This is a genomic window from Mesorhizobium sp. M7A.F.Ca.MR.176.00.0.0, assembly GCF_004023165.1.
In the GTDB taxonomy this organism is placed as follows: Bacteria; Pseudomonadota; Alphaproteobacteria; order Rhizobiales; family Rhizobiaceae; genus Mesorhizobium.
This window is the reverse complement of sequence record NZ_RZTC01000019.1, coordinates 1-54,847: the sequence shown is the minus strand read 5'-3', so window position 1 is coordinate 54,847 and position 54,847 is coordinate 1. Positions and strand designations below refer to the sequence as shown.

Genomic DNA, 54,847 nt, shown 5'->3' with positions numbered 1-54,847 from the left:
CCGATGTGCCGATCCCGAGCTGGCGGCCCGACAGGCCGGCACCGGCCGGCGCAGGCCCGAAGATTGCCGGCTCCGCCGCGCAGGGCGACCAGCCGGCCAAGGTTGCGAACTAGCCAATGGGCAGCGGCTTCCCGATCCCCGTCTCGGTGCTGACCGGCTTCCTCGGCGCCGGCAAGACGACGCTGCTCAACCGGCTGCTCAAGGATCCGGCGCTGGCCGACACGGCGGTGATCATCAACGAGTTCGGCGAGGTGGCGATCGACCATTTGCTGGTCGAGCAGTCTTCCGACGGCATCATCCAGCTTTCGGACGGCTGCCTGTGCTGCACGGTGCGCGGCGAACTGGTCGATACGCTGGCCGACCTGGTCGACCGGCTGCAGACCGGCCGCATCGCCCGTCTGGCCCGCGTCATCGTCGAGACCACCGGCCTTGCCGACCCGGCGCCGGTGCTGCAGTCGATCATGGCCCATCCGGCGCTGATCCAGGCCTTCCGGCTCGACGGCGTCATCACGCTGGTCGATGCCGTCAACGGCAACGCCACGCTCGACGCCCATGTCGAGGCGGTCAAGCAGGCTGCCGTCGCCGATCGCATCGTGCTCAGCAAAGCCGATCTGGTCGTCGATCCCAATGAGTTGGAAATGCTTCGGGCGCGCCTGCGGCAGATCAATCCGGGCGCCGAACTGCTCGATGCCGGCGACACGGGGACAGGCGTGGCGGCGCTGTTTGATTGCGGCCTCTACAACCCGGCAACCAAATCCGCCGATGTGCGGCGCTGGCTGGGCGAGGAAGCCGCTCATGATCATCACCATCATGATCATGATCACCATGATGGGCATGATCACGAACATGGCCATGACCACGGTCATCGCCACGATTCGCGGGTGCGTTCCTATTCGCTGGTGCATGACGGCCCGGTGCCGTTTTCGGCGATCGAGATGTTCCTCGACCTGCTGCGCTCGACACATGGCGAGCGCCTGCTGCGCATGAAGGGCGTCATCGAGCTCAGGGAAGACCCGTCGCGGCCTTTGGTGATCCATGGCGTGCAGAAGATCCTGCATCCGCCGGTGCAATTGCCGTCCTGGCCAGATGGCCAGCGCGGCACGCGGCTGGTGCTGATCACGCTCGATATGCCCGAAGATTATATCCGCAGGCTGTTCGCCGCCTTCACCAACCGGCCGTCGATCGACACGCCCGATCGCGCCGCGCTGGAAAACAACCCGCTGGCGATTGCCGGGCGGTAGCTCCCACGATTACGGCGCGCCGCGCTCGACCAGGAATCGATGGCCGCCGGAGACCGCCGCCGTTTCAATCAACTGGTGGCCGCTCTCCGAACAGAATGCCGGAATGTCGATGACGGCCAGCGGGTCGGTGGTCTCCAGCCAGAGCCGGCTGCCCGGTTGCATCCCCGCCAGGCGCTTCTTGGCCTTGAGCACGGGCAAGGGGCAGTTCAGCCCCTTGAGGTCATAAATAGCGGCGCGATCATCCACGGGCGAAATCAACCGCCGAACATGCCGAGCAGCTTGTTCTTCAGCTTCGTCACGCGGCTCTCGTCGGCACTCGCCGCCTGCGTCTCAGCCATCGGTGCCGCTTCCGAAGGGGCCGCGATGGTCGCGGTGGCGACGGGGGCTTCCTTGGCGGCCTTTTCGGCCTCCTTTTCGGCCAGAGCCTGAGCCTTGGCGGCTTCCTTGGCTTGCTTGGCCGCCTCTATGGCAGCGAGCCTCTGCTCCTCGGCCTTCTGCTTGGCCGCCTTTTCGGCATCGAGGGCCGCCATCTTGCGGCCAGCGGGCGAATCGATGCGACCCATGCGTGCCGTCTCGGTGACCGAGCCGTCATTGTTGAGCGACGGCGGATCGATCGGCACGCGTTCGCCGCGTGCGCGGCGCTTGGACCAGTCGGAGACGATGCTGGCTTCCTTGATACCGGCAATGGTCGGCTTGGGCGCCGGCACGCTGGCCTTGACCGCGCCGCTGAACGCAGCGTCGTAGGTGCTCATGTAGGAGTTGTAGGCACTCTTCAGCGAATCAGGCTGCGTCGTCGCCGGGCAGGCGCCGGCCGGATCGAATGTCTGACCGTCGGCGGCAACCTGGTTGAAGACATAACGCTTCTCGCAGACATCGACCTTCGGCGGCACCTTGGTGATCTCGAAATTGTCGTAGCCGACCTTCAGCATCTTCCAGAAGTCGTAATTCGGGTCGTTGCGGTAGCGCGCCATGTTGGCGGCGGTCATGCGGAACGGAAACGCCTGGATCTGGAACTCGGTCTGGCCGCCCTGGAAGGCGTCGCGGCCAAAGGCATAGATCTGCTCGATCTGCGCATCGGTCATCGAATAGCAGCCCGAAGACGAACAGGCGCCGTGCACCATCAAATTGGAGCCGGTACGGCCATTGGCGCGGTCATAGGCGTTGGGATAGCCGATGTTGAAGGACAAATGGTAGTTCGAGCGCGGATTCATCTGCGCCGGGCGCACCGTGTAGAAGCCTTCCGGCGCCTGGCGGTCGCCTTCGGTGTATTTCGGCCCGAGCTTGCCCGACCATTTGCAGATGTCGTAGCTGGCGACCATGTCGTAGCGGCCGTTGGTCTTGGCCTTCCAGATCTCGAGCTTGCCTTCTTCCTTGAAGATGCGGGCCATCACCGACGAGGTGCGGACCATGCCCTTGGCTCTCATGTCGGCGAGGATCTTGTCGGGCAGCGGCTTGTTGGCCTCCGGGGCAAAATCCTTCATCGACGAATTGTTGCAGCCGGCAACGCCGAGGGCAGCGATCAGGATTCCGGTGCGGGCAAGCTTGACAAACATGGCTACGGATATCGTCTTTTCTCTGGCGCCAGGACGCTTCCTGCCCCGGCTGCTACACTGCGCATCGACGGACCCTAAGCCCGTTAACCCTAATAAATTCCTTACCGCAAGTGCCGACGCATCCCCCTGCGGCAGTCTCATTGAGCCGAATGCAGCGGCATTTTTGTGGCAAAAATGCTCCGCCCCGCCACATTGTTGCGGCCAAGGCTGCCTGTGGTCAGAGACTGCGGCCCATGGCCAGGTATTTTTCGCGGCGCTGCTCGCGGAAATCGGTGTTGGCGCCGGCAAAATCCTTCATCGTCCTGGCGATGAGGTCTCCGGTCGCGGCGATCACCGTTTCGGCGCCGCGATGCGCACCGCCGAGCGGCTCGGGGATGATGGCGTCGATGATCTTTAATTCAAAAAGATCCTGCGCGGTGATCTTCATGTTGGTCGCCGCGTCCTTCGATCGCGTTGTGTCGCGCCACAGGATCGAGGCGGCCCCTTCCGGCGAAATCACCGAATAGATGGCGTGTTCGAGCATGTAGACGCGGTTGGCGGTGGCGATGGCAATGGCGCCGCCCGAACCGCCTTCGCCGATGACCACCGAGATCGACGGCACTTTCAGGCCGAGACAGGTCGAGGTTGAACGGGCGATAGCCTCCGCCTGGCCGCGCTCCTCGGCGTTGACACCGGGATAGGCGCCGGCCGTGTCGACCAGCGTCAGCAGCGGGATCTTGAAGCGGTCGGCCAGTTCCATCAGCCGTACCGCCTTGCGGTAGCCCTCCGGGCGAACCGATCCGAAATTGTGTTTCAGGCGGCTGGCTGTGTCGGAACCTTTTTCCTGGCCGATGATGGCAATGGGTTCGCCGCGGAAACGGGCGAAACCGCCGACGATCGCCTGGTCCTCACCGAAATTGCGGTCGCCGGCCAGCGGCGTGAAATCGGTGAACAGGCCCTTGATATAGTCGACGCAATGCGGCCTGTCTGGATGGCGAGCCACCTGCACCTTCTGCCACGGCGTCAGCGCCTTGTAGGCGTCGCGCAGCGCGTCGCGGGAGCGCTTCTCAAGACGGCTGATCTCGTCGCCGACATCGACCGCCTCGCCATTCTCGGCAAGCTTCTTCAGCTCGAGGATCTTGCCCTCGAGGTCCTGCACCGGCTTTTCGAAATCGAGGTAATTATACATGCGTGAGCGGACCGATACGTCGGAAGGCAGTGGCTGACGGAACCCTTGAATCCAAGGCTCCGGGCGGTGAAATGTCGTCCTCACATAGCGATATGAGGCCTAGTCGGCAAGCGGATGATGATCGTTGACCAGCCGCACCAGCCGCTCTTCCAGCACATGGGTGTAAATCTGTGTCGTCGATATGTCGGCATGGCCAAGCAATTGCTGCACGGCCCGGAGATCGGCGCCGTTCTGCAGGAGATGGCTGGCGAAAGCATGGCGCAGCACGTGCGGCGAGATCTTCGCCGAGGCGATGCCGGCCCTTGCCGCCAGCCCTTTCAGGTCACGCGCGAAGACCTGGCGCGAGAGATAGCCGCTGTCGGAGGCGGCCGGAAACAGGAACGGACTGTCGGCAAAGGCGGGCACCCTGGCGCGGGCGGCAAGCCAGGTCTTCATCGCCGTGCGTGCCTTGGCCGAGAGTGGCACCATGCGCTCCTTGTCGCCCTTGCCGCGCACCATGAAGAAACGGTCGTCGCGCTGCGCCACCGTCACCGGCAGGCCGACCAGCTCGGAAACGCGCAGGCCGGTGGCGTAAAGCACCTCGACCAGCGCATGCAGGCGCAGTGACGCCAGACTGTCCCCATCGCCCGACGAGGCATCGCCGGCCTCAAGCGCCGCACGGTCGATCAGCCGGCCGGTGTCCGCCTCGCTCATCGTCTTGGGCAGCGGGCGGCCCTTTCTTGGACTGTCCAGCGTGCCGGTCGGGTCATCGCCGCGCAGGCCTTCGGCGTAGAGGAATTTGAAGAACTGGCGGATCGCCGACAGTTTGCGCGCCTGCGATGTGGCGGCAAAGCCGCGGGCGGCAATGTCGTCGAGATAGGTGCGGATATCGGCGGCGGCGGCACCAGCCAGCCCGCCATCGATCGCGCCACAAGCGTCCTCGAGGTCGCGGCGGTAGGAGGAAAGCGTATTTTCAGCCGCGCCCCGCTCGGCGCTCAGCATTTCCAGAAAGGCTTCGATGCGGGCGGCGCTGTTCATTCAACTTTTCTTCGGGTTCAGCTTTTCTTGGGGTTCAGCTTTTCCGGAGGGATGCGCACGCTCATTTCGCCCTTCTTTGGCTCGACGAACATCACCAGTGCGAACATCGCACCATAGGCAATACCTGCCAGAATCGCTGTTACCACGACAAAGCGAAACAGTGTCGGCATCAATTTTCGCCCGTCTTCTTGTTCTGCGTTTCCAAACCCTGTCCCCTTATGGGACGCCAATCCGGCCAATTCAAGGAAGAAGCGGAGGCCTGTTAGCAACTTCTGATGCAGACCCTGCTGGTCCATGTCGGGTTCAAGGCGCTTGCCACGCTTGACGCAAACGGGCTTTTCATGTCGATACGCCGGCAAAGAGGGCCTTCGAAACATCCGATGAACGCGTTGCCAGCAAATCCTCCAGACGAGACCTACGCCGCGTTGCTTGGCCGGCTGGGCAGCCGTTCCGTCGTCTTCGTCGGATTGATGGGTGCCGGCAAGACGGCGATCGGCCGCAAGGTGGCGACGATGCTGGCGCTGCCCTTCATCGACAGCGACCAAGAGATCGAAAGCGTCTCGCGCATGACCGTTCCGGAGCTGTTCGAGCGCTATGGCGAGACCGAATTCCGGGCGCTGGAGCAGCGCGTCATCCTGCGCGTGCTGGAAAACGGCCCGCAGGTGCTGTCGACCGGCGGCGGCGCCTTCATGAATGCGCAGACGCGCGAGGCGATTGCAGCGCAGGGCGTGTCGGTATGGCTGAAGGCCGAGCTCGATCTTCTGATGGACCGCGTCTCCAAGAAACAGAACCGGCCGCTCCTGAAAAGCGACGACCCCCGCGCCGTGCTGGAGCGGCTGATGGGCGAGCGCTATCCGGTCTACGCGACATCCGACGTCACAGTGCCGACCCGCGATGATCGCAAGGAAGTCATCGCGACCGAAGTGGTGGACGCGCTGTGCCGGCATTTCGGCATCGATGAGGCGGCTGCGACGGGCGAGGTGGAATCGTGAGCATCGAGGCACCCGTCGTCGTCGAAGTCGGCCTTGGCGATCGGACCTATGACATTCTGATCGGCTCGGGATTGTTGTCCCGCGCGGGCGCCGAGATATCGGGTCGCCTGCCGGGCACACGCGCCGCGGTCGTCACCGACGCCAATGTCGCGGCAGCACATCTCGATGCGCTCAAGGCCGGGCTCGACACGGGTGGCATCCAGCCCGCCATCATCACGCTGCCGCCCGGCGAGAAGACCAAGAGTTTTGCCCATCTCGAGGAAGTGGTCGACGGTGTTCTGGCTGCGAAACTGGAGCGCGGCGACATCGTCATCGCCTTCGGTGGCGGCGTTATTGGCGACCTTGCGGGCTTTGCCGCCGGCATCGTGCGGCGCGGCATGAATTTCGTGCAGATCCCGACCTCACTGCTGGCGCAGGTCGATTCCTCGGTCGGCGGCAAGACCGGCATCAACAGCCCACGCGGCAAGAACCTCGTCGGCGTCTTCCATCAGCCGAAACTGGTGCTGGCCGACACCGGAGTGCTCGACACGCTGCCGATCCGCGAATTCCGCGCCGGCTATGCCGAACTCGCCAAATACGGGCTCATCGACCGGCCAGAATTTTTCACCTGGCTGGAAAAGAATTGGGCCCAGGTTTTTGCCGGCGGGCCGGAGAGGACGCAGGCGATCGCCGAAGCCTGCCGCGCCAAGGCCGACGTGGTTGCGCGCGACGAGTTCGAGACCGGCGACCGCGCGCTGCTCAATCTCGGCCACACATTCGGCCACGCGCTGGAAGCCGCCACCCAATATGACGGAAGCCGCCTCGTCCATGGCGAAGGCGTCGCCATCGGCATGGCGCTGGCCTACCGGTTCTCGTCGCGGCTCAATCTGGCCAGCCCCGACGATGCCGCGCGCGTCGAGGCGCATCTGCGCGCCGTCGGCCTGCCCTGGCGGATAGCCGACATATCGGGCGATCTGCCTGACGCCGAGGCGCTGCTGGCATTTATCACCCAGGACAAGAAGGTGTCGCGCGGCGCGCTGACCTTCATCCTGACGCGCGGCGTCGGCCAAGCTTTCATTGCCAAGGATGTTCCGGCATCGGAAGTGCTGTCGTTTCTGACAGAAAACCATCCGGACCAGCAGAAAATGCGGCCGAGATGACCAACGAGCCCGGCTGGATCGTCGTTGCCGTCCTTGCCATCCTCATCGTGCTGCTCGTTGCCGTGCGCACGCGCCTGCTTGCCATGTTCGGATACGAGCTTTCGCGCATCGAGCCGCAGCGTTCCAGCCAGGACGAATTGCGCGGCGCGGTCGATGATTTCCGCCGCGACGGCCAGGTGGTGCGCGAGGATCGCGACCGCGTCGGCGGCCTGTTCGATCTCGCCGAGCTCGAAGTCTCCGACATCATGGTCCACCGCACCAATATGCGCTCGGTCAATGCCGACAATGCGCCGGAAGCGGTGGTGCGCGAGATTTTGCAAAGCCCGCACACCCGCATGCCGCTGTGGAAAGGCTCGCTCGACAACATCGTCGGCGTGCTGCATGCAAAGGATCTGCTGCGCGCCTTGAACGAAGTCGGCAACGACTTCTCCAGGATCGATGTGATGAAGATCGCCTCGAAACCATGGTTCGTGCCCGACACCACGACCTTGCAGGAACAACTCAACGCCTTCCTTCGCCGCAAGGCGCATTTCGCCGTCGTGGTCGACGAATATGGCGAGGTCGAAGGGCTGGTGACGCTGGAGGACATTATCGAGGAGATCGTCGGCGAGATCGCTGACGAGCATGATGTCGACATACAGGGCGTCAAGCAGGAGGCCGACGGCTCCGTGGTCGTCGACGGTACGGTGCCCATCCGTGATCTCAACCGGGCTCTCGACTGGAACCTGCCGGATGAGGAGGCCACCACCATTGCCGGCCTCGTCATCCACGAGACGCAATCGATCCCCGAGGAGAAGCAGGCTTTTACGTTCCACGGCAAGCGCTTCATCGTCATGAAACGCGACAAGAACCGGATCGCAAGGCTGAGGATCAGGCCAGCCGGCGACACCTGATACGTGCAGGGAGGCCGGGGCACGTCATCCGGCGATCTGGCTTGTCGAGCGTTCGTGGATCGTCGCGCCGGTCTCTGCATCTATGGCCGCCAGGCTGACTTCATAACCCCAAAGCCTGCGGATGTGACGAAGCGTGGCGTCGCGGCTGGCATCCTCGAGCAGGATGCCGTCATTGACCTTGTGCTGCAGGCGCAAATGGCGGTCGCCGAGCAGATCGACATCCACCACCTGAATGTCCGGCCGGTTCGCGCCGAGATCATAGCTGTTGGCGAGCGTGGCGCGTATCTTGGCGTAGCCGCGCTCGTCGTGGATCGAGGCGACCAGACAATGCGGTTGGTCGGCAGCGTCGCCAAGCACAAAAAACCGCCATTTCCGGATCAAGGCGGGACTGAGGTACTGGCGGATGAAGGATTCGTCGCGGTGCTCGGCCCAGGCGTCAAGCAGGACCTCGCGCCAGTTGCCCTGGCCAGCGATGTCGGGGAACCAATCGCGGTCCTCAGCCGTGGGTTTGGTCGAAATGCGCTGAATGTCCTGCATCATGTCGAGGCCGAGAGCATAGGGGTTGATGCCTGAAAAACGCGGATCGTCGAACGCCGGCTGAAAGACCACGTTGGAATGATTGCGCAGGATTTCGAGCATGGCGCCTTCGCTGATCTGGCCGCGGTCGAACAGCATGTTCATCAGCGTATAGTGCACGAACGTGGCGCAGCCCTCGTTCATCACCTGTGTTTGCCGTTGCGGGTAAAAATATTGCGCGATGACCCGAACGATCCTGATGATCTCACGCTGCCAGGGCTCCAGGACCGGGCTGTTCTTTTCCAGGAAATAGAGCAGGTTTTCCTCAGGCAGGTTTAGCGATTTCTTCCGCTCCGGGTCCTGGCCCTTGTCGTTGGCCGCTTGCTGCGAAGGCGGCAGCGTACGCCACAAGTCGTTGTAGGAGCGCTCCTCGTATTCGAGACGCTCGCGAATTCCTTCGCGCTGCCGTTCCGACGACAGCCTCGGCGGCCGGTGATAGCGAAACACGCCCTGATCCATCAGCGCGTGGGCGGAATCGAGCACAGCCTCGACGGCGGCGAGGCCGTGCCGCTCCTCGCAACGGACTATGTAGCCCTTGGCGAAGTCCAGGTAGCCGAGGATCGCACCTGCATCCGTCCATTGTTTGAACAATTGATTGTTCTTGAAGAAATGATTGTGCCCGAGAGCTGCATGGGCCGTCACCAAGGCCTGCAGGGCCATGGTGTTTTCCTCCATCAGATAGACGATGCAGGGATTGGAATTGATGACCAGTTCATAAGCAAGCCCTCGCCCGCCCTTGCGATAGAGCAGATCCTGGTGGAGGAAATGTTTGCCGAAAGACCAGTGACGGTACATCAATGGCATGCCAATGGACGAATAGGCGTCGAGCATCTGTTGCGAAGAGATGATCTCCATCTGAACGGGATAGGTGTCCAGATGAAGCTCTTCGACCGCAAGTGCCTCGATCGCGTCATAGGCCCGCGACAATGTTTTGAAATCCCAGTCGGACCCTGAAAAAAGCAGGCTGGATTTGCTGGCTTGTCTGACCATCGGGAACCCTCATGCCCGCTTGAGGGAGACCGGCTGCCTGCCGAAAAGCTGGCGAAAGACCGGGTAGATATCGGCGGGCGTAGCGATGCGGCTCATCTGGAAGTTCGGCCATTTCTGGTCGATGGCGTTATAGGCACGCCACAGCGATGTCCCGTTTTCGGTCGAGCCGAAAATATGGGCTTCACGCTCGTCGATGATCTCGACATAGGCAAAATACTGGCACAGCCGCATGAGCTCGCCGTTGAGAAGCGAAATGCATCGCTCTGAATCGCCGGCGAAATTGTCGCCGTCCGAGGCCTGGGCAGCATAGATATTCCAGTCGTGGGCCGGGTAGCGGCTCGCGATAATACGGTGCATTTCCTCCAGCGCGGTGGAAACGACAGTGCCGCCGCTTTGGGTGTTGTAGAAAAATGTCTCCTCGTCGACCTCCTGAGCCAGGTGCGTGTGGCGGATGAAGACAATCTCGATGCGGTCGTAGCGTCGTTTCAAGAACAGGTGCAGCAAGACGAAGAAGCGCTTGGCCAGATCCTTCTCGCGCTCGCCCATGGACCCGGACACGTCCATCAGACAGAACATGACGGCATTGGCGTTCGGCACCGGCCGGGAATCGAAGCGGTTGAAGCGGATGTCGACCGGATCGACATAGGCAATGCGTCGGCGGCGTCGTTCCAGCCGGTCAAGCTCTTCGCGCAATGCCGCGATACGCCGGCGCGCGTCGGCGCTGTATGGCGCCTCCTCGAGCGAGGCGATTTCCTCGAGGATCGCATCCAGTTCGACCTGCTTGGGGCGCCTCAGCGCAATGCGGCGGCCGTGGCTGTTGCGCATCGTGCGGCCGACATTGATGTTGGTCGGCGAACCGGTGGCGGCGAAGCCCGCCCTACGCGGCTTGAAGGCAAGGATCTCCTTGAGGTTGAGCTTGACCATGTCGGGGAGTTCGAGATCCTCGAAGAAAAGATCGAGCACTTCCTCGCGCGACAGTACGAAACGAAAGTCGTCCTCGGATGCCTTGTTTCCCGGGGACGACGCTCCCCCGCCGCCTCCGCCGGGCTTGGGGATCAGGTCTCCAGCGGAGAAATGCCTGTTGCCCGGCAAGATGTGCTGGCGCCTGCCGCTGTCGCGGGCGTTGTTGAAGCTCGGCTCGCTTGTGCCTCTTTCGGGCATGCGCACGGCGTGCTCGGAGTCCGCGTCGGCGATCCTGCCGGTGCGGATCTGGTCGCGTATGCTCCGTTTCAATTCCTCGCGCGCGCGTCGCAGGAAGCGCTGGCGATTGCCGAGGCTCTTGTCTTTCGGGTTCAGGCGGCGGTCGATGAAGATCGGCATGGAACCATCCGGGTTCTCTAACCCGCCCTGTTCACCCGCATGTACCAGTCCACAAGGCGACGAACCTGCCGCTCGGTGTAGCCGCGCTCGACCATCCGCTGCACGAATTCATTGTGCCGCTTTTCCGTGACGCTGTCCTGCTTGGAGCCGAAACTGATCACCGGCAGGAGGTCCTCGACCTGGCCGAACATGCGTTTCTCGATGACTTCCCGCAGCTTTTCGTAACTTGTCCACGCCGGGTTGCGGCCATGGTTTCTTGCACGGGCGCGCAGCGTGAATTTCACCACCTCATTGCGGAAATCCTTGGGATTGGCGATGCCGGCCGGTTTTTCGACCTGCGAAAGCTCGTTGTCCAAAACCTCGCGGTTGAGGATCTGGCCGGTGTCGGGATCCTTGTAGTCCTGGTCTTCGATCCAGGCGTCGGCATAGGCGATGTAGCGGTCGAAAAGATTCTGGCCGTACTCGCTGTACGATTCCAGATAGGCTTTCTGGATCTCATGGCCGATGAACTCGGCATACCGCGCGGCCAGCTCGGACTTGATGAACTCCAGATAGGCGGCTTCCGTCTCCTTCGGAAACTGTTCGCGCTTGATCGCCTCCTCCAGGATGTACATGAGGTGCACGGGGTCGGCGGCCACCTCTTCGGTGTCGTAGTTGAAGGTCTGCGACAGGATCTTGAAGGCAAAGCGCGTGCTGACGCCGGCCATGCCCTCGTCGACGCCGGCGGCGTCCCGATATTCCTGAACCGACTTTGCCTTGGGGTCGACCTCCTTGAGGTTCTCGCCATCATAGGCGCGCATCTTGGTGTAGAGCGGCGAGTTGTCGTGCTCGGCCAAGCGGGTCGAGACGGTAAACCGGCTGAGGATGTCCAGCACCTCTGGAGCGCAAGGACTGGCGGCCAATTCGCTCTCCCGCAGCAGTTTCTCGTAGATCCGCCGCTCTTCGGTTATCCGCAGGCAATACGGCACCTTGACCACGAGGATGCGATCGAGAAAAGCCTCATTGTTCTTGTTGTTCTTGAACTGCAGCCATTCCGACTCATTGGAATGGGCCACGATGATTCCCTGGTAGGGAAAGGCGCCGAAATTTTCGGTGCCGTTGTAGCTGCCTTCCTGGGTGGCGGTCAGCAGCGGATGCAGGACCTTGATAGGGGCCTTGAACATTTCGACGAATTCAAGCAGCCCCTGGGTGGTCCGGTTCAGTCCGCCACTATAGGAATAGGCGTCCGGATCGGATTGGCTGAAGTTTTCCAATTGCCGGATGTCCACCTTGCCGACCAGGGCCGAAACGTCCTGATTGTTCTCGTCGCCGGGCTCGGTCTTGGCGATGCCGATCTGGCGCAGTCGCGACGGCATCAGCTTGACGACGCTGAACTTGGAAATGTCGCCGGAAAGTTCGTCGAGGCGCTTGGCCGCCCATGGCGAAATGAGCCCATTCAACCGGCGTCGGGCAATGCCGTATTTGTCCTCCAGCAGGTCGCCCATGCGATCAGGATGGAAAAGACCAAGCGGCGATTCGAAAACCGGGCTGACCTGATTACCGACCTTCAGCGTGTAGATCGGGCGCTGTTCCATCAATTTCTTCAGACGCTCGGCAAGGGAGGATTTGCCGCCGCCCACGGGGCCGAGCAAATAGAGGATTTGCTTGCGCTCCTCGAGCCCCTGGGACGCATAGCGAAAATAGCCGGCGATGCGCTCGATTGTGTCCTCCATGCCATAGAAATCGGCAAAGGAGGGGTACACTTTCAGGGTCCGATTGGAGAATATGCGGCCGAGCCGCTCATCCTTGCTGGTGTCGACCAGGTTCGGCTCGCCGATCGCCTCGACCATTCGTTCAGGCGCCGAGGCATACATCGACTTGTCCTCGCGGCAGGCAAGGAGATATTGCTGGATGCTGATCTCTTCCTGCGCCGCGTTGGTGTAAATTTCCGAAAACAGATCGAAGACGTCAGACTGGTTCTCTCGCATGATGCTTTTGCCCTCGGAGCCGCTGTGGCTTCCATTCGGCTCACCTCGCATTCAACTGTCGGGGGGTACCGTTTGTTCCCTTCATGTGAAGAGGTGGCTGCGATCGTAAGATTCGAGGCCACTCCGAGATCAAGGCGCTCGGTGCGGAGCGGCATTCAGCGCGGGTAGCGGGTGTGTTGCGAATCCCTGACTGGACGGCTGGGACCGCCGCGTGCAGTCTTGCCTCGCCAGGAGACAATGATGATCGATCGACGAAGCCTGATCATGGCCTCGGTGGCGGCGATGCTGCCGTTGGAAGCATCGGCCGCGTCGGAAACACGCCGACCCACGCCAAAGACCTTCGACTACGGGCCGGCCAAGCTCGACATCTATGCGCCCGATGGGGCAATCGGCCTGCCGGTCGTGGTTTTCGTTCATGGCGGTACCTGGCAGTTTGGCAAACGCAGTCAGGTCGACGCCAAACCGGCTTTTCTGCTCGCCAACGGCTTTTGCTTCGTCTCCATCGATTATCGCATGTTGCCGCAGGCCGATGTCGCCACCCAGGCCGGTGACGTCGAAAAGGCCTACGCCTACATCAGGGCCAACATCGCCCGGCATGGCGGCGATCCAAACCGCATCGTTGGCATGGGCCATTCGGCCGGCTGCCATCTGATTGCGCTGACCGGCATGCGCGGCGGATTGCCCGGCATAGCTGCGCTCATTCTCGACGATACCAGGGCCTATGATCTTGCAGCACTTGCCAGGAAGGGCGGCATGGTGCGGGCCTATGCCCGCGTCTTTTCCAATCCCGCGCAATGGACGGCACTGTCGCCGGCCAGCCATGTCGACGGCCGCAAGCACCCGCCGACGTTCATTGCCTATTCGCGCGCCCCTGGCCGGAGTGAGGACTCCAAGGCCTTTGCCGAGCGCCTGCGCGCGACGGGCACCCAGGTCACGCTGTTCGACGGCAGCGCCTACACGCATATGTCGATCAATCGCGATTTCGGCGAGGACGGCGATGCGCTGACCGCGGCCGCGCTGGCATTCCTGAAATCGACGGTTGGCTGATCCTTACGGCACTGGATCAGATCAAAAGTGGCGGCGGGATATTGCTGTGCGGGCGCGCCCGGGTGCAAGTGCTCTTCGATCGTGAGCGGGAGGGAATTGCATGAACGGCGCCGATGTCCTGTGTGACGTGCTTCTGGCCAATGATGTGACGGTCTGCTTTGCCAATCCCGGCACCTCCGAAATGCATTTCGTTGCAGCACTTGACCGCAAGCCGAAAATGCGTTGCGTGCTCGGGCTGTTCGAGGGCGTGGTGACGGGTGCCGCCGATGGCTATGCGCGGATGACCGATCGGCCGGCCGCGACGCTGCTGCATACCGGTCCCGGCCTGGCCAACGGGCTCGCCAACATGCACAATGCCCGGCGTGCCTTCAGCCCGATGATCAACATCGTCGGCGACCACGCCTCTTACCATCTGCCGCTCGATGCCCCGCTCACCAGCGATATCGAGAGCCTTGCGGCGCCGATGTCCAACTGGGTCGGCCGCGTCAAGGGCTCGGCCGATATCGTGCCGGCAGCTGAAGCAGCCTTTCGTGCCTCGCTGACACCGCCCGGCGTCGCGACGATGATCCTGCCGGCGGATGCCGCCTGGGGCGCAGTCGACGCGGTTTCGGTCGGCAAGGTGAAGCTGGTGCCAGCGCCGGCCGTCGATATGGATGCCGTGCGCAAGGTCGCCGCGGCGATCCGTACCGCTCCGGGCCGGGCAGGCATGATCGTTCGCGGAAAGGCCGCACGCGCCGATGGGCTCGCCATCGCCGGGCAGATTTCGACGGGCAGCGATGTCCGCCTGTTCGGCGAGGTTCTGATCGCACGGATGCAACGCGGGCGCGGGCGTGTCGCGCCGACCCGCATTCCCTATCCGGTCGATGCGGCGATGGCTGTGCTCAGGGATGTCGATGTTCTGATCCTGGTCGGCGCGAAGGAGCCGGTGGCCTTCTTCGCCTATCCGGGGAAACCGGGACGGCTCGTCCGGGAAGGCTGCGAGGTGCTGACACTGGCCGCCCATGGCGACGATCTGCATGCGGCGCTGGAGGCGCTTCGCGACGAACTTGGCATCAAGCCGTCACAACAACAGGTGCTCGCGGCCGCTTTTCCCGACGAGGCAACGCCGAACGGCAAGCTGACGGAAGATGCCATCGCGCTGTCGGTGGCGCGGAAACTGCCGGCCGATGCGATCGTTTGCGATGAAGCGGTCACCTCGGCCAGGCGTTTCTTCGCGCTGTCGGCCTTTGCAGCGCCGCACGACTACATGATGGGCACGGGCGGATCGATCGGCGGCGGCATCCCGATGGCGACCGGGGCGGCAATCGCCTGTCCGGACCGCAAGGTGATCAACCTCGAAGCCGACGGCAGCGGCATGTACACGGTACAGGGATTGTGGACGCAGGCGCGGGAAAAGCTCGACGTGGTGACGATCGTGTTTTCCAATCGAACCTATGCAATCCTGCATGGCGAGATGAAGAATGTCGGCGTGGGCGCGATCGGCGAGAACGCCAGGCGCATGCTCGACCTCGACCATCCCTCGCTCGACTGGGTGTCGCTGGCCAAAGGCATGGGCGTGGAGGCGGCTCGCGCCGATACGTGCGAGCGCTTCGAGGCGCTGCTGGACAGCGCGCTGTCACGGCGCGGGCCGTTCCTCATCGAAGCGGTGCTCTGAGCGCGGCGAAAAACGATCGGCGGAACCGAGCTACCAGCGGGTCTTTTCGCCGGGAGCCGCCGGTTCGATCGCCAGCGCGTGCACGCCGGCCTTCAATTCGTCGGCAAGCAGTTCATTGACGGCGCGGTGACGGTCGATGCGGCTCATGCCGGCAAAGGCGGAAGCGACGACGCGGACGCGAAAATGCGTCTCGCCGGTGCCGTCATAAGTGCCGTGATGGTCGGAGCCGTGATGGTGGTGGCCGGCATGGAGATGGCTCTCGTTGATGATAACCAGCCTGTCCGGCGAAAATGCCTTATTGAGCTTGTCTTCCATGGTCGCCTGTATGGACATCGCCATCTCCCTTCACCACATATCGCTGGCGTCTCGGCCTGGAAACCGAAAATCGGTTTCGCAAGGGGCCGCCGCCGAGCAACAAAATCCGCCATTCGCCTGCTTTATGCCGCGATTCAGCGGTTAGGGCGATGATCGCGAAAATGTCAATTCTTGTTTCGCATCTGCGAACGCCCCATAAATGGGTAAGATGAAGCCGTACCCCAAATATTTCGAGAAGATTCGCGTCCGCCCCGACAAGGACGCGGAGCTGAAGTCGCACTCGCCGATCTGCCAGTGGGACGGCTGCAAGGAAGCGGGCACCCATCGTGCGCCGGTCGGGCGCATGAAGGAAGGCGAGTATTTCCACTTCTGCTTCGATCATGTGCGCGAGTACAACAAGGGCTTCAACTACTTTTCCGGCGTGCCGGACACCGAGGTCGCGCGCTTCCAGAAGGAAGCCATGACCGGGCACCGGCCGACCTGGAAAATGGGCGCCAACGGAGCCTCGACGCGATCGTCGCCCGATATGGCCCAGATGCGTTCCGGCCGGGCCGGCTACTATAACCGCATGCGCGACCCGTTCGACCTGTTCAAGGGACCGAAGGATCCGCGCGAGGCGCGCGAGCGCAAGGCCAAGCCGCTTGAGGCCAAGGCGCTGGAAACGCTTGGTCTTGATACAAAGGCGACTGGCAAGGAGATCAAGGCGCGCTATAAGGAACTGGTGAAACTGCACCATCCGGATGCGAATGGTGGCGACAGAGGTTCGGAAGACCGGTTCCGCGATGTGCTGCAGGCCTATCGCGTGCTCAAACAGGCGGGCCTGTGCTGAGCGGCCATACGGTTCGTGTCGTTTTCCAACTTTCATAAGGTTGGAAAAGGCTCTAAGACCGCCCCCGGACAAAATCGATTGCCGGCGAAATCAGACGTTTCGCCCGTGGAGACGTTGAGAGATATGAACAAGGTCGATCGTGACATCGCCAACCTGCCCGACACGACGGTGTCGGTGAAGGAGAAATTCGGCTTCGAGTCCAAGATGGTGGTGCCGGCCTATTCGGTGACATCGGAGCATGTGCCGGACATCGATCCGGACTATCTGTTCGACAAGAACACGACGATGGCGATCCTTGCGGGCTTTGCCTACAACCGCCGCGTCATGGTGTCGGGCTATCACGGCACCGGCAAGTCGACCCATATCGAACAGGTCGCCGCTCGCCTCAACTGGCCTTGCGTGCGCGTCAACCTCGACAGCCATGTCAGCCGTATCGATCTCGTCGGCAAGGACGCGATCGTCGTCAAGGACGGTTTGCAGATCACCGAATTCCGCGACGGCATCCTGCCCTGGGCCTACCAGCACAATGTCGCGCTGTGCTTCGACGAGTACGATGCCGGCCGTCCGGATGTGATGTTCGTCATCCAGCGCGTGCTGGAATCGTCGGGCCGGCTGACGCTGCTCGACCAGAGCCGGGTCATTCGCCCGCATCCGGCCTTCCGGCTGTTCTCGACCGCAAACACGGTCGGCCTTGGCGACACCACCGGCCTCTATCACGGCACCCAGCAGATCAACCAGGCGCAGATGGACCGCTGGTCGATCGTCACCACGCTGAACTATTTGCCGCACGACAACGAAGTCGCCATCGTGCTGGCCAAGGCCAAGCACTATCGCGACGGCAAGGGCAAGGACATCGTCAACAAGATGGTGCGCGTCGCCGACATGACGCGCTCGGCCTTCATCAACGGCGATCTGTCGACCGTGATGAGCCCGCGCACGGTGATCACATGGGCCGAGAATGCCGAGATATTCGGCAATATCGGCATGGCGTTCCGGCTGACCTTCCTCAACAAATGCGACGAACTGGAGCGCTCGGTGGTGGCCGAGTTCTATCAGCGCGCCTTCGGCGAGGATCTGCCCGAGAGCGCCGCCAACGTGGTGCTGGGCTAAGCAGGGTCTCGATGGCGGGTCCGGGCGACAACACGCGCAACAAGTCGAAGACGGGGTCTGAAGCCGATAGCTTCAAGCGCGCCGTCACCGTCTGCATGCGCGCCATTGCCGGCGACAAGGAACTGGAGGTCGGTTTCGCCAAGGACCGGCCGGCGCTCGCCGGCAGCCGCGCGCGCTTGCCGGAGCTGCCCAAGAAGGCATCGAAGACCGATATTGCGATCACCCGCGGCCTCGGCGATTCCATGGCGCTGAAGCGCGCCTGCCATGATGTGCGCATCCACACCAAGCTGGCGCCGGAAGGCAAGGCGGCCCGCGCCATCTATGACGCGGTCGAGCAGGCTCGCGTCGAGGCGATAGGCTCACGCGCCATGCAGGGCGTTGCCGACAATATCGGCTCGATGCTGGAGGACAAATACGCCAAGGCCAACCTCGTCGACATCAAGGACAAGGCCGACGCGCCGATCGAGGAAGCTCTTGCCCTGATGGTCCGCGAGAAGCTGACCGGCCGCCCGGTCCCGAAAAGCGGCGAGCGGCTGGTCGAACTCTGGCGCCCTTGGGTCGAGGAGAAGGCCAAGGCCGACCTCGACGGATTGTCGGCCAAGCTCGGCGACCAGCAGGCGTTCGCCCGGGTCGTGCGCGAGATGCTCGCCTCCATGGAAATGGCCGAGGAACTTGGCGACGACCAGGAGACGGAAGATTCCGAGGACAATGACGACAACCAGCCGCAAGGCGAGGAGCAGAGCGAGGAGGGTGGCGAAGAGGATTCCGGCTCCGAGCAGTCGCAGTCCGAGGATGCCGAAGCTTCGGCCGATGACGAGCAGTCGGCCGAGACGGAAGCCTCCGATGCCACCGCCGACGATCTGTCCGACGATGACGACGCCGATGCCGAAACACCCGGCGAGGCGCGCCGTAACGACAATCCCTTCACCAATCTGCCGAAGGAAATCGACTACAAGGTCTTCACCACGGCTTTCGACGAGACGGTCGGCGCCGAGGAACTGTGCGAAGAAGAAGAACTCGACCGGCTGCGCGCCTTCCTCGACAAGCAGCTGGCCAATCTGTCCGGCGTCGTTGGGCGGCTGGCCAACCGGCTACAGCGCCGGCTGATGGCGCAGCAGAACCGCTCCTGGGATTTCGACCTGGAAGAAGGTTACCTCGACCCGGCAAGGCTGGTGCGGGTCGTCATCGACCCGATGCAGCCGCTGTCGTTCAAGCAGGAGCGCGACACCAAATTTCGCGACACGGTGGTGACGCTGGTGCTCGACAATTCCGGCTCGATGCGCGGCCGGCCGATCACGGTCGCGGCAACCTGCGCCGACATCTTGGCGCGCACGCTGGAGCGTTGCGGCGTCTCGGTCGAGATCCTCGGCTTCACGACACGGGCGTGGAAGGGCGGGCAGGCGCGCGAGAAATGGCTGAAGGATGGCAAGCCGCCGAATCCTGGCCGGCTCAACGATCTGCGCCACATCATCTACAAGTCCGCCGACCATCCATGGCGGCGGGCACGGCGCAATCTCGGCCTGATGATGCGCGAAGGCCTGCTCAAGGAAAATATCGACGGCGAGGCGCTGCTGTGGGCGCACAACCGGCTGATCGCCCGGCCCGAGCAGCGCAAGATCCTGATGATGATCTCGGACGGCGCGCCGGTCGACGATTCGACGCTGTCGGTCAATCCGGGCAACTATCTCGAGCGCCATCTGCGCGCCGTCATCGAGCTGATCGAGACGCGTTCGCCGGTGGAACTGCTGGCCATCGGCATCGGCCACGACGTCACGCGCTACTACCGCCGCGCTGTCACCATCGTCGATGCCGAGGAACTGGCCGGCGCCATGACCGAGCAACTGGCTTCGCTGTTCGCCGAGGAAAGCGCGAAGGATACGCGACGCGGCGGTGGTATGCGGCGCGCCGGATGATTTCCAGGCGCGGCGGGTTTCGGCAGACGCTTTTCGCCGCCATCGTCCTGCTTTCCGGCGTGGCTTCGGCGGCAGCCGGTTCGGCTGACTCTGGTTCTGTCGAACCGGTCGAAATCTCGGCCCGCCCGATCACCCAATTCCACATTGGCCGTGCCGACAAGCAGTTCGGCGCTTTCGAATTCGTCGGCGGGCTGGAGATGACCTCGCCGACACGCGATTTCGGCGCGCTGTCAGCCTTCCGCTTCCTGAAAGCCGGCGGTGACTTCATCGGCGTTGCCGACACCGGCTTCTGGTTCTTCGGCACGGTGGTCCGCGACGCGGAAAAGCGACCCTCCGGCATCCAGAATTTCCGCATGCAGCAGATGGTGGACCAGACCGGCCGGCCGATCGACAGGAAATGGGAGGTCGATGCGGAAGGTCTCGCGGTCAAGGACGGCATCGCCACCGTCGGCTTCGAGCGCAGCCACCGCGTCGCCCAGTTCAAGATCGACCCCAACGACATGAAGGCGCCGTTCAAGCCGCTGGATTTCGTCGTGCCGGCCCGCGAGCTGCGCCAGAATCGCGGCTTCGAGACCGTCACCCACGCCAATGCCAACGGCCAGCATGAGGGCGGCCTGGTCGTGGTCTCCGAGAAGAGCCTGGACAAGGCCGGCAACATCTATGCCGCCATCATCGAAGGGCCGCACAAGGGCGTCTTCACCGTCAAGCGCAATGGCGATTTCGACATCACCGACGGCGCCTTCCTGCCCGATGGTGATCTGTTGCTTCTGGAGCGCAGTTTCTCGATGGCCAGCGGCGTCAAGATGCGGCTGCGGCGCATCTACGGCGAAAGCGTCGAGAAGGGCGCGGTCGCCGACGGGCCGGTGCTGCTGGAGGCCGACATGGACTACCAGATCGACAATATGGAAGGGCTCGACGTCTGGAGCCGCGACGACGGCGCGCTGATGGTGTCGCTGATCTCCGACGACAACCACTCGATCCTGCAGCGCAACCTCTATCTGGAATTCATTCTCCACCAGGATTGAGCCAGCCGGCTTACGTCCTGTTGGCGATCCAGATGACATGGCGGGCGCCGCGCTTGCCGTTGGCGCGCGTACTGACCTCTTCGACCGCGAAGCCTGCCTGCTTCAGCCGCCGCGTGAAGCCGCTGTCGGGGCCTTGCGACCACACCGCCAGCACGCCGCCGGGTTTCAGGGCGCTGCGTGCGGCTGCGAGGCCTTGCACGCTGTAAAGTGCGTCGTTGGATTTGTGGACGATGCCTTCCGGGCCGTTGTCGACATCGAGCAGGATGGCGTCCCAGGCCGCGGGCCGCGACCGGATCAACTGCCCGACATCGGTTTCCTGGATGGTGACGCGAGGATCGTCGAGACAGCCGTCAAAGATTTCGGCCATCGGGCCACGTGCCCAGGCGACGACGGCGGGCACCAGTTCGGCGACGACAATTCCGGTATCATTGGCCAATTCTGTGAGTGCGGCGCGCAAGGTAAAACCCATGCCAAGCCCACCGATCAGGATTGTGGGCCGGCTATGGCCGGCAATCCGCTCACAGGACAGTTTTGCCAGCGCTTCCTCGGAACCGCTGAGGCGGCTGTTCATGAGCTCGTTGGTGCCCAGCATGATCGAGAATTCGGTGCCGCGCCGCTTGAGGCGAAGTTCTTGTCCGCCGTCCGGGGTCTTTGCCGAATCGAGCTGAACCCACGGGATCATGATCTTTGTCCGACCATGATCTTTTCCGAAAATCGGGTCCCACTTTTCGGGATCATGGTTTAAGCCGCAACCGCGGGCTGGCTCCAGCGGGCCGCGAGCAGACGGTAGGGGATCAACGCCACCACGGCGATGATCAGCTTCACGCTGAGGTCGCCCAGCGCCCAGGAGATCCAACGCATCGCGTCGACATGGAACACGCCCATCAAGGGTGCGTTTTCCAACGCAAAGCCGTCGTTGGGACCAGCGAAGGCAAAGGCGGCCGAGAACGCGACGGTGAAGAACACGGCTGTGTCGAACACCGACCCGACCAGCGTGCCGACGATCGGCGCCCGCCACCAGCTCTGGCGGCGCAGCCGGTTGAAGACAGTCACATCAAGCAATTGCGCGGCAAGGAACGCCGCTCCGGACGCGGCCGCGATCCGCACCAGCCGGTCGGCGGCGGTCTCGAATTCGATCAGGCCGTGACGGAACAGGAAGGGCGGGACAAGGATCGAGCAGATCACCGCCGTCATGAAGCCGACAAAGACGATCCGGCGCGCCACAGTGGGGCCGTAACGGCGGTTGGCGAGGTCGGTGACCAGAAACGAGAAGGGATAGGTGAAGGCCCCCCAGGTCAGAAGGTCGGCCAGCGAGAGGCCGCCGATCTGGCCCTGCATCGGGAATTGCACGAGAATGTTCGATGCCACGACGACAAGCGTCATGGCGGCCACGAAGGGCAAGTATCGCGAGAAGAAAGTCATTTTTTTATCCTGGGTAATGGAACCAGCGGAACGTATTCCGAAATCGGATTACGCTAGCTTCGTAATTTAAGCATCGGGTTGCCGAAACCTTGCGGCTTCGATCCGATGCCTAGGCCAACAAGAGGTCGGCCAGAGGCCAACAAGAGGTTGGCCAGGGCGGTCGTCCCCCGCCTTTGAACTGTTTTAAGCGGCAGCCTGTTCGGCGGTCTTCTTGGCGATCTGCTTCTTCAGCAAACGGGCGCGCTGCGACAATTCCTTGACGTCGGCCTTGGCCAGGAAGGCGTCGAGGCCGCCGCGATGTTCGACCGAACGCAGCGCGTTGGCCGAAATGCGAAGACGCACGTTCTGGTTCAGCGCTTCCGAAATCAGCGTCACATTGACGAGGTTCGGCAGGAAGCGACGCTTGGTCTTGTTGTTGGCGTGGCTCACATTGTTGCCGGACATGACTGCCTTGGCAGTGAGTTCGCAGGTGCGGGACATTGTTCTAACCTTCAGTTCTCGGGGTCTGCCAAACACTCAAGCCCACGCCGGGTGGCGCGCGGTTCTGGTCAGGCGGCCTTATGGAAAAAGTTGGCGTTCCATAGTTGCATTTCGCCGAGGCGTCAAGCTCCAGCTTGCCTGCGGACACGCCCGGCATTTCATATTAAGGCCGGAATTCATCCTATAAGCGGTTCCATAGGGACATGCCAGACCGGAGTTGCCCGCCTCCGGCCGAAAATCAAGGACCCGATCCCGCCATGCTTCGTTCGCCACATGCCCTTGTTGCCATGCTTGCCATAGCTTTGCCGTCCGCCGCGTCTGCTGCCTCGCCGCAGTCGTTCAAGGGCGAGTACACAGTGTCGTTCCTCGGCCTTTCGATAGCGAAATCAACGTTTTCCAGCCGCTATGAGAACGGCGCCTACGCGATCCAAGGCAGTGTCACCGCAGCCGGCCTCGCCAAGCTGTTCGACGATACGCGCGGCACGATCTCATCCAAAGGCACGATCGCGGGCAAGAAGATGGTGCCGCAGGCATTCCGCGCCGATTACACCTCCGGCAAGAAGGCATCGGTTGTCGATATCCGCTTTGCCAATGGCAGGGTCACCTCGACGAAGGTCGTGCCGGCGCCGGGCAAACGCGACCCCAAGAACTGGGTACCGCTCGGTGCCGGCGACCTGGCGTCGGTGCTCGATCCCATGGCCGCCACCGTCATTCATGCCGACAGTCTCGACCAGGTCTGCGGCCGCACGGTGAAGTTCTATGACGGCGAGATGCGTGCCGACCTGACGTTGACCTACGCGTCGAAAGGCACGATCTCGGTCCCAGGCTACAAGGGCGACACCGTCACCTGCCAGATGGGCTTCGAGCCGGTGGCGGGTTATCGCAAGGGCCGCAAGGCGCTCAACTATCTCAAGAACAAAAGCCGCATGATGGTGACGTTTGCACCGCTCGGCCAAACCGGCGTATATGCGCCGATCCGTGCCACGGTGGGCACGCAGATCGGCACCTTGACCATCAGCGCCGGGCGTTTCGAAGCCGTACAATAGCCAGGCGCGGAATTGGCGCGCCACTGGAGACAGAATGGGGCGCGCAACACTGATCGGCTTTTCGGCGGTCGCCATGTGGGCGTTGCTCGCACTGCTCACCGATGCGTCGGGCCAGGTGCCGCCGTTCCTCTTGTCGGCGATCACCTTCTCGATCGGCACCGGGGTCGGGCTCATCGCGCGGCTGTTCATGCCGGCACCCGACAAGAGCCAGAAGATACCGCCGCAGGTGTGGCTGATCGGCATTGCCGGCCTGTTCGGCTACCACTTCTTCTATTTCACCGCGCTGCGCAATGCGCCGGCGGTGGAGGCGAGCCTGATCGCCTATCTGTGGCCGCTGCTGATCGTGCTCGGCTCGGCGCTGATTCCGGGCGAAAAACTGGCGTGGAACCATGTCGTCGGCGCGCTGCTCGGCCTTGCCGGCACCGTGCTGATCGTCACCAAGGGTGGCGGGCTGGCCTTCGACGCCCGCTATTCCTTCGGCTATGCCATGGCTGCCGTCTGCGCCGTCCTGTGGTCGTCCTATTCGTTGTTGTCGCGGCGCTTCCCGTCGGTGCCGACCAGCATCGTCACCTGGTTCTGTGCTGCCACCGCGGTGCTGTCGCTCGCCTGCCACCTGGCGCTGGAACAGACCGTTCTGCCCGTCGGCGCCGGCCAGTGGCTGGCGGTGCTTGGTCTTGGCCTGATGCCGGTGGGCGCTGCCTTCTATGCCTGGGACATCGGCGTCAAGCGCGGCAACATCCAGGTGTTGGGTGCCGCAAGCTACGCCGCACCGCTGTTGTCGACGCTGGTGCTGATCGCGGCCGGCGTCGCCGAGCCGTCGCTGCGCATCCTCGCCGCCTGCGTGCTCATCACCGGCGGCGCGGCGCTCGCCGCAAAATCCCTGTTCCTGCGCAAGCCTGCGGCGACCGAGAGCCGAGCCGGGTCATCCGAAGGCGGAGCCCGGGGCATCCAAAGGCGGAGCCGGGCATGACGATGCCGTTTGCGGGCGGTATCGACGCCAATGCCAATGCGACACTGATTTTTTCGCTGGCGGCGGCGATGATCTATGCGTTCACGCTAGGCATGCCGCCGACGCTCGCCCGCTCGGCGGCAAAGACGCTTGCCGTGGCGATGCTTGCCGTTCTGGGCGGGCTACAGGGCGGCCCGCTGCTGCTGGTCGCCGCGCTCGCCCTCAGCGCCGCTGGCGACGCCTTCCTGTCGCGCGACGGCGAAAAGGCCTTTCTCGGCGGGCTGGCCAGTTTTCTCGTCGCCCACATCGTCTATGTCGCGCTGTTCCTGCGCAGCGGTGGCGGATTGGGAGTGCTTGGCGCCGAGCCGTGGCGCGGTGCGATCGCGCTCGCCATGGCGGTGTTCGTGGTCATCATGCTGGCGGCGCTGTGGCGTCGCGTCGGTCCCGGCCTGCGTATCCCGATCACCGTCTATATCGCCGCCATCCTGGCAATGGGCATCTCGGCGCTGACAACAAGCAATATGTGGGTGATCGGTGGCGCCGTGCTGTTCATGGTATCGGACGGGCTGCTCGCCACCGAGAAATTCCTTGTCGCCGCCATCTCGCCCCACCGCGCCTGGATGCGCCTCGCCGTCTGGGCGCTGTACTACGCCGCCCAGCTCGCGACGACACTTGGGTTCCTGCTAAATTTGGGTTCTTATTGAGTTAGGGTTGTTTCGGCTGCCAGCCGGGTTCGGCCAGCTCAAAGGCGGCAAACTCGAAGCCCGGCGCGACGGTGCAGCCGACCAGCGTCCATTCGCCCAGGCTGCGCGCCGACTGCCACCAGCCTGCCGGCACGACGATCTGAGGCCGCTCACCGGCTGCGAGATCGATGCCGAGGACTTGCTCTACAAGGGCGCTGCCTTCTTCCCACATCGAGAGCGCCAGCGGTGCGCCGGCATGGAAATGCCAGACCTCGGCGGCATCCTTGACCCGGTGCCAGGCCGAAACCTGATGCTCCTCAAGCAGGAAATAGATGGCAGTCGAATGGCCGCGCGCGCCGCCGGTGCCATCGCGAAAGGTCTCGGCATACCAGCCGCCTTCCGGATGCGGCTTCAGCCCGAGCGTCGCGATAATTTCTGCGGAGCTGGTCATGGCGACGACACTACCGGGCCTAGAAATTGTCCTTGCGCTTGCGGATTTCGGCAAAGACCTCGGCGTCCGAAGCTTTCTCCAGCCCCAGATGCTTGCGGATCGCCGGATCGTGCCAGCGCAGGAAGGGATTGGTCGACAGCTCTTCGCCGATCGTCGTCGGCAGCGTCGGCTTGTTGTCGGCGCGCAGCTTTTCGATCCTGGCGGCGCGTTCCTTCAATGCCGAATTGGTCGGGTCGACGGTCAGCGCGAAACGGGCGTTGGAGAGCGTATACTCGTGGCCGCAATAGATGGCCGTTTCAGCTGGAAGTGCAGCCAGCTTCTTCAGCGATTCATACATCACCGGCGGCTTGCATTCGAACAGCCGTCCGCAACCCAGCGCAAACAGCGTGTCGGCGGTGAACGCCACACCCGACGCCGGCAAATAATAGGAAACGTGGCCGGCGGTGTGGCCGGGCGTGGCGATGACTTCGATCTTTTCATCGCCAAGATGGAGAACCGAGCCGTCTTCGACGGTCTCGTCGATGCCGGGGATCTTGGCCTTTTCCGCTTCCGGGCCGACGATGCGCAGCTTGAAGCGCTCCTTCAGCGCCAGATTGGCCTCGACGTGATCCATGTGATGATGCGTGGTCAGGATCGTCGTCGGCGTCCAGCCAGTGCGCTTTATCGCTGCCAGGATAGGCGCTTCCTCGGGCGCGTCGATGATCGCGGTCTGGCCGCTTTTGGGATCATGCACCAGCACGCCGAAATTGTCGCTGCGGCACATGAACTGTTCGATTTCGACCGGCATCGCATCTCTCCGTTTATGGCCGCAGACATAGGGCGCCGGCGCGTGGATGTCATCCCGGATGTCGAATGACATCTCGGAATGTCGGATGTCGCGGCCTTTTGTTGAAACCCGCCGATATCACGGCTACATCCCTGCCATGCATTCCGACATCGTCGATCTTCGCTCCTTCTATTCGACAACACTCGGCCGTTTCGCCGAGCGTTCGATCACCATGGCGTTGTCGTCGATATGGGCAGCGGTACCCAACGAGCGGCTGGTTGGTCTGGGTTACACCTTGCCCTGGCTGGAGCGGTTCGGCACCGATGCCGAGCGGGTCTTTGCCTTCATGCCGGCAACGCAAGGCGCGGTGGTGTGGCCGGCGACAGGGCCGACGGCGACGGCACTGGTCTTCGACGAGGAACTGCCGCTGGTCGATTCCTGCATCGACCGCATGCTGCTCGTCCATTCGCTCGAACATGTCGAGAACCCGCGTGAGACGCTGAACGAGATCTGGCGCGTGCTGTCGCCGGCTGGCCGGGTGGTCATCGTCGTGCCCAACCGGCGCGGTGTCTGGGCGCGCTTCGAGCACACCCCATTCGGCAATGGCCGGCCCTTTTCGCGCGGCCAGCTTACCGAATTGCTGCGCGAGGCGAATTTCACGCCCGCCGCCTGGTCCGATGCGCTGTTCTTTCCGCCGTCGAGGCGCCGTTTCATGATGCGCTTCCACAATGTGCTGGAGCGCGCCGGCCGGCGGCTGTGGCCGATCTTTTCCGGCGTCATCGTCGTCGAGGCGCAGAAACGGCTCTATCAAGGCGTGCCCGTCGTCCAGCGCGCCTCGCGCCGCGTCTTCGTGCCGGTGCTGTCGCCGCATGGCGCCACCCGGCTTGGCCGTCACAAAGCCGATGCCGAGCCCTCGGCTGCGCGGGTGACGGCTTCGTGATCACGGCAAACGTGCCTGACGTCGTTTCCCGGCCTATCTGTCGCAAGTGGACCGACAGGCCATCCGGCAGCCCATACGAACGCCTGGCAAATTTCTCCATCCGGTTTCGGCACTGACGCAAGGACCTCGGCCATGGCTGATCAACCGGACAATGCCGCCGTCGTTCAGCCGGTTGCGGTGGCGGTCGAAGCCAGCAGCCTGCGCGATCAGGTGGCGACGATCCGGCGGGCGCTGGCGGGATCGCCGGTTCGCAAATGGTTGCTGTGGACGTCGGTCGGTATCATGGCCGTGATCATCGCAACGTCGATCGGCCAGGTTCTGCTCAACCGCTGGAACCAGCCTTTCTACGATGCGCTTGCGCGCCGCGACATGGCGGCCTTCCTGCACCAGCTCCTCGTCTTCGCGATGATCGCCGGCGGGCTGCTGGTGCTCAATATCGGCCAGACCTGGCTCAACCAGATGATCAGGCTCAAACTGCGCGAGGCGCTGACGCTGGATCTGATCGATCAGTGGATGCGGCCGGCGCGCGCCTTCCGGTTGGCCAATGCCGGCGCCATCGGCGTCAATCCCGACCAGCGCATGCAGCAGGACGCCGCGCATCTGTCCGACCTGTCAACCGATCTCGGCGTCGGGCTGCTGCAGTCGTGCATCCTGCTCGTGTCCTTCGTCGGGGTGCTGTGGGAGCTGTCCTCGGGCTTCGTGTTCCACATCGGCGGGACCTCGCTGGCCATACCGGGCTACATGGTCTGGGCCGCTATCCTTTACGCCGGCATCGCCTCCTGGCTGAGCTGGCTGGTCGGGCGCCCGCTCATCCGCCTGAACAGCGACCGCTATACACGCGAAGCCGAGCTGCGCTCCTCGATGGTGCGCGTCAACGAGAATGTCGATGCCATCGCGTTGTATCATGGCGAGGCCGACGCCAGGCGGCGGCTCGAACTCGATCTCGGCACGGTGCTGGGCGCCATGCGGCGCATCTACACCGCCCAGATCAACCTGTCCTGGGTGACCGACACCTATGGCTGGATCACCGTCGTGGCGCCCATACTGGTCGCTTCGCCGGTCTATTTCTCAGGTGATATCAGCTTTGGCGGGCTGATGATGGCGGTCGGCGCCTTCAACCAGGTCCACTCTTCCTTGCGCTGGTTCATCAACAACATCGGCAGCATCGCCGATTGGCGCGCCACGCTGATGCGCGTGGCCGATTTCCGCATCGCGCTCGATGAAACCGATGCGCTGCACGACACGGAAAAGCGCATCGCCTTCGGCCAAAACGTCGATGGCAGCCTGACTTTCGAGAAGCTCGAAGTGACCTCGCCGGAGGGTTGCACCAGACTCGCCGATCCGCATGTCGAAATCCGCCCCGGCGAGCGCGTCATGATCACCGGCGACCCCGGTGCGGGCAAGACGCTGTTCTTTCGTGCCATTGCCGGCCTGTGGCCATGGGGAAGCGGCCGGATCGGCCTGCCGTCGGGAGAAACCCCCATATTCGTGCCGCGCGTGCCTTATTTTCCGGTCGGCACGTTGCGCGAAGTCCTCGATCACCCGAACGGGCCCGCGCCGGCGAACGATGCCGACATTTCGGCGGTGCTGGCCGAGGTCGGTCTGGGACGGCTGTCCTCATCGCTCGACCGTGCGGGGCGTTGGGACCATGAGTTGGGCGATGACGAACAACGCTCGCTGGCCTTCGCCAGGCTCGCGTTGCGGCAGCCGAAATGGGTGATAATCGACGAGGCGCTGGATGCGTTCGACGGCCCATCGCTAAGACGCGTGCTGTCGATGCTCGAGAAGCGTTTGCCGGGGACAGCGATCCTCAACATCGGGCGCGGCCAGCACAACAACCACTTCTTCCCGCGCGCGTTGACGATCGTCAAGGATTCCGGTGCGCCAGCCCTGAAGCCCGCCCGCGTCAGGGCCGGCGCGATCGAACCGCCGCCAGCCGCCGCTCGTCGCAAGAAATGAGCTGATTTCCGGGCGGGGGAAGCAAAGCTTTATTTTGCCGCGATCGCGAGGGAAGCTCCTCGGGAGAAACAACCCTGGCGACGGCCATGCTTCATGCCCTGCGCCTGCTTGCCTGTCTTGCCTGCGCCCAGGCTGCCCCGATGGCCTCGCCGGCGGATGCGCTCGCCGTCGACGTCGAGCTGGTGCTGGCGGTCGACATCTCGCTGTCGATGGACGAGAAGGAGTTCGCCCTGCAGCGGGCCGGTTATGTCGAGGCGCTGCGGCATCCCGACTTCATCAAGGCTGTCCGCGCCGGCGCCACGGGCCGCATAGCGCTGACCTATTTCGAATGGGCCGGCACGGTGCGCGACGACGCGGTCATCGGCTGGCAGATTATCGATAGTGCCGAGAGCGCGAACAGCTTTGCCGACAAGGTCGCGGCTCGCCCGTTCCGCAGCTTTCGCGGCACTTCGATTTCCGGCGCGCTGGCCTTCGGCACCGAGCTTTTCGACCGCACGTCTTTCCAGGGCGAACGCAGCGTCATCGACATTTCGGGCGACGGACCGAACAATATCGGGCCGCCGGTCACCGCGACGCGTGATGCGGCGACTGCCAAAGGCATCGTCGTCAACGGGCTGCCGATCCTGATCAGCCCGTCGCCCACCTTCAGCCATCTCGACCAGTATTATGCGCAGTGCGTGATCGGCGGACCCGGTTCCTTCGTGCTGCCTATCTATGCCGCCGCCGAGTTTTCGACAGCCATCCGGCGCAAGCTGCTCCTGGAAGTGAGCGGCATTCAGGACGAGGTGAGAAGCATCCCCATCGACGCGGCGACGCCGATAGACTGCCTGCAAGGCGAACGGGACAGGCGGTTTCTATCGGATCCGTATTTTCCCGAACTTGACCGTTGAGCTCTCGACAGAGGGGTTAACGCGATCCGGAGGGAAAACCGTTCCACAATTTCCCGGAATCCCTCTCGGTTTAAGCGGGCCGGGCACCAAATTGATTGCGAAACTCGTTGGAGAGATCGCGGCGCCAGCGCCGGCCGTGGACATAGCCTTGCATCAATTCCGGCAGCGAATAGCCAAGCGTTTTGGATGAACGGTTGGCCATGTAGCCCTGAAATGCCTCCGGTATCCTGCCTCGCAGGATGTCGGCGATGAGTTGCCGCGAGATCATGTAAGGCGGAATGTGCGGGTAGGCATGGGCAATATGCGGATGTTTGCCCATCAGGTTCGCATAGGCCTCGACATAGCCGTCACGGCGGCCGGAAATCGAGTTCTCCGAATTGTATTTCGTCCAGTCCAGATCCCTGGACAACTGCGCACCGAAGCGCCGGGCAAGGCGCAGCAGCAATTCGCGATCCTGCATGCGGGTGATGTCGCTGTCGTAGCCGCCGATGGCCAGCAAGGCTTCGCGGCGAGCCGTGATCGCGGAGCCGGCAATGAAGATGGTCTGCCCAACCAGCGTCCGCTCAAGCATTGCGGGGCTCACGAACGCCTCGGGGTTGACGCAGTTTGTGATGCGACTGCCTTTCAGGGACACGAACGAACTGATCAGCACTTGCAGTACAGGATTTTCCTCGAACCAGGTCAGGGTTCGTTCGAGCCGGTGCGGCATGTAGATGTCGTCCGAATCGAGGAACGTCACCAACGGTGCCCGCGCGCGCTCGATGCCGGCATTCCTGGCTGCGTTGGCGCCTCGCCATTTCGCCCCGACATAGATCAGCCGCGGGTCCTGGATGCGGGCCAGCGCCGATTCGGTCCCATCGGTCGAACCATCGTCGACGACAATGTGCTCAAGCCTCGACATGCTCTGGGAGAGTACGCTTTCCACGGCGCGCAACACCGTTTCGCGTCGGTTGTGGGTCGGCGTAATGACCGTGATGAGAGGTGTCGGTTCGATGGTTTTGCCCATTTTGACCATAGTGCTTCAGCTATGTCCCACGTAGAGGGGCACGTTTTCAACCTTGTCCCGAACCAGCCCAAGGGCCATGGCCGCTTGTGCACAAAAAACCAGCGCGCAAAAGGCCAATCCGACGATCAGTGCAAACGGGATCTGCCATGCCGGCATTCCGAGCCGAGTTGCATGCGTCAGAATACGCCCGCCCACTTTCCAGGATGTCGAAAACCAACGTCTTGTCGCCTTCAGCACTCGCGCGGCTTGGGATGGCGATGCCAGTGCCACATATTTCCGGTCCGCATCGCGCCCGGTGACCAGGGCACGCCAAAAGAAAAACCGCCAACCGCGCGGAGGATAATGGCTGGCCCGGGCATCGACTCTGACAAAATCATGCCCGCTTGCTCGTAACTGGCTGGTGAGCAACGTGCAAGAAACCTTGAATCCATTGCTGGCCGGAAAGGGATGGCCGGCTAACCAGCTTCTGCGGAAGGCGCAATTGTTGGCGTTCATCGCGCGCTTGGAGGCAAAGCGTCGATCACCATCACGCAGCGGGAAGAACCACAGAAGCGCAAAGGTCCGCGAAGCGAAATCGTCACAGCCGAGATAGGTGTAACCGTTCACGGCGATCGTCTTCGGATCTTGGAGCGGTTTGAGAAGTGCCGACAGCCAGCCGTCTTCGATCACTGTATCGGAATCGCAGAAAATGACGATGTCGCCCTTGGCCAACGCGGCGCCTGCGTTCTTGACCTCATAGTACCGGCCGCCTGTGCAGGCGCTGAAGACCGTATTTGCTGCCATGCCAAGTTGCGGAACAATTTCGGTGAGACGATGCCGGAGAATCGGTGTGTCGGTATCTGGTCCGCTGTGAACGACGATGACCTCCGGTTTCAGGTATTGACCGGTTGTCGTCACGGCTTTTATTTCCCGTGCCAAAGCGCTGAACGAAACGCCGATCTCATCTTCATTGATGGACTTGGCGTTTTCCATTTCGACAACGATCGAATAGGTCAGGTTCCCCGCTCCGTGCTTCGCTCGGCATCGCGTCCGGCATGACGCTACGAAAAACATGCTCCCGTGTCATCATCTGGTTGCAGAGTTCAATCCGTCCGCAACCCCGAATTCGCAACCTTGCGTCTCAACGGCAACACCCTGAGGGCCGGAGACTGGAAACCGCCTCAGGATCGCGCAGGCCGATTCGTCTTGATCGCCTCATCTCATTCTTATTACTTTTGGGGTAATCGAATTCTGTCACGACCCTTGGCAATCTGTGCCTTCGGAGCCGGCAATCGGCTTCGATTGAAAGGGAGTGCACTTATGACCGCTTACGCCGTCGCCCATATGCGCCAAGCCACGATGGGTCCGCAGATCATCGAATACCTGCACAAGATCGATGCCACGCTGGAACCTTTCGGCGGCCGTTTTCTGGTCCATGGCGGCGATGTCGAGGTGATCGAGAACAACTGGCCGGGCCATCTGATCATCATCGAATTTCCCGACAGGCAGCATGTGCATGGCTGGTACAATTCGCCCGCCTATCAAGCGATTCTGGCGCTGCGCACGGACAATTCGGAGGCCGACGTGGTGTTTGCTGACGGCGTCGAACATCCGCACAAGGCCACGGACATCCTCGATTAGCTTGCGGCTACTGCCGTTTCAGCAGGAACACTGCCTGCTGGCCGAAGAAGTTCCAGAACCACCACGGCATCGACAGGCCGATCTTCTGGCCGTTGGCGTCGAGAGCGGTTGCCTTCTCGACGGTCGCGCCGAGCTCGTCGCACAGATTGACGAAGTCGCGGATGGTGCAGAAGTGGATGTTGGGCGTGTCGTACCAGGAATAGGGCAGGTCCTTGGTCACCGGCATGCGGCCGTTGACGAACAGTGACAGACGCACACGCCAATGGCCGAAATTGGGGAAGGAGACGATGGCGCGATTGCCGATCCTGAGCAGTTCGTCGAGCACCAGCTTCGGGTTGCGGGTGGCCTGCAGCGTCTGCGAGAGGACGACGAAGTCAAAGCCCTTGTCGGGATAGAATTCGAGATCCTTGTCGGCATCGCCCTGGATGACCGAGAGGCCGCGCGCCACGCATTCGTTGACGCCGCGCTGCGACAGCTCGAGCCCACGGCCGTCGACCTGCTTGCTGTCCTGCAGCAATTCGAGCAGCGAGCCGTCGCCCGAGCCGACATCGAGCACGCGCGACTGTGGTGGGATGAGGTTGGCGACGACTTCAAGGTCGACGCGCTGGTCGCGGTTGACGCTCATAGGCCCAGCCCTCTCGCCCTGGCGGCCGAGCCGATGAAGCCGTTGATGGCGGCAAACAGTTCCGGCTCGTCGAGCAGGAATGCGTCGTGGCCGCGGTCGGTCTCGATCTCGACGAAGGATACCGATGCTCCGGCGGCGTTGAGCGCATGCACGATCGAGCGGCTCTCCTCGGTCGGAAAAAGCCAGTCCGAGGTGAACGACACCAGGCAGAAGCGGGTTTTCGTGCCGGCGAAAGCATCGGCCAGCCGGCCGCCATGGTCGGCGGCAAGGTCGAAATAGTCCATCGACCGCGTCATGTAGAGGTAGGAATTGGCGTCGAAGCGATCGACGAAGGTCATGCCCTGGTGGCGCAGATAGCTTTCGATCTGGAAGTCGGCGTCAAAGCCGAAGGTCAGCGCTTCGCGATCCTGCAGATTGCGGCCGAACTTGCGGTGCAGGGCGGCTTCCGACAGGTAAGTGATGTGGGCGGCCATGCGCGCCACCGCCAGGCCCTTTTCCGGGCGTTTACCGTGCTCGAAATATTTGCCGCCATGCCAGTCCGGATCGGCCATGACAGCCTGGCGGCCAACCTCATGAAAGGCGATGTTCTGCGAGGAATGGCGCGCGCCGGTGGCGATCGGCAGCGCCGAGAAGACGCGCTCCGGATAGCTCGACGCCCATTCCAGCACCTGCATGCCGCCCATCGAGCCGCCGAGCACGCAAAACAGTTTCTCGATGCCGAAATGGTCGATCAGCATCTGCTGCGCCCGCACCATGTCGCGAATGGTGATAATGGGCAGGTCAAGCCCGTAGGGCTTGCCGGTGGCGGGATTGGTCGAGGCCGGACCGGTGGACCCAAGGCAACCGCCGATAACGTTGGAGCAGATGACGAAGAAGCGATTGGTGTCGATGATCTTGCCGGGGCCGATCAGCACTTCCCACCAGCCAGGCTTGCCGGTCACCGGATTGGTGCTGGCGACGTGCTGGTCTCCGGTCAGTGCATGGCAGACGAGGATGGCGTTGGAGCGGGCATCGTTCAGCGTGCCGTAGGTCTGGTAGGCGATCTGGAACGGTGACAGCAGCGTGCCGGCGTCCAGCTTGAGCGGCTTGTCGGATCCAAAACGCAAAACCGGGCTCGACGGCTGGTCGACCTCGTTGTTGGTTTTGCGGGCGCGCAGAACGGCCATGACATCCATCTCACACTTTGAGCCCACGCATCGCGCTTGTCGAAAGTCGATGCCGATACGGGTGTCCGGCCGGGGCGGACAACAAAAAACCGGCATTGCAGTCGCAAAGCCGGTTACAGGATGCAAACGGCCCTTTAGCAAGTTGTTTAACGTGGCTGCAAGCCGACCGGCCAAATCACCACGGAAGTTCGCACCCCTTCTAGGGCTGTGGCGCGCCGTCGTCAACGGCCAGCCCTGGGCGATGGCTGTCGCCTCTCGACATTGCAGGCCACGGCTTGTATTTCCGCTGCGGCTTCCCTCAGGAAGCGTTCTCGACGGATTTTGCGACATGAGCCAGACACCGGACCAGGCACGTCCAACCCCGCGTGCGGGCATCATGGACATCGACGCCTATGTGCCGGGCAAGAGCACGGCGCCCGCCGGCGTCGCCAAGGTCCACAAGCTGTCATCAAACGAGAATCCGCTAGGGCCCTCGCCGAAAGCGATCGAAGCCGCGCGCGAGATTGCCGGCAAGCTCGACATCTATCCCGACGGCACCGCCAGGCGGCTGCGCGAAGCGATCGCCGAGGTGCACGGCCTCAACCCGCAGAACATCATCTGTTCCAACGGTTCCGACGAGATTCTCGGCCTGCTGGCGCAGACCTATCTGGCGCCCGGCGACGAGGCCGTCATCACCGAACACGCCTTCATGGTCTACAAGATCTACATCCAGTCGGCGGGTGCCGTTCCGGTGACGATCAAGGAAAGAGACGAGCGCGCCGACATCGACGCCATCCTGGCCGCGGTCACGCCGCGCACCAAGATCGTGTTCCTCGCCAATCCCAACAACCCGACCGGCACCTATGTACCGTTCCAGGAGGTACGCCGGCTGCATGCCACGCTGCCGAAGAACGTGCTTCTGGTGCTCGACGCGGCCTATGCCGAATATGTCCGCCGCAACGACTATGAGGCCGGCATCGAACTGGTCGGCAGCACCGAGAACGTGGTGATGACCCGTACCTTCTCCAAGATCGGCCTGGGTGGCGCGCGGATCGGCTGGATGTATGCGCCGATGCATATCGTCGACGCCATCAACCGCGTGCGCGGTCCCTTCAACGTCAATGCGACGGCGATCGAGGCCGGTATCGCAGCCATCCGCGACCGCGCCCATGTCGAGCGCAGCGTGGCGCACAACGAGACCTGGCTTGCCTGGTTGAGCGAGGAATTCACAAAGCTCGGGCTGCGGGTAACGCCGAGCGTCGGCAATTTCGTCCTCATTCATTTTCCCGATGACCAGAAGCATTCGGCGGCGGCGGCGGACGACTATCTGACGGCGCGCGGCTATATATTGCGGCGCGTTTCGGGCTATGGCTTTCCCAACGCGTTGCGCATGACCGTCGGCACCGAAGAGGCCAATCGCGGCGTTGTCGCCGCTCTCACGACATTCCTGAAAAGCTAGAGACCATGACATCACCGATGTTTGAAAAGATCGCGCTGGTCGGCATCGGCCTGATCGGCTCGTCGCTGGCCCGCGTCATCCGCCGCGAAGGTCTCGCCCGTCACTTGGCCATTTCGACCCGCAGTGCCGCGACACTGGCGCGAGCCGAGGAACTCGGGCTGGGCGATAGCTATACTACCGATGCGAGAGAAGCTGTCCGCGATGCCGACCTGGTCATCGTCTCGGTGCCGGTCGGCTCGTCCGGCGCGGTGGCCGAGGAAATCGCGCCGGCGCTGAAGCCGGGCGCGATCCTCACCGATGTCGGCTCGACCAAGGCGTCTGTCATCGCGCAGATGCAGCCTTATGTGCCTGAAGGTGTCCATTTCATTCCCGGCCATCCGCTGGCGGGCACGGAAAAATCCGGCCCCGACGCCGGTTTCGCCGACCTGTTCGACAATCGCTGGTGCATCTTCACGCCGCTGCCCGACACCAACCCGGACGCGCTGGAGAGGCTGTCGGAGTTCTGGCGCCGCTGCGGTGCCAACATCGACACGATGGACCCGCAGCATCACGACATGACGCTGGCCATCGTCTCGCATTTGCCGCACATCATCGCCTACAACATTGTCGGCACCGCCGATGATCTGCAGTCGGTGACCAAGTCCGAAGTGATCAAATATTCGGCTTCCGGCTTCCGCGACTTCACCCGCCTTGCCGCCTCCGACCCGACCATGTGGCGGGATGTCTGCCTGCACAACAAGGACGCCATCCTTGAAATGCTGGCGCGGTTCTCGGAAGATCTGGCGTCGCTGCAACGCGCGATCCGCTGGGGCGACGGCGAAAAGCTCTTCGATCTGTTCACCCGCACCCGCGCCGTACGCCGCTCGATCATCGAGGCCGGCCAGGACATCGACGTGCCCGATTTCGGTCGCCAGGCCGTCGAGCATCCCGCGAAGGGCTAGAGCAATTCCAGGAAAAGTGTGAGGCGTTTTTCCCGGGAAAAGCGCTAGCGCTTTCCCTTGGGAATTGCGTCAAAACAAAAGCGTCAGTTTCAGGCTGGCCAGGTCTGCGCAACCATGGCCAGCGTCTCGGCCCTATCCGGCGCGCCCAGCCTGCCGCCGAAGCGCAGGCATTTGAGCGCCGCGGCCGCACTGGCAAAGCGCAAAGCCTGCTCGACCGGCATGGCTTCCGCCAACCCGACGGCGAAGGCGCCGTGGAAGACATCGCCGGCGGCGAGCGTATCCACTGCCTTGATCCTCGGCGCCGCGACATGGCGCACACAGCCTGCGCGACGGTCGTGCCACCAACAGCCCGCCGCGCCGCCGGTTACCGCGACAAAGGCGTCGGTGCGGCTGGCGAGATCGGCGCAAGCCGTTTCCGGATCGAGCGCCTGGCCGCAGACGATGCGCGCCGCCGTTTCCGAAGCGACGATGTGCGTGGCGAGCGGCAACAGCTGTTCCAGAACTTCCAGCGGCGCGGTGTCGGCATCGAGGATCGCCGGACGCCCAACGGCGCGTGCCGCCTTGAGTGCCAACGCTGCCGCGCCCGGCCAGCGGACATCGACCAGCACGGCGTCGAATGCCGTGAGGTCGGCGACCGGCAAGACTTCGGGATCGGCCTGGGCCAGCCCGTCATAGAACGGCACGATGATGCGCTCGCCATGCGCGTCGACCAGGATCGAGGCCAGCGCCGAGCGGGCGCCTCTGACGCGGCGCACAAAGGTGCAATCGACGCCTTCGGCCTCGATGCCGGCGATGAGCTGGTCGGCGACGGCATCGTCACCCGCGCTCGCCCACAGCGATACCTCGGCCCCCAGGCGATGCGCGGCACAGGCAGCACTGGTGGCCATGCCCGAGGCGATCTGGAGGCCGTCGGAGGCAATGAACTTGCCCTGATGCACGGGCAGCGTCTCGACGCGCAGGATGGTGTCCAGCGTCAAGGCGCCAACGCTCAGCAGCTTCACGGGTTTTGCCATGGTTGAGCTATTCGACCGGCTTGATCTTGCCCAGCGGAATGAAGCCGAGCGAGGCCTTGCCCCTGACCACCTTCAGCGGCATCGACGGTTCGTTGCCGAGCACCGCCAGGGCAGAAAAACCCTGCTCGATCTGGCTTTTCTGCTCGGGTATGGCGGCGCCGAGGATGGCCGCCACCGCCTTCGGGTCCTTCAGCCTGATCATCAGATCGGCGTTGACCAGGCCCTCGGCATCGACCGAGAGCGGTCCCGAAACGGTGATGCGCGCCGGCCCCGACGACAGGTCAAGGTTGCGGATTTCGATCGCCTGGCCACGAAGGCTCTTCACCTGCGTGCCGATCAGTGCGACGCCGTTCTTCAATGTCACGTCGCCGCTGGCATCGAGCGCCGGAAGCACGCGCCCGCCAATCGCGCCGGGGTCGATCTCGAGATCGCCGAAACTGCCGAGATAGTTGATATCCTCCCCGTTGGGCTGCAACTGGCCCGAGGCCTTGCCGGCGCTAAACAGTTGCACCGGATCGGTGTCGTCGGCCGGATCGGTCTGGCCGGACAGGCCCTCCGCCTCCAGCGAGATTCGCTGCGGCAGCGGCCACCACAATTTGAAACTGGCCTGCAGATTGTCCCAGTCGATCCACAGCGGCACCATGTCCGGAACGGAGGTCCTGAGCGGGCCGCGCAGATTGGCAACCGGCGACAGAGGCTGGATGATCTGGGCGGCCGCGTTGAAACTGCCGGCTGAGGCCGCGATGTTCCTGGCATCATCCTCATAGGCGAGGTTGTCGCAGGAGACGGTAAAGCTCAAGGGATAGCCGCTGACCTGGAGATTGGCGCAGCCGGCCTCGACGCCATTCTTGTTGAGCGTGGCAACCGCCTTGTCGGCCTCGCTCCTGACGCGGTCGGCCAGATAAAACCAGCCGCCGCTGTAGAGGGCGAACAGCACGACGATGAATGCTGCAAGCCAGAACAGGCGGCGACGTTTGTTCGGCTGGCGTTCGTCACTTGACGTCATGCTTTGGCTCTCGTTAACGCATGGGTGTTGCGGACGGGTGGTCGATTCCGCCAGGTAGGCAGACGAATAGTTAGACGGGACGGGCGGAAAAAACACCGGTCCGGGTGCGGTGTTGGCATCTTTTGCAATCAGGCGCGGCGATATGGGCGATTTTTGGGTGTTTGGCTATGGCTCGCTGATCTGGCGGCCGGGATTCGCGCATGTCGAGACACAGCGTGCCCGCCTGCACGGCTATCGGCGCTCGCTCTGCGTCTATTCCTTCGTGCATCGCGGAACGCGCGAGCGGCCGGGGCTGGTGCTCGGCCTCGACCGTGGCGGGTCCTGCGTCGGCCTCGCATTCCGCGTCCCCGGCGACTTGCGCGACGAGGTCATGGCCTATCTTCGCGAGCGCGAACTGGTCACCAATGTCTATCTGGAGCGCATGCTCAAGATTCGCCTCGACGGGGGCGATACGGTCGACGCCGTGGTCTACATCGTCGACCGCCAGCACGAGCAATATGCCGGAGCGCTCGACGTGGCGGATGCGGCGGCCGTGGTGCGCGGCGCGGTCGGCCAGTCCGGCAACAACGAGGACTATGTGCTGAGCACGCTGGAGCATCTCGAGGCATTGGGCATAAGCGACCACTGGCTGGAGGATGTCGCCAGCCAGGTCGCGCCTTTGTGAAGCTGGCTCTGCGGAAAAAGGCGGCCAGGCCTTTGACCTCGTTCAGGCAAGACCTAGGTTAGGCTCCGACCCTCAGCCCGCGGGCGCCATTTGCCCGCCCCAATCATCCCGGAGATCCGCCTTGCAGAAACGTCGTCTCGGTCGCACCGACCTGTCCATCGCGCCGCTGGTTCTGGGCGGCAATGTCTTCGGCTGGACCGCCGACGAGAAAACCTCGTTCGACCTGCTCGACCGCTTCGTCGGCGCCGGCCTCAACGCCATCGATACGGCGGATGCCTATTCGCGCTGGGTTCCCGGCCACAAAGGCGGTGAATCGGAAACCATCATCGGCAAATGGATGAAAGACCGTGGCAATCGCGACAAGGTCGTGGTGATCACCAAGGTCGGTTCGGATATGGGGCAGGGGCACAAGGACCTGTCCGCCGCATACATCGAAAAGGCCGTCGACGCATCGCTGAAGCGGCTGCAGACCGAAGTCATCGACCTCTATCTGTCGCACTGGCCGGACCCCGCAACGCCCTATGAAGAAACGCTTGGCGCCTACGAGAAGCTGCTCGCCAAGGGCAAAATCCGCTATGCCGGCTGTTCGAATCTCGACGCCGGCCAGTTGCGTGCCGCACTCGATGTGGCGAGCTTGCGCAGTCTGTCGCGCTACGAGGTGCTGCAGCCGGAATACAATCTCTACGATCGCTCGTCCTTCGATGGGCCGTTGCGCGATCTATGCGTGGCCGAGGACATCGGCGTCATCACCTATTTCAGCCTGGCCAAGGGTTTTCTCAGCGGCAAATACCGCAGCGATGCCGATCTCGGTCAAAGCCCGCGCGGCGGTGGCGTGAAAGACTACCTCAACGCGCGCGGCATGCGCATCCTTGCGGCACTCGACGCGGTTTCATCAAGGCATTCGGCCAAGCAGGCGGAAGTCGCGCTTGCCTGGGTGATTGCGCGGCCGGGTGTCACCGCGCCGATCGCCAGCGCCACCAAGCCTGAACAGATGGACAGCCTGATCAGGGCGGCGTCGCTGAAACTGACCGCCGCCGACATGGCCGAACTCGACAAAGCGAGCGGCTGAAGCTTCAGGCGCCGCGCCTCGCACGAACGTCCAAGACGCCCCTCTGGTCCTGCCATACTGTCTCTTCGCGCAAGGCAGGACAGAGGAGAAAATGACTGAGCCGCTTCTTTCGCAGCCGGACTTTTGGGGACAACTTCTCGCGCTCGTGCTTGCCGCCCTGGTGATCATGGGCAGCCCGGGTCCGGCAACGATAAGCGTTACCGCCGTTGGGACCGCCTTCGGTTTGCGCCACTCGCTGGGCTATGCCTGGGGAATCATCCTGGGCACGATCGCCGTGCTTCTGGTTGTCGCGACCGGGGTCATGGCGGTGCTTACCTCGATGCCGAAGCTGGCGCCGTTGCTGGCTTTCGCCTCGGCGGCCTACATCCTCTATCTCGCCTTCAAGATCGCCACGGCGCCGCCCATGGCAGCACGCGGCGCGGAGGCTTCGTGTCCAACATGGCTGGCTGGATTCCTTCTCGCGGTCGCCAATCCGAAGGCCTATGTGGCAATCGCCGCCGTGTTCGCCGGTGCTTCGCCCAAACAGGGTAACACTGAGCTTGGTCCATGGCTGAAGCTGATGGCTCTCGCGCTGATGATCGTCGCCATCCATGCTCTGTGGCTTGTCTTGGGAGTGGCATTCGTGCGCTTCCTGCGCCGGCCGGCGGCCTCGCGGATCGTCAACCTGGTCTTTGCCGCGACGCTGGTGTTGACCACCGCGCTGGCCGTTTTCGGCTGAGAACTGCCGGCAGGAGACTTCCGGTTCAGGCTTTGTGTCTTGCGGCGTTGTCCAGCTCTTGCAGTCTTTTCACCGCTGTCGGCGGCAAGGCAGGCGGATTCGGGCCCCGCGCGGCATTAATCAGGAACTGGTCGCAGGCAGCCTCGGTCTCGCCGATCAGCCGGGCCATGAATTCGTCCTTGCTCAGTCCCGGTGGGATCGGCGGCAGGAAGCGCGCCTTCACGGTGCCGGGGTAGCGCAGAAATTTTCGACGCGGCCAATAGAGACCGGCGACATGGGCAACCGGCACCACCGGAACGCCAAGTTGCGCATAGATTTCGACGATGCCGTATTTGTAGGCCGGCTCGTCGCCCGGCGCGCGTCTTGTCCCTTCGGGGTAGATGATGAGCTGGCGAGGATTGCGCGCCATCTCCGCCTTGGTCGCGGCGACCACGGCCTTCAGCGCTTTCGAACGGCTGCCGCGATGAACCGGAATCATGCGCATCTTCATGATGTACCAGCCGAAGAACGGGATCCAGGTGAGCTCGCGCTTCAGGATGTAGAGAGGGTCGTGAAGATAGGGAAAGAAGGCGATCGCATCCCAGAACGACTGGTGTTTGGGGGCCAGGATGAAGGAGCCTTCGGGCAGGTTTTCCCGGCCGGTGATCTCGCTCTTCGTTCCGGCGATCTTGTCGTAAAGCCACATCGAGGTGCGCGACCAGAATTTCGGCACGAACCAGGCGCGGTGCCGGGGCGACAGGAAATAGTACGGGGTCCAGAGGATCATCTGGACGATCAGGTTGACGTAAAAGACGAAATTGAACGTCAGCGATCTGATGTAGAGCATTGGGGGGGAGCCCGGTGAGGAGGTGAGCGTTGGTTACACCAAGCGCGGGAAAAAAGGAAATGGCCGCAGGGCGCTTTGGTTGGCAACGAAGAACGGTCGCCAATGGGAGATTGGCCTGGTTCCGCTACATCAGCTGTGCCAGCCGCTCCTTCAGGCGCGGGGCGGCAAAATCGAGGAATGCGCGCAGCTTGACCGGCAGCAGGCCGTGGCCCGCATGCACCAGGCTTACCGGCCATGACTTTGGCTCGAACTCCTGCAGCAGGATGCGCAGCGTGCCGGACCGCAGCGCGGCTTCGATCTGGTAGGAAAGCACGCGTGTCAGCCCGACGCCGGCAATCGCGGCATCGATGGCCGCTTCGGCGGTGTTGACCTGAAGCCGCGAGCGGACCCGAACCGGGATTTCGGCCTTGCCCCTGATGAAGCTCCAACTGGCGGCGGAGGCAAGTCCCTCGAAGGTGATGCAATCGTGTGTTTCCAGATCCTCCGGGGCCGTTGGCGTGCCGTGTTCGGCCAGATAGGCCGGGCTGGCGCAAACGACGCGGCGGATCGCGCCGACGCCGATGGCGACCAGGCTCGAATCGGGTAACTGGCCGATGCGGATGGCGAGATCGAAATGGTCCTCGACCAGCTGGGTTATGCGGTCGGCCAATGTCAGGCGGATGTCCACGTCGGGATAGGCGGCGAGAAAGCCGGTGACGACCGGCAGCACGTGCAGACGGCCAAAGACGACCGGCGCGGTGATGGCCAGTTCGCCGGTCGGAGCACTGTATTCGCCGGCTGCCGTGCGTTCGGCCTCGCCGACGTCGTCGAGGATGCGGCGGCAGGCGGCAAGATAGGTCTGGCCGGCATCGGTCGGTGTTAGCCGTCGCGTCGAGCGATTCAGGAGGCGTGTGTTCAGATGGCGCTCGAGATCGGAAATCTTGCGGCTGACCGTCGCCAGCGGAATGCCGAAACGGCGGCTGGCTGCTGAAAGGCTGCCGGCCTCCACCGCGGCGACAAAGAGCGACATGGCTTCGAGACGATCCATAGCTTCTTCCGGAAAATGGAAGGACAGGTTACGAATATGTCATCTGCATTTGAATGATGGAAGGCTCTATATTGTGTCTGTCAGCCTGCCCGCAGCATGGCCCACAAAGGAGTTGCCATGTCCGAAGCCCGCCCGCCGATGCCGCCGTTTACCGCCGAGACATCAGCACAGAAGGCGCGCATGGCCGAGGATGCCTGGAATTCACGCGATCCGGCGCGGGTTGCGCTCGCCTATACCAAGGACAGCCGCTGGCGCAACCGCGCCGAATTCCTGCAAGGCCGCGACGCCATCCAGGCCTTCCTGACGCGAAAATGGAGTCGCGAGCTCGACTACCGGCTGATCAAGGAGGTCTGGGCCTTCCACGGCAACCGCATCGCCGTGCGTTTCGCTTACGAATGGCGCGACGACAGCGGTTCATGGTTCCGCAGCTACGGCAACGAGAACTGGGAATTCGATGAACACGGGCTGATGCGCCTGCGCATCGCCAGCATCAACGACCTGCCGATCGGCGAGGCCGATCGTAAGTATCACTGGCCGCTCGGCCGGCGACCGGACGACCACCCGACGCTGTCGGAGCTCGGACTTTAGCATCTTGCCGCAAGGAAGCTTTCAATGAACGCGCATGCTTTCACCAGCGACGTCGCCTTCACGCCGACCGTCAAGGCGATCCAGGCCCGCAAGGGCTCACGTCAGTCCTATGCCCGCGTCGAGGAGCGTGGCGGCTGGCAGGCCGGCATCACCCCGGACCTTGCCGCCTTCATCGAAATGCAGACCAGCGTCTTCCTGTCGACCGCGAACGGCGAGGGGCAGCCCTATGTCCAGCATCGCGGCGGGCCGGCCGGCTTCCTCAAGGTGCTGGATGAACATACGATCGGCTTCGCGGATTTTTCCGGCAACCGGCAGTTCATCACGCAGGGCAATCTGGCCGACAATCCAAGGGCGTTCTTGTTCCTGATCGACTATATGCACCGCCAGCGCATCAAGATCTGGGGCACGGCGCGGGTCGTCGAGAGTGACGCTGAACTGATGGCGAAACTGATGCCGCAAGACTACAAGGCGCGCCCCGAGCAGGTCATCCTGTTCACCGTCTCGGCCTGGGATGCCAATTGCCCGCAGCATATTCCGCAACGGTTCGAGGCGGCCGACGTGGCGGCGGCACTCGGCGAGCGGGACAAGCGGATCGAGCGCCTTGAACAGGAGATCGCACGGCTCAGGGGAAATACGGGCGCGGCCGCAGCGGAATAATCAGCCGCCGGCCGCTGTTTCGGCCAGCGCTATGCCATTGGGCGTCGGCTTGACCGGCACGATGCCCCGCGCCAGCGCCAGCAAATATTTGTTGTATTCGGTGAACAGCACGCGCAATGCCCGCGGCTTGGTCAGCCAGCCGCCATTGTCGAGGTTGGAATTGACCACCGGATAGGGCTCGAGCTTGGCGCCATGCAGCAGCCTGCCCATTTCCAGCAGGCTTCGGGGCATATGATAATTGTTGGTGACAAGGATCACCGTGCCATAGGCGTGGCTCTCGACCCATTTGGCGCTTTCCTCCGCATTGCCGATCGTATCGAGCGCGGCGCGGTCGATGTCGACGCAACAGGAGAACAGCTTCTTGTCGCCGCCGGTCGCCGCCTGCAACTGGCGACGGCTGGCCGAAGGATGGACGCCGCTGATCAGCAGCCGCTCGCCCTTGCCGGACGCCAGCAGATCCATCGCCGCATCAAGGCGGGACTGACCGCCGGTCAGCACGATGATCGCGTCCGCCTTGGCCGGATTGGCAGGCGTGGTCAGGTGACTGACCTTATTGGCGAACCAGCCGAAGCCGCCGGCAAACAATGTTGCGAGGATGAGGACAGAGAGAGCGGACAGGCGCAACGCGGCTCTTAGACGGCTCACAGTGGAGCGGCCATGCGAACGGGCAACCACCACTGGCATCTGCCCAGCCGTACCGGTCGAATCCCGCGCGTCCATCGCCATATGGTTAATCCTGAAATGCGGCTTTGGGTAGGTAAAAGACGCACTTTGCGTTACGTGAATTCTCCATCCGTGATCACCCTGTCCTATCTATGTCGTTGTCCCAAAACCGGTTCCCACTTTTGGGCGACATGAATTAGCCTGCATCCGGCTGGCGGACATCGATGTCGCTGAGATAGGCAACGACGGTGGCGTGGGACGTGGCAGCCGTCAGTCCGCCGATCACCAGCACCATCAACACGACACCGAGATAGCCTGCCGAACCGATGGCGAAATTGCCGAACAGGGCGGTCGCTTGGTCGGCCTGCGGCGTCGCCATATTGCGCGACGACCACCAGGAAAAGACGATGAAGACGAGCACTGCCGCGGCACCGCCAGCCGCCGCTCCCTTCATGCCGGTGACCAGGAAATGCCGGCGGAATTCGCGCGCGATGAAGCGTGCTTCGGCGCCGACGAAATGCAGCACTTCGATGATGTGACCGTTGCCGGCCATGGCGCCGCGCGTCGCGAACACCACGGTCAGCACGGTCGCCGACAGTATCAATGCCAGCACGGCAATGCCGATGGTCACCGTCGTGCGGGCCATCGCTACCAGCCGGTCGACCCAGGTGCGGTGATCGTCGAGCGATGCGCTCGGCAGTTTCGGCGTGATCGCGGCGCGCATGGCAGCGAAATCGGGCGGGCTGTTCTCGTCGATGGTGACGATGATCAGGCGCGGCACGGGTAATTCATCGATGTTGAGCCCCGAGCCCAGCCAGGGCTCAAGGAGCCTCGCGGTCGCCTCGCGGTCGATGATCCGGGTCGTCTTGACGCCAGGGAATTCACCGGCGATCTGGGAGGCCTGGGTAAGGGCTGCTTCCATGTCGAGGCCGTCGACCGGCTTGATCTGGATGGTCGCCTCGCGTGAAATCTGGTTCTCCCAGACGGACGCTGTGTCGCGCACCAGCGTCACCGCGCCGAAAGTCAGGCAGGACAGGAAGGTCATGATGGCGATGACCAGGACCAGTGCCCGGCCGGCGATGTTCTGCGCCGGCACGATCGGCGCCATCCTGCGCTGGGCGCGGGGCTTTGCCTCGGTCGCCTCGGCGTCCTGCTCCCGTTCCACAAAATGTTCGGCGGACAGTTCAGTCATAGATGTCCAGCCTTCCGCCGGCCAGGATCATGCGGCGCGCGTCGACCTGTTCCATCAGGCCAAGGTCGTGGGTGGCGATCACCACCGCGGTGCCGAGACGGTTGAGCTCGATAAACAGCCGCAACAGCCGTCGCGCCAGCGGCGGATCGACATTGCCGGTCGGTTCGTCGGCGAGCAGGATTTCCGGCTGCTCGATCAGCGCCCGCGCGATCGCCGCGCGCTGCTTCTCGCCGCCGGACAGAACCGGCGGCAGCACGTGCATGCGCTCGCCCAGCCCGACCCACTTCAACAGTTCGGTGACATCGGTGCGGTAGCTCGCCTCCTCGCGCCCGCGCACGCGCAGCGGCAGCGCGACGTTCTCGTAGGTGGTCATGTGGTCGAGCAGGCGAAAATCCTGGAACACCACGCCGATGCGGCGGCGCAGATGCGGCAATTCGGTACGCGAGATGCGCGAACGGTCCTTGCCAAAGATGGTGATCAGCCCGCGCGTCGGCTTCAGCGACATGAACAGCAAGCGCAGCAAGGTCGTCTTGCCGGCGCCCGAAGGCCCGCTGAGGAACTGGAAGGAGCGCTCCGGGATGTGCAGGGAGATGTCGCGGAGGATTTCCGGACCCATGCCATAGCGGAGGCCGACATTTTCGAAACGAATCAATTTCGACGACCTGAATTTCGGCTCGGCGGCGAGCCGGCCTGTTCTGGGTAAAGACCATCGGCCGGCATGGTTAACCGGCGGTTAATTTCTGGGCTCTTTCGGCTCGTCACGAGGGCTCCGGTGGGGAAGCGTTAACCATTTGTGTTTACGCAAAAGAAACGAAAAGCGAACACGTGCTGCAATGCTGGGGCCATGATGGCTGACGATCGAACCGCGCGCCCGGTTTCCGGCGAAATCATGACCGATCGGGCGGCAATCGCCGCAGCGGACCGGTTCATACGTGGTTCGGCTGCCGATATCGTCGATGCCGATTACGTGGTGATGCCGCGCCTTGCGCCTGCCGTGGAGAGCGTTTCGCCGCTGCCGCGTGCGATCGTCATGCCACCCGTCGCGGGCATGGACATGCTGCGCAAGCCCGAGGCCCTGCCGGAGCGGCTACCAGCCTCGCGCGGCGGGCCGATCTTCTGGGTCGCCGGTATCGGCGCTGCCTTGGCCGCATTCTGGGTCTCCGGCGGGCACGCGGTGGTGCGCCAGGCGCCGTTCCCATCCAGCGCGCAGGCGTCGGCGCTCAGCATTTCGGGCGTCACGTCACGCGTCGACGCTACCGGGCCGAACGCCGCGCTGTTCGTCGATGGCGAGGCCGTCAATGATGGTGCGAAACCGACGCAGTTGCCGCCGCTCGAAATCCGGGTGACCGGCAATGACGGGCAGACTACCCGCTATACGTTGGGGACATCCGGCCGTTCGCTGGCGTCTGGCGAAAGATTCGGCTTTGCCAGCCGGCTCGACGTGCCTAGAAACGGTGTGAAGACCGTGTCGGTCACTTTCGCCGAATAGGCGATCACCGGGGAAGACCATCAATGCCCATCGTACGCGGCAAGGACATCGAGGTTCTGTTTTCAGCATCGGCGATCGCGCGGCGCAATCTCGAACTCGCCAAGGAGATTGCCGGACACGATTATCACGATCTGCTGGTGATCTCGGTGCTGAAGGGCTCGTTTATCTTCGCCGCCGATCTTATCCGGGCCATGCACGATGTCGGCCTGTCGCCGGAGGTCGAATTCATCTTCATTTCCAGCTATGGCGCCGGCACCAGCAGCGGCGAGGTGAGGGTGCTGCGCGACATCGACAATGAGGTCGCCGGCCGCGACGTGCTGCTGATCGACGACATTCTCGAATCGGGCAAGACGCTGAGCTTTACCCGCGAGCTGATGTTGTCGCGGGGCGCCAAGAGCTGTTCGATCGCCGTGCTGCTCGACAAGCGCATGCGCCGCCAGACCGAGCTCAATGCCGATTATGTCGGCTTCGACTGCCCCGACTATTTCGTCGTCGGCTACGGCATGGATGTAGCCCATGCTTTTCGCGAGTTGCCGTTTGTCGGTGTCGTCAAAGGGGATGTCTGAGCGGCATCAAAAAGGTTTGCTGATGCTTAGAGCGGTTCGCCGCTTCACGAAAACGCCGAACCGCTCTAGTTTTTTGTTTTGACGCAATTCCCAAGGGAAAGCGCTATGCGCTTTTCCCGGAAAACCGTCTCACACTTTTCCTGGATTGCTCGGGGACTTTCAGGAAAAGTCAACTTTTGGCGGCCAAATATGCCGGCCATGGCAAAGCTTCTGATCGTCGAGGACGATGAGTCCGTCCGCACCCTGGCCGCCCGCGCGCTTGAACGCGCCGGGCACACAATCGATATCGCTGCGGACGGCGCACAGGGACTTTCGCTGATCCAGGCGGCGCGTGGCGGCTACGATCTAGTCGTCTCCGATATCCGCATGCCGGAGATGGACGGCATCGAGATGGCGATCGCGGCTGCTGCATTGTTTCCGTCGATCAAGATCGTGCTGATGACCGGCTATGCCGACCAGCGCGAGCGCGCCGAGGAATTGAACGGCATCATCCTCGATGTCGTGCAGAAGCCCTTCACGCTGGCCGAAATCCGTTCGCGAGTCGAGCGGGCGCTGATCTGCTTCGCCTGATCAGGCTGGGTCGGCGGCAGCGAGCACAGGTGGAACATTCTTGCGCCGTTCGGTGTTGAGCGCCAGCAGACCGGCGCCGATGATCAAGGCAGCACCGATCACCGTCGTCGACCGCGGCACCTCGGCGAAGAACAGGAAACCCCACAGCGGCGACCACAGGATGCCGGTGTATTCGAAGGTGGCAACGCGGTTGGCCGGCGCCATCCGGTAGGCCTGCGACAGCAGGATCATGCCGGCGGAAGCGACGAAACCGCAGGCCGCCATCTTGAGAAAATCCGGCAGCGTGGGCCAAAGCCATGGCCGTACCAGGAATTCCAGGCTTGGGTGAACGGCGTGTGTGATGCCGGCCAGGTGAAACGCCCCGGCAACCACGGCGGCGCCGACCAGATAGGCGCCGTTCTGATAGAAGGCCATGACCGTGGACGATTCAGTATCGCCGATCTTGCGGGCCATCAGCTGCGAAAAACCATAGAGCGCCGCCGAGCCCAGCGACAGCAGCGCTGCCCAGTCGAACAGCCCTGCGCCGGGGCGCAGCATCACGAGGACGCCGAACAAGCCGATCAGCACGGTTGCCAGTGTCTGCCAGGAGACGCGCTCGCCAAGGTACGGCCCGGCCAGGACCATGATGAACAGCGGCGCCATGAAATAAAGCGCCACCGCATCGGCGAGCGGCAAAGCAGCGATGGCCAGGTAGTACATCGTATAGGAGGTGAACTGGATGAAGGCGCGCACCGTCAGCATGCCGAATCGCTTCGACAGGATCGCCCGCAAGCCGACATCGGCATGGACCAGAACGATCAGGATCGGCAGGGCGACGATCGAGCGGATCGCCATCACCTCGGTCACCGGATAACCGCTCGACACGGCTTTGACGAGCGGATCCTGCAGCGAAAAGACCAGCACGCCGAGGCACAGGCTCAGGATGCCGCCCACCATCCGATTCTGCATCTGCATCCAGGCTCCTGCGCGTACGACTCGAAGCTGCCGCCTGCGGGGTAAAAAGAACCCGCCACCGTTTCGGGCAGCGGGCACGAGTGAGGACTCTTGATTGGTCCGCGGCTGATTTCGCAGCCGCATATCCAATGGGTATAGCGACTATCGTCCGCCGTTTGACATGTTGCAAACGAATTGGAATGATGCCAGCAATCAAATTCTCTTATGGCGGATTTCATGCGGCCGACCCTCGACAGCGACCTCCTGCGAACCTTCGTGGCGATTGCCGAGACCGGCAATTTCACCAAGGCGGCGGAGCAGGCCGGCCGCACCCAATCCGCGGTGTCGATGCAGATGAAGAAGCTCGAAGAGCTGATCGGCGCCAGCCTGTTCGAGCGCGGTTCGCGCGGCGTCGCGTTGACGCGGCGCGGCGGCGAACTCATCGTCAACGCCCGCCGCATTGTCTCGCTGCTCGACGAGACGTCGGCATCGATGGCGGCAGCGCCGCTTGGCGGGCCGGTGCGCATCGGCATTCCGGAGGAATATGGCCACGCCATCCTGTCGCGCGCGCTCGGCGCCTTCTCGAAGCGTCATACGCAGGTCGAGGTCACCGTGCGCTATGCCCATTCCGGGGCACAGATGGCAGCGCTTGCTGCCGGCGAGCTCGATCTGTGCGTGGTGTTCGAATGGCAGGATCCCGCCGGCGGCGAAGTGCTGATGCACGACCCGACCGTGTGGGTGACGTCGACCCTGCATCACATGCATGAGGAACAGCCGGTGCCGATCGCGCTCTACAACCGGGCCGGCTGGTGCAAGGACTTCGCCATCAAATCACTGGAGCAGCGCGATCTTGCCTATCGTGTCGCCTATACCAGCGACACCACCGGCGGCCTCAAGCTCGCCGTCACCTCCGGACTGGCGATCGCGCCGATTTCGCGCAGCAACATTCCGGACGGCTGTCGTGAACTGACCACGGCGGATGGATTCGGCGCCATCGATTCCTCCAACGTGGTGATGCACCGCAACCCGAATGCGTCAGGCGAGGCGATCGACGGCATGCAGGATGCGATCCGCGAAGCCTTCGTCAACAGGCTCAGTCAGCCAGCGGCATCCTCGTAGAAATGCAGCCTGTTGCCGAACGGATCGGCGACCGATACCTCTCGGGTCTTCCACGGCGTTTCTTCCAGGCCCGGCCTGGCAAAGCGGTAGTTTTTGCCGATCAGTTCGCCATGAAGAGCGGTGATATCCTCGACCTCGATGCGCAGGGCGATGCCGGGTGCACCGTCGCCATGATGTTCGCAGAGATGCAGAACGCAGCCGTCGCGGCCGACCGCCATGTAAAGCGGCGCGTCGTCGGCGAAGCGATGTTCCCACTGCACCTCGAAGCCGAGGAAGCCGACATAGAATTCACGCGCCTTGGCAATGTCGAAGATGCGCAGGATGGGTGTGACGGCGCCAAGTCTGGGCATGGTGGTGCAACCGCGCGAGAGGGTCTTTAGGTGGGATGGACGCGAGCGGCAATCCCTTTGTTTTTTCGCGATTCCGGACGGAAAACCGCTTCACACTTTTCCTGGAATTGCTCTATTTCAGCTCGAGCAGCCGTTCCAGATAGCTGCGTTCGATGTCAGGGCTGAGCGCATTGCCGAGCCGCTTGCGGATCGCTTCCAGTATCTGGCGGGCACGCTGCACGTCGATCTCGTCGGGCACCTTCACCGAATCCCCGAAATCGGGACCCTGGCTGGCGCGCGGCCGGCCGAGCGGATCACGGTCGGCGTTCTGCTGGCGGCCGCCTTCCTCGCCGCCGCCCTGGTCGCCCTGCATGGCCTGCATCTGCTTCATCATGTCCTTGGCGCCCTTGCGCAGCGCTTCCAGGGCCCGGCCCTGATGACCGACGGCCGCATCGCCGTCACCCTCGCCGAGTGCCTGTTCGGCATTGCCCATGGACTTGCCGGCCTCGCCAAATCCTTCATTGGGCTCCATACCCATGCCTTCGAGGCCCTTCTTCAGCTGATCGAGGTCGCTTTGCAGCTGGCCCTGGCCCTGCTGCAGCTGTTTCAGCGCATCGGCGAATTCCTGGGGTGTCATCGGCTTTTGCCGGGCGAGCGGATCGCGGTCTTCGCCGACGCCGGGTCTGTCCTCATCCTGGCCGCCTTCGCCGAGCTGCTCGTCACGGTTCTGCCCGCGCTGGCGCTCGCCGCGTTGCATCTGATCCATGCGGAAGGTGTCGTTCATCATCTCCTGCTGACGCCGCAGGATCTCACCCAGCTTGTCCATCTGCTGGCGCATCTCGCTGTCCTGCTGGCCGCCTTGCTGCTGACGGCCGGCTTGCAGATTGTTCATCATGTCCTGCAGTTGCGACAGCAGTTGCTGGGCCTTGTCGCGATCTCCGGACTTCGCCAGGTTTTCGATCTGGTCCATCATGCGATCGATGTCGCTCTGGCGCAATTCCTGGCCGTTCTGCTGCATCTGCGGGGCGTTGGGATTCTGCTTGGCGCGCTCCGCGAATTCCTGCAGGAACTGGTTCATCGCCTCGCGCAGTTCCTTCATCGCCTTTTCGATTTCAGCGTCGCTGGCGCCATTCTTGATGGCGTCCTGCAGCGCCTGTTGCGCCTGGCGCAACCGCTTTTCGGCGGCCGATAGATTGCCTTCCTCGATGCCGAGCGCGATTTCCCAGAGATAGGAGACCTCGCTGCGCAATTGATCGTCGCTCTCGGCCATCTTCAGCCGGGTGCGGGCGCTCATGATGGCGAGATAGTGAGACATGTTGTCGAACGTGTCTTCCGGCCGCAGCGTGATGGCGTCCATCAGGTCGAGCACGCGCGGCTTGGCGTTGGCGTCGAGCGCCAGCAGGCGGCGCTGTTCGATCACGGCGCGTGCCAGCGGATTGGCGAAAGGCCGCTCCGGCATCAGCAGCGTCTTGGTTTCGCTCGATGCGGTGTGCCCGGCATCATCGGTGGCGACCAGCGTCAGCTTGATGCTGCTGCCGGCCCAGACATGCTCGGTCAGGTCCTTGGAGGTCTTGGCGGCGTTCGACTTGCCGCCGCGGCGCGGCAGCGTCAGCGGCATTTCAGGTGCACCGTACAGCGGGCGCGCATTGGGCGCCTGCGGATCGGCGAGCGCGAACACCGCTTTGGCGGTGGCGGCGCCATAGTCGTCGTCGATCTGGTAGTTTAGCTCGAAGGCGCCGTTTGCGGCGCGCTTGGGCTCGCCGACGAAGCGGATCTGCGGCGGCTTGTCCGATATGACCGCGAAGGCCCAGCGGCCGAGCTGGTCCTCGCCCGACGTCAGCGTCAGCGTGCCGTCGCCGGTCAGCTTGCTGGTGAACTGGCGCACCTTGGACGGCGGCGCCGGGCTTGCAGCCGGCTTGGCGGCGGCCTGCGGCGCAGCGGGGTCGATGACGCGGGCGTTGCCATTCTTGTCGGCATAGCCGAGCGTTTCCTCGCCTGAGCCGCCCGTCACGCGCAGCGAAACGTCACTGCCTTCGGGAACCGTAAAGGTCGGGATCGCCTGGTTGGCGTCGGCGGTCAGGAAGATCGGCGGCTTGCCGGTATAGGCCGGTGGCGTCACCCATGCATCGATGCGCGGCGGCACGATATCGCGCGCGCCATGGGCAGTGAAGCCGTCGCTGATCCTGCCGCCCGTCGGCCCGAAGGAGAAGGCGAAGGCGGTAACGAGCAAAAGGGCCGCCACCGCGCGCAGCCCCCAGGGGTCGCGCTCCGGCACGCGCGTGCGCGGCAGGTCGGCGCCAAGGTTGTCGAGCTTTCCAGCCATACGCTTCTGGTGTTCGCGCCACAGCGCCTGCGAGAAGCTGCTTTCCCGGCCGCTGGGCCGGTCGGTCTGCACCAGCACCGGGCTGTGCAACAGTTGATTGGCGGCCTCTATGCGGCGGTCGATTTCGGCGGCGCCCGGCAGGCGGAAGAAGCGCAGCGGATAGAGCGCGGCCAGTGCCGCTATGGCAAAAGCAGCGACCAGGCCGACGCGCGCCATATCCGGCAGCCGGGAGAACAGCCCCAGCCAGGAGATGCTGAGGAACAGGCTGGCGACTATGACGAGCGGAAGCAGCAACGGCCAGCCGCGCTCGACCATCATCGAGACCCGCGTCGCCAACCGGCTCAAGGCCAGGCGTCCGGCCAGGCCGCGATCGCTGCTGAAGGTGGGTCGTTGCGTCATCGGCCCTTCCTTGAGCCTATCCCGAAAACCGGGATGCGGCCCTATCCCTTTGAGCATGATCTGTTCCGAAAGGGATTTCACTTTTCGGGATCATGCTGTGGAGCGGGCAGGATAGCCCGACGCCTCACGACTCAAAGAATACCAGCAAACACGGCAAAGGCGAGGCAGTTCGGAAAAACGTGAAGTGGACCGTTATAGTTCCATCCTGCATACCCTTTAGAAGGCAGCAGGCCCTTTAGAAGGTAGCGGGGTCCGCATTCGCTCCGCAGACCAGTACGGCGACCCGTTCGCCCGCCGCCGGCGCATAGCGGCCCGACAGGACCGCGGCAAAGGCGGCGGCGCCACCCGGCTCGGAGATGATGCGGGCCCGGTTCCACAGCGCCTTCTGCGCGGCGATGATGTCGTCGTCGCTGACCAGGATCGAGCGTTCGACAAAGGCTTCGGCAATCGGGAACATCATTTCGCCGACGCGCTTTGGCGCCAGTGAATCGGCGGCGATGCCCTCGGCCGGTGCGTCGACGGGGTGTCCGGCCTCGAAGGCGCGATGCAGCGTCGGTGCTCCTTC

Annotated in this window: 58 protein-coding genes and 1 riboswitch (1 of these 59 cut by a window edge); of the genes, 29 read left to right on the top strand and 29 right to left on the bottom strand. The window is 63.1% G+C overall.

Annotation, left to right across the window (positions count from 1 at the left end):
- Positions 1-113, top strand: the end of a protein-coding gene (locus EOB59_RS09375; RefSeq protein ID WP_127266676.1) for a D-alanyl-D-alanine carboxypeptidase family protein. The gene continues 1,051 nt to the left of window position 1, outside the view; only the last 113 of its 1,164 coding nucleotides appear in the window; its start codon lies beyond the left edge, outside the window; it ends in the stop codon at positions 111-113.
- A 3-nt stretch (positions 114-116) separates the two neighbouring features.
- Complete coding sequence (locus tag EOB59_RS09370; protein ID WP_127398047.1) at positions 117-1,241, top strand: GTP-binding protein; 1,125 nt, start codon at positions 117-119, stop codon at positions 1,239-1,241.
- A 9-nt stretch (positions 1,242-1,250) separates the two neighbouring features.
- Here the strand turns inward: EOB59_RS09370 and EOB59_RS09365 are convergent, their stop codons facing one another.
- The 5 genes from EOB59_RS09365 to EOB59_RS09345 all read right to left on the bottom strand — a co-directional run bounded on the left by EOB59_RS09365 (position 1,251) and on the right by EOB59_RS09345 (position 5,149).
- A complete protein-coding gene (locus EOB59_RS09365; RefSeq protein ID WP_164761850.1) occupies positions 1,251-1,487 on the bottom strand; it encodes a sulfurtransferase TusA family protein in 237 nt (78 codons plus the stop codon).
- Between the two features lie 8 nt (positions 1,488-1,495).
- Complete coding sequence (locus EOB59_RS09360) at positions 1,496-2,794, bottom strand: murein L,D-transpeptidase family protein (protein ID WP_128288227.1); 1,299 nt, start codon at positions 2,792-2,794, stop codon at positions 1,496-1,498.
- A gap of 217 nt (positions 2,795-3,011) precedes the next feature.
- On the bottom strand, positions 3,012-3,962 hold the full coding sequence (locus tag EOB59_RS09355) for an acetyl-CoA carboxylase carboxyltransferase subunit alpha (protein WP_027038080.1): 951 nt from the start codon (positions 3,960-3,962) through the stop codon (positions 3,012-3,014).
- 99 nt (positions 3,963-4,061) lie between these two features.
- Positions 4,062-4,979, bottom strand: a complete 918-nt coding sequence (locus EOB59_RS09350) for a site-specific tyrosine recombinase XerD (RefSeq protein ID WP_128288226.1) — start codon at positions 4,977-4,979, stop codon at positions 4,062-4,064.
- Between the two features lie 17 nt (positions 4,980-4,996).
- Positions 4,997-5,149 (bottom strand): histidine kinase, encoded by a 153-nt coding sequence (locus tag EOB59_RS09345; RefSeq protein WP_127266685.1) that lies wholly within the window; start codon positions 5,147-5,149, stop codon positions 4,997-4,999.
- A gap of 210 nt (positions 5,150-5,359) precedes the next feature.
- On the opposite strand from EOB59_RS09345, the gene EOB59_RS09340 reads away from it, so the two are divergent.
- The 3 genes from EOB59_RS09340 to EOB59_RS09330 are packed head-to-tail and all read left to right on the top strand — an operon-like array spanning position 5,360 to position 8,003.
- The gene (locus EOB59_RS09340; protein ID WP_127809177.1) at positions 5,360-5,971 is read left to right on the top strand and encodes a shikimate kinase; all 612 of its coding nucleotides are present in this window, start codon (positions 5,360-5,362) and stop codon (positions 5,969-5,971) included.
- Entirely contained in the window at positions 5,968-7,110 is a 1,143-nt protein-coding gene (gene aroB, locus EOB59_RS09335; RefSeq protein WP_128288225.1) for a 3-dehydroquinate synthase, read from the top strand. The genes EOB59_RS09340 and aroB overlap by 4 nt, the downstream gene beginning before the upstream one ends.
- On the top strand, positions 7,107-8,003 hold the full coding sequence (locus EOB59_RS09330) for an HlyC/CorC family transporter (protein WP_127396955.1): 897 nt from the start codon (positions 7,107-7,109) through the stop codon (positions 8,001-8,003). The genes aroB and EOB59_RS09330 overlap by 4 nt, the downstream gene beginning before the upstream one ends.
- Before the next feature lie 24 nt (positions 8,004-8,027).
- On the opposite strand, the gene EOB59_RS09325 is transcribed toward EOB59_RS09330, so the two are convergent.
- The 3 genes from EOB59_RS09325 to EOB59_RS09315 are packed head-to-tail and all read right to left on the bottom strand — an operon-like array spanning position 8,028 to position 12,856.
- Positions 8,028-9,569, bottom strand: coding sequence for a SpoVR family protein (locus EOB59_RS09325; protein ID WP_127396956.1), 1,542 nt, complete (start codon positions 9,567-9,569; stop codon positions 8,028-8,030).
- 9 nt (positions 9,570-9,578) lie between these two features.
- Positions 9,579-10,889, bottom strand: a complete 1,311-nt coding sequence (locus EOB59_RS09320; protein WP_127809179.1) for a YeaH/YhbH family protein — start codon at positions 10,887-10,889, stop codon at positions 9,579-9,581.
- A gap of 17 nt (positions 10,890-10,906) precedes the next feature.
- Positions 10,907-12,856: a PrkA family serine protein kinase gene (locus tag EOB59_RS09315; RefSeq protein ID WP_127398465.1), complete on the bottom strand. Its 1,950-nt coding sequence runs from the start codon at positions 12,854-12,856 to the stop codon at positions 10,907-10,909.
- A 240-nt stretch (positions 12,857-13,096) separates the two neighbouring features.
- Here EOB59_RS09315 and EOB59_RS09310 point away from each other — a divergent pair, with 240 nt between their 5' ends.
- Both EOB59_RS09310 and EOB59_RS09305 read left to right on the top strand, forming a co-directional pair.
- Entirely contained in the window at positions 13,097-13,903 is an 807-nt protein-coding gene (locus EOB59_RS09310; protein WP_128288229.1) for an alpha/beta hydrolase, read from the top strand.
- A 100-nt stretch (positions 13,904-14,003) separates the two neighbouring features.
- Entirely contained in the window at positions 14,004-15,557 is a 1,554-nt protein-coding gene (locus tag EOB59_RS09305; RefSeq protein WP_127396396.1) for an acetolactate synthase large subunit, read from the top strand.
- Positions 15,558-15,587: 30 nt separating this feature from the next.
- Here EOB59_RS09305 and EOB59_RS09300 read toward each other — a convergent pair whose 3' ends face one another.
- Positions 15,588-15,890: a BolA family transcriptional regulator gene (locus EOB59_RS09300; protein WP_013529365.1), complete on the bottom strand. Its 303-nt coding sequence runs from the start codon at positions 15,888-15,890 to the stop codon at positions 15,588-15,590.
- A gap of 181 nt (positions 15,891-16,071) precedes the next feature.
- Here EOB59_RS09300 and EOB59_RS09295 point away from each other — a divergent pair, with 181 nt between their 5' ends.
- The 4 genes from EOB59_RS09295 to EOB59_RS09280 all read left to right on the top strand — a co-directional run bounded on the left by EOB59_RS09295 (position 16,072) and on the right by EOB59_RS09280 (position 20,749).
- Positions 16,072-16,701, top strand: coding sequence for a J domain-containing protein (locus tag EOB59_RS09295; RefSeq protein WP_013529366.1), 630 nt, complete (start codon positions 16,072-16,074; stop codon positions 16,699-16,701).
- Positions 16,702-16,824: 123 nt separating this feature from the next.
- Positions 16,825-17,811 (top strand): cobaltochelatase subunit CobS, encoded by a 987-nt coding sequence (gene cobS, locus EOB59_RS09290; protein ID WP_013529367.1) that lies wholly within the window; start codon positions 16,825-16,827, stop codon positions 17,809-17,811.
- An 11-nt stretch (positions 17,812-17,822) separates the two neighbouring features.
- Complete coding sequence (gene cobT, locus EOB59_RS09285; RefSeq protein ID WP_013529369.1) at positions 17,823-19,724, top strand: cobaltochelatase subunit CobT; 1,902 nt, start codon at positions 17,823-17,825, stop codon at positions 19,722-19,724.
- On the top strand, positions 19,721-20,749 hold the full coding sequence (locus EOB59_RS09280) for an esterase-like activity of phytase family protein (RefSeq protein WP_127396394.1): 1,029 nt from the start codon (positions 19,721-19,723) through the stop codon (positions 20,747-20,749). The genes cobT and EOB59_RS09280 overlap by 4 nt, the downstream gene beginning before the upstream one ends.
- A 10-nt stretch (positions 20,750-20,759) precedes the next feature.
- Here the strand turns inward: EOB59_RS09280 and EOB59_RS09275 are convergent, their stop codons facing one another.
- The 3 genes from EOB59_RS09275 to rpmB form a co-directional block, all read right to left on the bottom strand.
- Positions 20,760-21,431, bottom strand: a complete 672-nt coding sequence (locus EOB59_RS09275; RefSeq protein ID WP_128288224.1) for a hypothetical protein — start codon at positions 21,429-21,431, stop codon at positions 20,760-20,762.
- A gap of 59 nt (positions 21,432-21,490) precedes the next feature.
- On the bottom strand, positions 21,491-22,171 hold the full coding sequence (locus EOB59_RS09270) for a queuosine precursor transporter (RefSeq protein WP_127266961.1): 681 nt from the start codon (positions 22,169-22,171) through the stop codon (positions 21,491-21,493).
- Between the two features lie 183 nt (positions 22,172-22,354).
- Entirely contained in the window at positions 22,355-22,651 is a 297-nt protein-coding gene (gene rpmB, locus EOB59_RS09265) for a 50S ribosomal protein L28 (RefSeq protein ID WP_013529373.1), read from the bottom strand.
- Between the two features lie 257 nt (positions 22,652-22,908).
- Between rpmB and EOB59_RS09260 the strand changes: the two genes are divergently transcribed.
- From EOB59_RS09260 to EOB59_RS09250, 3 genes are read left to right on the top strand one after another with little or no spacing between them, the layout of a single operon-like run.
- Positions 22,909-23,697, top strand: coding sequence for a DUF3108 domain-containing protein (locus EOB59_RS09260; protein WP_023811078.1), 789 nt, complete (start codon positions 22,909-22,911; stop codon positions 23,695-23,697).
- A 34-nt stretch (positions 23,698-23,731) separates the two neighbouring features.
- A complete protein-coding gene (locus EOB59_RS09255; RefSeq protein ID WP_128288223.1) occupies positions 23,732-24,667 on the top strand; it encodes an EamA family transporter in 936 nt (311 codons plus the stop codon).
- The gene (locus EOB59_RS09250; RefSeq protein ID WP_127399012.1) at positions 24,664-25,350 is read left to right on the top strand and encodes a lysoplasmalogenase family protein; all 687 of its coding nucleotides are present in this window, start codon (positions 24,664-24,666) and stop codon (positions 25,348-25,350) included. The genes EOB59_RS09255 and EOB59_RS09250 overlap by 4 nt, the downstream gene beginning before the upstream one ends.
- 1 nt (position 25,351) lies before the next feature.
- On the opposite strand, the gene EOB59_RS09245 is transcribed toward EOB59_RS09250, so the two are convergent.
- Positions 25,352-25,780, bottom strand: a complete 429-nt coding sequence (locus tag EOB59_RS09245) for a cupin domain-containing protein (RefSeq protein WP_127399013.1) — start codon at positions 25,778-25,780, stop codon at positions 25,352-25,354.
- A gap of 19 nt (positions 25,781-25,799) precedes the next feature.
- The gene (gene gloB, locus EOB59_RS09240) at positions 25,800-26,567 is read right to left on the bottom strand and encodes a hydroxyacylglutathione hydrolase (protein WP_127809183.1); all 768 of its coding nucleotides are present in this window, start codon (positions 26,565-26,567) and stop codon (positions 25,800-25,802) included.
- A gap of 136 nt (positions 26,568-26,703) precedes the next feature.
- Between gloB and EOB59_RS09235 the strand changes: the two genes are divergently transcribed.
- The 3 genes from EOB59_RS09235 (at position 26,704) to EOB59_RS09225 (ending at position 30,335) form a co-directional block, all read left to right on the top strand.
- Complete coding sequence (locus EOB59_RS09235) at positions 26,704-27,486, top strand: methyltransferase domain-containing protein (protein ID WP_127811338.1); 783 nt, start codon at positions 26,704-26,706, stop codon at positions 27,484-27,486.
- A gap of 132 nt (positions 27,487-27,618) precedes the next feature.
- Positions 27,619-29,445 (top strand): ABC transporter ATP-binding protein/permease, encoded by a 1,827-nt coding sequence (locus EOB59_RS09230; RefSeq protein ID WP_127809184.1) that lies wholly within the window; start codon positions 27,619-27,621, stop codon positions 29,443-29,445.
- A gap of 86 nt (positions 29,446-29,531) precedes the next feature.
- A complete protein-coding gene (locus tag EOB59_RS09225) occupies positions 29,532-30,335 on the top strand; it encodes a DUF1194 domain-containing protein (protein WP_128288222.1) in 804 nt (267 codons plus the stop codon).
- Positions 30,336-30,405: 70 nt separating this feature from the next.
- Here EOB59_RS09225 and EOB59_RS09220 read toward each other — a convergent pair whose 3' ends face one another.
- Positions 30,406-31,341, bottom strand: coding sequence for a glycosyltransferase family A protein (locus tag EOB59_RS09220; protein ID WP_127396310.1), 936 nt, complete (start codon positions 31,339-31,341; stop codon positions 30,406-30,408).
- A 15-nt stretch (positions 31,342-31,356) separates the two neighbouring features.
- Complete coding sequence (locus EOB59_RS09215) at positions 31,357-32,313, bottom strand: glycosyltransferase (RefSeq protein WP_245482664.1); 957 nt, start codon at positions 32,311-32,313, stop codon at positions 31,357-31,359.
- 327 nt (positions 32,314-32,640) lie between these two features.
- On the opposite strand from EOB59_RS09215, the gene EOB59_RS09210 reads away from it, so the two are divergent.
- A complete protein-coding gene (locus EOB59_RS09210; protein ID WP_127396312.1) occupies positions 32,641-32,961 on the top strand; it encodes a DUF1330 domain-containing protein in 321 nt (106 codons plus the stop codon).
- Between the two features lie 7 nt (positions 32,962-32,968).
- Here the strand turns inward: EOB59_RS09210 and metW are convergent, their stop codons facing one another.
- Complete coding sequence (metW, locus tag EOB59_RS09205; RefSeq protein WP_127268377.1) at positions 32,969-33,586, bottom strand: methionine biosynthesis protein MetW; 618 nt, start codon at positions 33,584-33,586, stop codon at positions 32,969-32,971.
- Positions 33,583-34,752 carry a homoserine O-acetyltransferase gene (locus EOB59_RS09200; RefSeq protein ID WP_127271091.1) on the bottom strand — a complete coding sequence of 390 codons (1,170 nt, stop codon included), beginning with the start codon at positions 34,750-34,752 and terminating at the stop codon, positions 33,583-33,585. Before EOB59_RS09200 ends, metW begins: the two co-directional genes overlap by 4 nt.
- Positions 34,753-34,866: 114 nt before the next feature.
- Positions 34,867-34,944: riboswitch (SAM riboswitch) on the bottom strand.
- Positions 34,945-35,080: 136 nt separating this feature from the next.
- Here EOB59_RS09200 and hisC point away from each other — a divergent pair.
- Complete coding sequence (hisC, locus tag EOB59_RS09195) at positions 35,081-36,190, top strand: histidinol-phosphate transaminase (protein WP_128288221.1); 1,110 nt, start codon at positions 35,081-35,083, stop codon at positions 36,188-36,190.
- A gap of 5 nt (positions 36,191-36,195) precedes the next feature.
- Entirely contained in the window at positions 36,196-37,131 is a 936-nt protein-coding gene (locus tag EOB59_RS09190; protein WP_206622036.1) for a prephenate/arogenate dehydrogenase family protein, read from the top strand.
- A gap of 89 nt (positions 37,132-37,220) precedes the next feature.
- Here EOB59_RS09190 and EOB59_RS09185 read toward each other — a convergent pair whose 3' ends face one another.
- Positions 37,221-38,144 (bottom strand): sugar kinase, encoded by a 924-nt coding sequence (locus tag EOB59_RS09185; RefSeq protein WP_128288219.1) that lies wholly within the window; start codon positions 38,142-38,144, stop codon positions 37,221-37,223.
- A 7-nt stretch (positions 38,145-38,151) separates the two neighbouring features.
- Positions 38,152-39,150 (bottom strand): DUF2125 domain-containing protein, encoded by a 999-nt coding sequence (locus EOB59_RS09180; protein WP_128288218.1) that lies wholly within the window; start codon positions 39,148-39,150, stop codon positions 38,152-38,154.
- A gap of 142 nt (positions 39,151-39,292) precedes the next feature.
- On the opposite strand from EOB59_RS09180, the gene EOB59_RS09175 reads away from it, so the two are divergent.
- From EOB59_RS09175 to EOB59_RS09165, 3 genes are all read left to right on the top strand, one after another.
- Positions 39,293-39,814 (top strand): gamma-glutamylcyclotransferase, encoded by a 522-nt coding sequence (locus tag EOB59_RS09175; RefSeq protein ID WP_127318398.1) that lies wholly within the window; start codon positions 39,293-39,295, stop codon positions 39,812-39,814.
- A gap of 121 nt (positions 39,815-39,935) precedes the next feature.
- Entirely contained in the window at positions 39,936-40,883 is a 948-nt protein-coding gene (locus tag EOB59_RS09170) for an aldo/keto reductase (RefSeq protein ID WP_128288217.1), read from the top strand.
- 91 nt (positions 40,884-40,974) lie between these two features.
- Positions 40,975-41,601, top strand: a complete 627-nt coding sequence (locus tag EOB59_RS09165) for a LysE family translocator (RefSeq protein ID WP_128288216.1) — start codon at positions 40,975-40,977, stop codon at positions 41,599-41,601.
- Between the two features lie 25 nt (positions 41,602-41,626).
- Here EOB59_RS09165 and EOB59_RS09160 read toward each other — a convergent pair whose 3' ends face one another.
- Positions 41,627-42,427, bottom strand: a complete 801-nt coding sequence (locus tag EOB59_RS09160; protein WP_128288215.1) for a 1-acyl-sn-glycerol-3-phosphate acyltransferase — start codon at positions 42,425-42,427, stop codon at positions 41,627-41,629.
- Between the two features lie 124 nt (positions 42,428-42,551).
- Complete coding sequence (locus EOB59_RS09155) at positions 42,552-43,454, bottom strand: LysR family transcriptional regulator (RefSeq protein WP_128288214.1); 903 nt, start codon at positions 43,452-43,454, stop codon at positions 42,552-42,554.
- Between the two features lie 117 nt (positions 43,455-43,571).
- Here EOB59_RS09155 and EOB59_RS09150 point away from each other — a divergent pair, with 117 nt between their 5' ends.
- Together EOB59_RS09150 and EOB59_RS09145 are read left to right on the top strand one after the other, a co-directional pair.
- The gene (locus EOB59_RS09150) at positions 43,572-44,042 is read left to right on the top strand and encodes a DUF1348 family protein (protein WP_127809196.1); all 471 of its coding nucleotides are present in this window, start codon (positions 43,572-43,574) and stop codon (positions 44,040-44,042) included.
- Positions 44,043-44,066: 24 nt separating this feature from the next.
- Positions 44,067-44,699 carry a pyridoxamine 5'-phosphate oxidase family protein gene (locus tag EOB59_RS09145; protein WP_128288213.1) on the top strand — a complete coding sequence of 211 codons (633 nt, stop codon included), beginning with the start codon at positions 44,067-44,069 and terminating at the stop codon, positions 44,697-44,699.
- Here EOB59_RS09145 and EOB59_RS09140 read toward each other — a convergent pair whose 3' ends face one another.
- The 3 genes from EOB59_RS09140 to ftsE form a co-directional block, all read right to left on the bottom strand.
- Complete coding sequence (locus EOB59_RS09140) at positions 44,700-45,425, bottom strand: YdcF family protein (protein WP_127270825.1); 726 nt, start codon at positions 45,423-45,425, stop codon at positions 44,700-44,702. It abuts the gene before it with no gap.
- A 133-nt stretch (positions 45,426-45,558) separates the two neighbouring features.
- Positions 45,559-46,554, bottom strand: a complete 996-nt coding sequence (locus tag EOB59_RS09135; RefSeq protein WP_128288212.1) for an ABC transporter permease — start codon at positions 46,552-46,554, stop codon at positions 45,559-45,561.
- Positions 46,547-47,206 (bottom strand): cell division ATP-binding protein FtsE, encoded by a 660-nt coding sequence (gene ftsE / locus EOB59_RS09130; RefSeq protein ID WP_010911739.1) that lies wholly within the window; start codon positions 47,204-47,206, stop codon positions 46,547-46,549. Before ftsE ends, EOB59_RS09135 begins: the two co-directional genes overlap by 8 nt.
- A 192-nt stretch (positions 47,207-47,398) precedes the next feature.
- Here ftsE and EOB59_RS09125 point away from each other — a divergent pair, with 192 nt between their 5' ends.
- The 3 genes from EOB59_RS09125 to EOB59_RS09115 all read left to right on the top strand — a co-directional run bounded on the left by EOB59_RS09125 (position 47,399) and on the right by EOB59_RS09115 (position 49,179).
- Complete coding sequence (locus tag EOB59_RS09125; protein ID WP_128288211.1) at positions 47,399-48,043, top strand: hypothetical protein; 645 nt, start codon at positions 47,399-47,401, stop codon at positions 48,041-48,043.
- Between the two features lie 23 nt (positions 48,044-48,066).
- Complete coding sequence (gene hpt / locus EOB59_RS09120; RefSeq protein ID WP_023811104.1) at positions 48,067-48,609, top strand: hypoxanthine phosphoribosyltransferase; 543 nt, start codon at positions 48,067-48,069, stop codon at positions 48,607-48,609.
- A gap of 198 nt (positions 48,610-48,807) precedes the next feature.
- A complete protein-coding gene (locus tag EOB59_RS09115) occupies positions 48,808-49,179 on the top strand; it encodes a response regulator (RefSeq protein ID WP_027038124.1) in 372 nt (123 codons plus the stop codon).
- On the opposite strand, the gene EOB59_RS09110 is transcribed toward EOB59_RS09115, so the two are convergent.
- Positions 49,180-50,127, bottom strand: a complete 948-nt coding sequence (locus tag EOB59_RS09110) for a DMT family transporter (RefSeq protein WP_164753801.1) — start codon at positions 50,125-50,127, stop codon at positions 49,180-49,182.
- A gap of 222 nt (positions 50,128-50,349) precedes the next feature.
- Here EOB59_RS09110 and EOB59_RS09105 point away from each other — a divergent pair, with 222 nt between their 5' ends.
- Positions 50,350-51,231 (top strand): LysR family transcriptional regulator, encoded by an 882-nt coding sequence (locus EOB59_RS09105; RefSeq protein ID WP_127269182.1) that lies wholly within the window; start codon positions 50,350-50,352, stop codon positions 51,229-51,231.
- On the opposite strand, the gene EOB59_RS09100 is transcribed toward EOB59_RS09105, so the two are convergent.
- The 3 genes from EOB59_RS09100 to EOB59_RS09090 all read right to left on the bottom strand — a co-directional run.
- The gene (locus tag EOB59_RS09100) at positions 51,210-51,581 is read right to left on the bottom strand and encodes a glyoxalase superfamily protein (RefSeq protein WP_128288210.1); all 372 of its coding nucleotides are present in this window, start codon (positions 51,579-51,581) and stop codon (positions 51,210-51,212) included. The genes EOB59_RS09105 and EOB59_RS09100 overlap by 22 nt on opposite strands.
- A 112-nt stretch (positions 51,582-51,693) precedes the next feature.
- On the bottom strand, positions 51,694-54,282 hold the full coding sequence (locus EOB59_RS09095) for a TIGR02302 family protein (protein ID WP_128288209.1): 2,589 nt from the start codon (positions 54,280-54,282) through the stop codon (positions 51,694-51,696).
- A gap of 235 nt (positions 54,283-54,517) precedes the next feature.
- On the bottom strand, positions 54,518-54,847 hold a 330-nt coding region (locus EOB59_RS09090), incomplete at its 5' end, for a pyridoxal-phosphate dependent enzyme (protein ID WP_128288208.1).

Coding starts and splice junctions, on each gene's coding strand:
- EOB59_RS09280 (WP_127396394.1), top strand. CDS start 19,721: ATGATTTCCAGGCGCGGCGGGTTTCGGCAGACGCTTTTCGCCGCCATC.
- EOB59_RS09140 (WP_127270825.1), bottom strand. CDS start 45,425: ATGGCGATGGACGCGCGGGATTCGACCGGTACGGCTGGGCAGATGCCA.
- EOB59_RS09255 (WP_128288223.1), top strand. CDS start 23,732: ATGGGGCGCGCAACACTGATCGGCTTTTCGGCGGTCGCCATGTGGGCG.
- EOB59_RS09115 (WP_027038124.1), top strand. CDS start 48,808: ATGGCAAAGCTTCTGATCGTCGAGGACGATGAGTCCGTCCGCACCCTG.
- EOB59_RS09300 (WP_013529365.1), bottom strand. CDS start 15,890: ATGTCCATACAGGCGACCATGGAAGACAAGCTCAATAAGGCATTTTCG.
- EOB59_RS09270 (WP_127266961.1), bottom strand. CDS start 22,171: ATGACTTTCTTCTCGCGATACTTGCCCTTCGTGGCCGCCATGACGCTT.
- EOB59_RS09225 (WP_128288222.1), top strand. CDS start 29,532: ATGCTTCATGCCCTGCGCCTGCTTGCCTGTCTTGCCTGCGCCCAGGCT.
- EOB59_RS09315 (WP_127398465.1), bottom strand. CDS start 12,856: ATGCGAGAGAACCAGTCTGACGTCTTCGATCTGTTTTCGGAAATTTAC.
- EOB59_RS09190 (WP_206622036.1), top strand. CDS start 36,196: ATGACATCACCGATGTTTGAAAAGATCGCGCTGGTCGGCATCGGCCTG.
- EOB59_RS09355 (WP_027038080.1), bottom strand. CDS start 3,962: ATGTATAATTACCTCGATTTCGAAAAGCCGGTGCAGGACCTCGAGGGC.
- EOB59_RS09220 (WP_127396310.1), bottom strand. CDS start 31,341: ATGGGCAAAACCATCGAACCGACACCTCTCATCACGGTCATTACGCCG.
- EOB59_RS09320 (WP_127809179.1), bottom strand. CDS start 10,889: ATGCCGATCTTCATCGACCGCCGCCTGAACCCGAAAGACAAGAGCCTC.
- EOB59_RS09100 (WP_128288210.1), bottom strand. CDS start 51,581: ATGCCCAGACTTGGCGCCGTCACACCCATCCTGCGCATCTTCGACATT.
- EOB59_RS09235 (WP_127811338.1), top strand. CDS start 26,704: ATGCATTCCGACATCGTCGATCTTCGCTCCTTCTATTCGACAACACTC.
- EOB59_RS09105 (WP_127269182.1), top strand. CDS start 50,350: ATGCGGCCGACCCTCGACAGCGACCTCCTGCGAACCTTCGTGGCGATT.
- EOB59_RS09125 (WP_128288211.1), top strand. CDS start 47,399: ATGATGGCTGACGATCGAACCGCGCGCCCGGTTTCCGGCGAAATCATG.
- EOB59_RS09330 (WP_127396955.1), top strand. CDS start 7,107: ATGACCAACGAGCCCGGCTGGATCGTCGTTGCCGTCCTTGCCATCCTC.
- EOB59_RS09210 (WP_127396312.1), top strand. CDS start 32,641: ATGACCGCTTACGCCGTCGCCCATATGCGCCAAGCCACGATGGGTCCG.
- EOB59_RS09370 (WP_127398047.1), top strand. CDS start 117: ATGGGCAGCGGCTTCCCGATCCCCGTCTCGGTGCTGACCGGCTTCCTC.
- rpmB (WP_013529373.1), bottom strand. CDS start 22,651: ATGTCCCGCACCTGCGAACTCACTGCCAAGGCAGTCATGTCCGGCAAC.
- EOB59_RS09145 (WP_128288213.1), top strand. CDS start 44,067: ATGAACGCGCATGCTTTCACCAGCGACGTCGCCTTCACGCCGACCGTC.
- hpt (WP_023811104.1), top strand. CDS start 48,067: ATGCCCATCGTACGCGGCAAGGACATCGAGGTTCTGTTTTCAGCATCG.
- EOB59_RS09350 (WP_128288226.1), bottom strand. CDS start 4,979: ATGAACAGCGCCGCCCGCATCGAAGCCTTTCTGGAAATGCTGAGCGCC.
- EOB59_RS09175 (WP_127318398.1), top strand. CDS start 39,293: ATGGGCGATTTTTGGGTGTTTGGCTATGGCTCGCTGATCTGGCGGCCG.
- EOB59_RS09180 (WP_128288218.1), bottom strand. CDS start 39,150: ATGACGTCAAGTGACGAACGCCAGCCGAACAAACGTCGCCGCCTGTTC.
- EOB59_RS09250 (WP_127399012.1), top strand. CDS start 24,664: ATGACGATGCCGTTTGCGGGCGGTATCGACGCCAATGCCAATGCGACA.
- EOB59_RS09135 (WP_128288212.1), bottom strand. CDS start 46,554: ATGACTGAACTGTCCGCCGAACATTTTGTGGAACGGGAGCAGGACGCC.
- EOB59_RS09185 (WP_128288219.1), bottom strand. CDS start 38,144: ATGGCAAAACCCGTGAAGCTGCTGAGCGTTGGCGCCTTGACGCTGGAC.
- EOB59_RS09230 (WP_127809184.1), top strand. CDS start 27,619: ATGGCTGATCAACCGGACAATGCCGCCGTCGTTCAGCCGGTTGCGGTG.
- gloB (WP_127809183.1), bottom strand. CDS start 26,567: ATGCCGGTCGAAATCGAACAGTTCATGTGCCGCAGCGACAATTTCGGC.
- EOB59_RS09200 (WP_127271091.1), bottom strand. CDS start 34,752: ATGGCCGTTCTGCGCGCCCGCAAAACCAACAACGAGGTCGACCAGCCG.
- EOB59_RS09340 (WP_127809177.1), top strand. CDS start 5,360: ATGAACGCGTTGCCAGCAAATCCTCCAGACGAGACCTACGCCGCGTTG.
- EOB59_RS09275 (WP_128288224.1), bottom strand. CDS start 21,431: ATGATCCCGTGGGTTCAGCTCGATTCGGCAAAGACCCCGGACGGCGGA.
- EOB59_RS09150 (WP_127809196.1), top strand. CDS start 43,572: ATGTCCGAAGCCCGCCCGCCGATGCCGCCGTTTACCGCCGAGACATCA.
- EOB59_RS09360 (WP_128288227.1), bottom strand. CDS start 2,794: ATGTTTGTCAAGCTTGCCCGCACCGGAATCCTGATCGCTGCCCTCGGC.
- EOB59_RS09310 (WP_128288229.1), top strand. CDS start 13,097: ATGATCGATCGACGAAGCCTGATCATGGCCTCGGTGGCGGCGATGCTG.
- metW (WP_127268377.1), bottom strand. CDS start 33,586: ATGAGCGTCAACCGCGACCAGCGCGTCGACCTTGAAGTCGTCGCCAAC.
- EOB59_RS09155 (WP_128288214.1), bottom strand. CDS start 43,454: ATGGATCGTCTCGAAGCCATGTCGCTCTTTGTCGCCGCGGTGGAGGCC.
- EOB59_RS09165 (WP_128288216.1), top strand. CDS start 40,975: ATGACTGAGCCGCTTCTTTCGCAGCCGGACTTTTGGGGACAACTTCTC.
- EOB59_RS09295 (WP_013529366.1), top strand. CDS start 16,072: ATGGGTAAGATGAAGCCGTACCCCAAATATTTCGAGAAGATTCGCGTC.
- EOB59_RS09245 (WP_127399013.1), bottom strand. CDS start 25,780: ATGACCAGCTCCGCAGAAATTATCGCGACGCTCGGGCTGAAGCCGCAT.
- cobS (WP_013529367.1), top strand. CDS start 16,825: ATGAACAAGGTCGATCGTGACATCGCCAACCTGCCCGACACGACGGTG.
- EOB59_RS09215 (WP_245482664.1), bottom strand. CDS start 32,313: ATGGAAAACGCCAAGTCCATCAATGAAGATGAGATCGGCGTTTCGTTC.
- EOB59_RS09260 (WP_023811078.1), top strand. CDS start 22,909: ATGCTTCGTTCGCCACATGCCCTTGTTGCCATGCTTGCCATAGCTTTG.
- EOB59_RS09345 (WP_127266685.1), bottom strand. CDS start 5,149: ATGCCGACACTGTTTCGCTTTGTCGTGGTAACAGCGATTCTGGCAGGT.
- EOB59_RS09095 (WP_128288209.1), bottom strand. CDS start 54,282: ATGACGCAACGACCCACCTTCAGCAGCGATCGCGGCCTGGCCGGACGC.
- EOB59_RS09160 (WP_128288215.1), bottom strand. CDS start 42,427: ATGCTCTACATCAGATCGCTGACGTTCAATTTCGTCTTTTACGTCAAC.
- EOB59_RS09110 (WP_164753801.1), bottom strand. CDS start 50,127: ATGCAGAATCGGATGGTGGGCGGCATCCTGAGCCTGTGCCTCGGCGTG.
- hisC (WP_128288221.1), top strand. CDS start 35,081: ATGAGCCAGACACCGGACCAGGCACGTCCAACCCCGCGTGCGGGCATC.
- EOB59_RS09325 (WP_127396956.1), bottom strand. CDS start 9,569: ATGGTCAGACAAGCCAGCAAATCCAGCCTGCTTTTTTCAGGGTCCGAC.
- cobT (WP_013529369.1), top strand. CDS start 17,823: ATGGCGGGTCCGGGCGACAACACGCGCAACAAGTCGAAGACGGGGTCT.
- EOB59_RS09305 (WP_127396396.1), top strand. CDS start 14,004: ATGAACGGCGCCGATGTCCTGTGTGACGTGCTTCTGGCCAATGATGTG.